Source organism: Fibrobacter sp. (assembly GCF_045112255.1).
Classification (GTDB): Bacteria; Fibrobacterota; Fibrobacteria; order Fibrobacterales; family Fibrobacteraceae; genus Fibrobacter.
In genome coordinates this window covers 1-56,865 of the sequence record NZ_JBGUHR010000125.1, presented here as the reverse complement: position 1 = coordinate 56,865, position 56,865 = coordinate 1, and the positions used below count along the sequence as shown (strand labels likewise).

45 protein-coding genes and 1 other RNA gene are annotated in these 56,865 nt (G+C 48.3%); 20 read left to right on the top strand and 26 right to left on the bottom strand.

From position 1 onward, the window contains the following. Positions 1-219: 219 nt before the first annotated feature. The gene (locus ACJMM9_RS16310; RefSeq protein ID WP_405329327.1) at positions 220-1,758 is read right to left on the bottom strand and encodes an SPOR domain-containing protein; all 1,539 of its coding nucleotides are present in this window, start codon (positions 1,756-1,758) and stop codon (positions 220-222) included. Between the two features lie 129 nt (positions 1,759-1,887). On the opposite strand from ACJMM9_RS16310, the gene ACJMM9_RS16305 reads away from it, so the two are divergent. The 5 genes from ACJMM9_RS16305 (at position 1,888) to ACJMM9_RS16285 (ending at position 6,272) form a co-directional block, all read left to right on the top strand. Then, positions 1,888-2,958: a hypothetical protein gene (locus ACJMM9_RS16305; RefSeq protein ID WP_405329325.1), complete on the top strand. Its 1,071-nt coding sequence runs from the start codon at positions 1,888-1,890 to the stop codon at positions 2,956-2,958. Positions 2,959-3,009: 51 nt separating this feature from the next. Beyond that, positions 3,010-3,459, top strand: a complete 450-nt coding sequence (locus tag ACJMM9_RS16300) for a type II toxin-antitoxin system VapC family toxin (RefSeq protein ID WP_405329323.1) — start codon at positions 3,010-3,012, stop codon at positions 3,457-3,459. A 141-nt stretch (positions 3,460-3,600) separates the two neighbouring features. Further along, on the top strand, positions 3,601-5,058 hold the full coding sequence (gatB, locus tag ACJMM9_RS16295; protein WP_072828926.1) for an Asp-tRNA(Asn)/Glu-tRNA(Gln) amidotransferase subunit GatB: 1,458 nt from the start codon (positions 3,601-3,603) through the stop codon (positions 5,056-5,058). 97 nt (positions 5,059-5,155) lie between these two features. Beyond that, a complete protein-coding gene (locus ACJMM9_RS16290) occupies positions 5,156-5,494 on the top strand; it encodes a hypothetical protein (RefSeq protein ID WP_405329321.1) in 339 nt (112 codons plus the stop codon). Between the two features lie 43 nt (positions 5,495-5,537). Continuing rightward, a complete protein-coding gene (locus ACJMM9_RS16285; RefSeq protein ID WP_405329319.1) occupies positions 5,538-6,272 on the top strand; it encodes an IMP cyclohydrolase in 735 nt (244 codons plus the stop codon). A 157-nt stretch (positions 6,273-6,429) separates the two neighbouring features. Here the strand turns inward: ACJMM9_RS16285 and ACJMM9_RS16280 are convergent, their stop codons facing one another. The 6 genes from ACJMM9_RS16280 to glgC form a co-directional block, all read right to left on the bottom strand. Then, on the bottom strand, positions 6,430-7,821 hold the full coding sequence (locus ACJMM9_RS16280; protein WP_405329317.1) for a GntR family transcriptional regulator: 1,392 nt from the start codon (positions 7,819-7,821) through the stop codon (positions 6,430-6,432). A gap of 3 nt (positions 7,822-7,824) precedes the next feature. Next, positions 7,825-9,156 carry a methylenetetrahydrofolate--tRNA-(uracil(54)-C(5))-methyltransferase (FADH(2)-oxidizing) TrmFO gene (gene trmFO, locus ACJMM9_RS16275; RefSeq protein ID WP_405329315.1) on the bottom strand — a complete coding sequence of 444 codons (1,332 nt, stop codon included), beginning with the start codon at positions 9,154-9,156 and terminating at the stop codon, positions 7,825-7,827. A gap of 164 nt (positions 9,157-9,320) precedes the next feature. After that, complete coding sequence (locus ACJMM9_RS16270) at positions 9,321-9,776, bottom strand: hypothetical protein (RefSeq protein ID WP_014544981.1); 456 nt, start codon at positions 9,774-9,776, stop codon at positions 9,321-9,323. A 17-nt stretch (positions 9,777-9,793) separates the two neighbouring features. Then, on the bottom strand, positions 9,794-10,846 hold the full coding sequence (locus ACJMM9_RS16265) for an IMP cyclohydrolase (protein ID WP_405329313.1): 1,053 nt from the start codon (positions 10,844-10,846) through the stop codon (positions 9,794-9,796). Positions 10,847-10,955: 109 nt separating this feature from the next. Then, the gene (locus ACJMM9_RS16260; protein ID WP_405329311.1) at positions 10,956-11,777 is read right to left on the bottom strand and encodes a NifU family protein; all 822 of its coding nucleotides are present in this window, start codon (positions 11,775-11,777) and stop codon (positions 10,956-10,958) included. 162 nt (positions 11,778-11,939) lie between these two features. Further along, the gene (gene glgC, locus ACJMM9_RS16255; protein WP_014544985.1) at positions 11,940-13,190 is read right to left on the bottom strand and encodes a glucose-1-phosphate adenylyltransferase; all 1,251 of its coding nucleotides are present in this window, start codon (positions 13,188-13,190) and stop codon (positions 11,940-11,942) included. A gap of 345 nt (positions 13,191-13,535) precedes the next feature. Here glgC and ACJMM9_RS16250 point away from each other — a divergent pair, with 345 nt between their 5' ends. Then, on the top strand, positions 13,536-15,398 hold the full coding sequence (locus ACJMM9_RS16250) for a phosphoenolpyruvate carboxykinase (GTP) (RefSeq protein ID WP_405329309.1): 1,863 nt from the start codon (positions 13,536-13,538) through the stop codon (positions 15,396-15,398). A 167-nt stretch (positions 15,399-15,565) separates the two neighbouring features. Here the strand turns inward: ACJMM9_RS16250 and ACJMM9_RS16245 are convergent, their stop codons facing one another. Beyond that, positions 15,566-16,519: a hypothetical protein gene (locus tag ACJMM9_RS16245; RefSeq protein ID WP_405329308.1), complete on the bottom strand. Its 954-nt coding sequence runs from the start codon at positions 16,517-16,519 to the stop codon at positions 15,566-15,568. 308 nt (positions 16,520-16,827) lie between these two features. Between ACJMM9_RS16245 and ACJMM9_RS16240 the strand changes: the two genes are divergently transcribed. Next, positions 16,828-19,665 carry an alkyl/aryl-sulfatase gene (locus ACJMM9_RS16240; protein ID WP_405329306.1) on the top strand — a complete coding sequence of 946 codons (2,838 nt, stop codon included), beginning with the start codon at positions 16,828-16,830 and terminating at the stop codon, positions 19,663-19,665. 55 nt (positions 19,666-19,720) lie between these two features. Here the strand turns inward: ACJMM9_RS16240 and ACJMM9_RS16235 are convergent, their stop codons facing one another. Beyond that, entirely contained in the window at positions 19,721-20,605 is an 885-nt protein-coding gene (locus tag ACJMM9_RS16235; RefSeq protein WP_405329304.1) for a DMT family transporter, read from the bottom strand. A 126-nt stretch (positions 20,606-20,731) separates the two neighbouring features. On the opposite strand from ACJMM9_RS16235, the gene ACJMM9_RS16230 reads away from it, so the two are divergent. The 4 genes from ACJMM9_RS16230 to ACJMM9_RS16215 all read left to right on the top strand — a co-directional run bounded on the left by ACJMM9_RS16230 (position 20,732) and on the right by ACJMM9_RS16215 (position 24,450). Further along, a complete protein-coding gene (locus ACJMM9_RS16230) occupies positions 20,732-22,228 on the top strand; it encodes a 1,4-beta-xylanase (RefSeq protein ID WP_405329303.1) in 1,497 nt (498 codons plus the stop codon). Between the two features lie 232 nt (positions 22,229-22,460). Next, positions 22,461-22,631 (top strand): hypothetical protein, encoded by a 171-nt coding sequence (locus ACJMM9_RS16225; RefSeq protein WP_405329300.1) that lies wholly within the window; start codon positions 22,461-22,463, stop codon positions 22,629-22,631. Between the two features lie 116 nt (positions 22,632-22,747). Beyond that, positions 22,748-23,479, top strand: coding sequence for a hypothetical protein (locus tag ACJMM9_RS16220; RefSeq protein ID WP_405329298.1), 732 nt, complete (start codon positions 22,748-22,750; stop codon positions 23,477-23,479). 149 nt (positions 23,480-23,628) lie between these two features. Then, positions 23,629-24,450 carry a hypothetical protein gene (locus ACJMM9_RS16215; protein WP_405329296.1) on the top strand — a complete coding sequence of 274 codons (822 nt, stop codon included), beginning with the start codon at positions 23,629-23,631 and terminating at the stop codon, positions 24,448-24,450. A 119-nt stretch (positions 24,451-24,569) separates the two neighbouring features. Here the strand turns inward: ACJMM9_RS16215 and carB are convergent, their stop codons facing one another. The 9 genes from carB to ACJMM9_RS16170 form a co-directional block, all read right to left on the bottom strand. Next, the gene (gene carB, locus ACJMM9_RS16210) at positions 24,570-27,833 is read right to left on the bottom strand and encodes a carbamoyl-phosphate synthase large subunit (RefSeq protein WP_405329293.1); all 3,264 of its coding nucleotides are present in this window, start codon (positions 27,831-27,833) and stop codon (positions 24,570-24,572) included. Then, entirely contained in the window at positions 27,826-28,956 is a 1,131-nt protein-coding gene (gene carA, locus ACJMM9_RS16205; protein WP_405329291.1) for a glutamine-hydrolyzing carbamoyl-phosphate synthase small subunit, read from the bottom strand. Before carA ends, carB begins: the two co-directional genes overlap by 8 nt. Then, entirely contained in the window at positions 28,953-29,213 is a 261-nt protein-coding gene (locus ACJMM9_RS16200) for a hypothetical protein (protein WP_405329288.1), read from the bottom strand. The genes carA and ACJMM9_RS16200 overlap by 4 nt, the downstream gene beginning before the upstream one ends. Positions 29,214-29,333: 120 nt before the next feature. Further along, a complete protein-coding gene (bioD, locus tag ACJMM9_RS16195; RefSeq protein WP_405329285.1) occupies positions 29,334-30,074 on the bottom strand; it encodes a dethiobiotin synthase in 741 nt (246 codons plus the stop codon). Continuing rightward, positions 30,067-31,302, bottom strand: a complete 1,236-nt coding sequence (locus ACJMM9_RS16190; RefSeq protein WP_405329283.1) for an aminotransferase class I/II-fold pyridoxal phosphate-dependent enzyme — start codon at positions 31,300-31,302, stop codon at positions 30,067-30,069. The genes bioD and ACJMM9_RS16190 overlap by 8 nt, the downstream gene beginning before the upstream one ends. A 1-nt stretch (position 31,303) precedes the next feature. Then, entirely contained in the window at positions 31,304-32,071 is a 768-nt protein-coding gene (locus ACJMM9_RS16185; RefSeq protein WP_405329280.1) for a 6-carboxyhexanoate--CoA ligase, read from the bottom strand. Positions 32,072-32,095: 24 nt separating this feature from the next. After that, positions 32,096-33,439: an adenosylmethionine--8-amino-7-oxononanoate transaminase gene (gene bioA, locus ACJMM9_RS16180; protein WP_405329277.1), complete on the bottom strand. Its 1,344-nt coding sequence runs from the start codon at positions 33,437-33,439 to the stop codon at positions 32,096-32,098. Between the two features lie 70 nt (positions 33,440-33,509). Continuing rightward, on the bottom strand, positions 33,510-35,180 hold the full coding sequence (pyrG, locus tag ACJMM9_RS16175; protein WP_088639714.1) for a glutamine hydrolyzing CTP synthase: 1,671 nt from the start codon (positions 35,178-35,180) through the stop codon (positions 33,510-33,512). Positions 35,181-35,422: 242 nt separating this feature from the next. Continuing rightward, on the bottom strand, positions 35,423-37,543 hold the full coding sequence (locus ACJMM9_RS16170) for a glutamine synthetase III (RefSeq protein WP_405329273.1): 2,121 nt from the start codon (positions 37,541-37,543) through the stop codon (positions 35,423-35,425). Between the two features lie 304 nt (positions 37,544-37,847). Between ACJMM9_RS16170 and ACJMM9_RS16165 the strand changes: the two genes are divergently transcribed. The 3 genes from ACJMM9_RS16165 (at position 37,848) to ACJMM9_RS16155 (ending at position 41,900) form a co-directional block, all read left to right on the top strand. Beyond that, the gene (locus ACJMM9_RS16165) at positions 37,848-39,170 is read left to right on the top strand and encodes a putative DNA modification/repair radical SAM protein (RefSeq protein WP_405329271.1); all 1,323 of its coding nucleotides are present in this window, start codon (positions 37,848-37,850) and stop codon (positions 39,168-39,170) included. Between the two features lie 99 nt (positions 39,171-39,269). Next, complete coding sequence (locus tag ACJMM9_RS16160) at positions 39,270-40,130, top strand: TIGR03915 family putative DNA repair protein (RefSeq protein WP_405329269.1); 861 nt, start codon at positions 39,270-39,272, stop codon at positions 40,128-40,130. A gap of 132 nt (positions 40,131-40,262) precedes the next feature. Beyond that, entirely contained in the window at positions 40,263-41,900 is a 1,638-nt protein-coding gene (locus ACJMM9_RS16155) for a cellulase family glycosylhydrolase (protein ID WP_405329266.1), read from the top strand. Positions 41,901-41,956: 56 nt separating this feature from the next. Here ACJMM9_RS16155 and ACJMM9_RS16150 read toward each other — a convergent pair whose 3' ends face one another. Together ACJMM9_RS16150 and ACJMM9_RS16145 are read right to left on the bottom strand one after the other, a co-directional pair. Further along, on the bottom strand, positions 41,957-42,328 hold the full coding sequence (locus ACJMM9_RS16150; protein ID WP_088639719.1) for a DMT family protein: 372 nt from the start codon (positions 42,326-42,328) through the stop codon (positions 41,957-41,959). An 87-nt stretch (positions 42,329-42,415) separates the two neighbouring features. Beyond that, positions 42,416-42,982 carry a DUF4416 family protein gene (locus ACJMM9_RS16145; protein WP_405329263.1) on the bottom strand — a complete coding sequence of 189 codons (567 nt, stop codon included), beginning with the start codon at positions 42,980-42,982 and terminating at the stop codon, positions 42,416-42,418. 239 nt (positions 42,983-43,221) lie between these two features. Here ACJMM9_RS16145 and ACJMM9_RS16140 point away from each other — a divergent pair, with 239 nt between their 5' ends. Continuing rightward, positions 43,222-43,971, top strand: coding sequence for a glutaminyl-peptide cyclotransferase (locus ACJMM9_RS16140; protein ID WP_405329260.1), 750 nt, complete (start codon positions 43,222-43,224; stop codon positions 43,969-43,971). A gap of 294 nt (positions 43,972-44,265) precedes the next feature. Then, positions 44,266-44,626: a transfer-messenger RNA gene (ssrA, locus tag ACJMM9_RS16135) on the top strand. A gap of 49 nt (positions 44,627-44,675) precedes the next feature. On the opposite strand, the gene ACJMM9_RS16130 is transcribed toward ssrA, so the two are convergent. Both ACJMM9_RS16130 and ACJMM9_RS16125 read right to left on the bottom strand, forming a co-directional pair. After that, on the bottom strand, positions 44,676-46,757 hold the full coding sequence (locus ACJMM9_RS16130) for a radical SAM protein (RefSeq protein WP_405329257.1): 2,082 nt from the start codon (positions 46,755-46,757) through the stop codon (positions 44,676-44,678). A 71-nt stretch (positions 46,758-46,828) separates the two neighbouring features. Beyond that, positions 46,829-47,200: a hypothetical protein gene (locus ACJMM9_RS16125; RefSeq protein ID WP_405329255.1), complete on the bottom strand. Its 372-nt coding sequence runs from the start codon at positions 47,198-47,200 to the stop codon at positions 46,829-46,831. Positions 47,201-47,584: 384 nt separating this feature from the next. Between ACJMM9_RS16125 and dapF the strand changes: the two genes are divergently transcribed. From dapF to ACJMM9_RS16105, 4 genes are all read left to right on the top strand, one after another. Next, positions 47,585-48,394 (top strand): diaminopimelate epimerase, encoded by an 810-nt coding sequence (gene dapF, locus ACJMM9_RS16120; RefSeq protein ID WP_405329252.1) that lies wholly within the window; start codon positions 47,585-47,587, stop codon positions 48,392-48,394. Between the two features lie 129 nt (positions 48,395-48,523). Next, a complete protein-coding gene (locus tag ACJMM9_RS16115) occupies positions 48,524-49,726 on the top strand; it encodes an LL-diaminopimelate aminotransferase (RefSeq protein ID WP_405329249.1) in 1,203 nt (400 codons plus the stop codon). A 66-nt stretch (positions 49,727-49,792) separates the two neighbouring features. Further along, positions 49,793-51,307, top strand: a complete 1,515-nt coding sequence (locus tag ACJMM9_RS16110) for a sigma 54-interacting transcriptional regulator (RefSeq protein ID WP_405329246.1) — start codon at positions 49,793-49,795, stop codon at positions 51,305-51,307. A gap of 1 nt (position 51,308) precedes the next feature. After that, entirely contained in the window at positions 51,309-53,372 is a 2,064-nt protein-coding gene (locus tag ACJMM9_RS16105) for an NAD(+) synthase (RefSeq protein WP_405329243.1), read from the top strand. A gap of 371 nt (positions 53,373-53,743) precedes the next feature. Here ACJMM9_RS16105 and ACJMM9_RS16100 read toward each other — a convergent pair whose 3' ends face one another. From ACJMM9_RS16100 to ACJMM9_RS16085, 4 genes are all read right to left on the bottom strand, one after another. After that, on the bottom strand, positions 53,744-55,009 hold the full coding sequence (locus ACJMM9_RS16100) for an ammonium transporter (protein ID WP_405329241.1): 1,266 nt from the start codon (positions 55,007-55,009) through the stop codon (positions 53,744-53,746). A gap of 56 nt (positions 55,010-55,065) precedes the next feature. Next, the gene (locus tag ACJMM9_RS16095) at positions 55,066-55,407 is read right to left on the bottom strand and encodes a P-II family nitrogen regulator (protein ID WP_173466659.1); all 342 of its coding nucleotides are present in this window, start codon (positions 55,405-55,407) and stop codon (positions 55,066-55,068) included. Between the two features lie 205 nt (positions 55,408-55,612). Further along, positions 55,613-56,488 (bottom strand): hypothetical protein, encoded by an 876-nt coding sequence (locus ACJMM9_RS16090; protein ID WP_405329238.1) that lies wholly within the window; start codon positions 56,486-56,488, stop codon positions 55,613-55,615. Positions 56,489-56,602: 114 nt separating this feature from the next. Then, a partial coding sequence (locus tag ACJMM9_RS16085) for a hypothetical protein (RefSeq protein ID WP_405329235.1) occupies positions 56,603-56,865 on the bottom strand: 263 nt, incomplete at its 5' end.

Here is a 56,865-nt window from a genome sequence, read left to right as displayed (position 1 = left end):
TCTTCTGTGTGTTTTTTATACATGAAAACCCCGAAAGTTATGTCCAACTTTCGGGGTTCACATCACTACGCCGGTGGGTCACTTTTTGTATAACATTATACTTTCGTTCAAGAGTCGAGCGGTCTTCCGTGAGCAATAAACGCCTCGTATTAACGAGGCGTGTTTGCGAGAGCGAGGCGAAGACGGAGTCTCGTTTCGCTCAAGAGCCGAGCGGTCTCCTTAATTTATTCTACCAACCAAGTTGCCGGAGAGCATGAAGTCCTTAGAAGCCTTGTAGCTGTGGAAACCTGCAGAGAGGGAGAAGCGGTCCGTGAGAGCCTTTTCAAGGTAAAGGGCTGCAAGAACATCCTTTACATGCTTGGTGTGGCCTTCATAGAAGCCGTGTTCTTTACGGTTGTAGACATATTCGGCTTCGAGGATAACACGGTCAACAGTCTTGAAGTTGAGTTCGATGCCGCCAGTAACAGGCACGGCAAGGTCGTCAGACAGATCCATCAAGGCAGCTTCGCCAAACAACGTGAGGAAGTTAGGAATGATCGGAGCGCGGACCTTCAAGGATGCGTTGTGGAAAATCTTTGCATCGCTGTCGTGAACCTTGTCAAAGATGTTGCTGCGGTAGCCGAGCTGGATATCGAACAATTCAAGGCTCGGGAGGTCGTGGAAGTTGAATACGACGCGGAGGTCACCCTTGTTAAGGTAGGAAGCCTTGCTGATGAAGGAAAGGGCGATGTCCATGTTTTCGTTGGCGATGAAGCCGAATTCAAACTGGTTTTCAGGATCCTGGGTAGAAAGGAAGCCATTCTTGTAGCCATCGATGTAGCCACCGAAGTAGTCTCCGTTCTTGTCGGTGTTGTCCCAACGACCGACCTTGAAGCTAAACCAGTTCTTGCTCTGGTATGCCCAAGCTTCGTCGAGCGAGAAGTAATCTTCGACGCTGCTCATTTCTTCGTTGATGTTGTCGGTCTTCAGGTCGCCCGGGTAGAATGCAAGGGCGACTTTACCCTTGAAGTTTTCCGTTTCGGCGAGAATGGCGAGATTGGCCTTGCCGCTCCACTTTTCGAGGTTGTTCGATTCATCGTCATCTTCGGAGGTCCAGAAAACCTTGCCAGCTTCGAGTTCGAAGTCTGCGTTGATATCGAAGTTGATTTCGTTTACTGTGAACACTGCATTTTCGATCATCTTCTTTTTCTTGCGGCTAGTGGTCGATGCAGGTTCTGTAGCAGCGACTTCTTCAGCCGGTGCAACTTCGGTCGAAACTTCAACTGCCGGGGCCGGTTCTGCCTTGATTTCCGGAGCCTTAGTTTCTGCAACCGGAGCAGGAGCTTCAGGAGCCTTGACTTCTGCTACTGGTGCGGGGGCTGCTTCTGGAGCCGGGGCCACGGCGGCCGGTGCTTCAACCGGTGCAACTTCGGTCTTGGCTTCTTCTACCTTTGCTTCAACGGCTTTTGTTGCTTCTTCAGCTTTGGCTTCGACTGCTGGTTTCTGTTCGTCTACAGCGGCTTTTGCATCTGCCGTTGTCTTTGCTGCTTCTTGAACCTTTGCGTCTGCGGTGGCCTTTGCGTTATCTACAGCCTTGGTTGCATCGGCTTTTGCCTTTTCGACCTTTGCTTTTTTCTTTGCGGTTACAGCTTTTGCTTTTGAAATTGCTGCTTTTGCTTCTACGGCCGGTTTTTCTGTTGCTGCTTTAACATCTTCTGCTGCGGGGGCTGCAAAAACGGATGCTGCCAGCAAACAGGACGCAAGAAACATTTTCTTCATTTGGATCTCCTTGGTATAAATCCGGGTTTGAATACTCGATTAAATGTTAGCAAAATAATCTTAATCTTTTTTTTACTACATATAATGCCCCCAATAATCTAATTTAAATATCCAAAAGAGGTGATCGTTTTGAAAAAATTATTGTTGGTGATGTTGGTGGTTTTGTCGGCGAGCGCGTTTGCTCAAATGAAGCTGGATGTCTATAAGAAGATTAATGGTGCTGTAGACGAAAATCGCCCCCTTGGATATTTGATGTCGTCCGATGCCATCAAGGAACTTCCGATTCCTAAGGACCGCATCGAGCACGAAAGCTACGTGGATGTCCAGGAGAAGGTCCGTGGCAAAAATGGAAAATACCAGACGGTCACCAAGAAACAAAAGGTGGTGACTTACGAAGAAGTGGAACCAAAAGTTCCGCCGCGTTATGTGCCGGTGAATTGCAAGTTTGGCGATGTCTGGGTCAAGCGTTCGGAGCTGGATCGCTTTATGCAGGAATACGTGGACTTGAGTGGGGAATATGTCTCTGAAACGGGACGCGTTGTGCTCAAGAGTTCGCCGAGCAATGCCAGCCGCTTTAACATCATCGTTCAGAACGGCAAAGACGATAACGTGGCCGAAATCGAAATGGGCAATCTCGAAAAGAAAAATATCAATGGCCATGCGCGTTTCGTTTACAAAGAAGATGGCTGCGCCGTAGGCGTGGATGTGTTTAACCGTGTTGTCCGCGTGGCCCAGCGTGGTTGCGAGGATTACAATGCTGGCGAATACACACTTGCGGGGAATTACCCGACGTTCAAGGGGAACAATCGCATTGTCGAAACGTTTAATTTGGATTCCTACAGTTTTTCTTACCCCAAATACCTCTGGTGTGCGAGCGGTTATGACACATGCGAACCGCTAAAAGATGAACACGGAATTGTGAATATCACCTGGAGCAAGGATGGTCATGGGACGATTGAACGCAAGGCGGGGAGTACGGTGCATACGTACCGTGCTATGGAACGCGTGATCCCGCACAAGCGCGACTATTTTATGGGTGAAAAGCCGATTGCGATCAAGACCAAGCGTACCGACATGAGTGGCGAATGGATGAACTGGTATTTCTATCCGCGCGCAGGCCGCTTTAAGATGATGCGCTCTGGACAGCGCCACGATGCCGCTTACATGGAAATTTACGAACCGGTCAAAGAAGATGATTAAGAGTGGGCTTCGCCCAAGCCCGTAATATGCAAAGAATTGCATTAGAAGATTATGATTAAATCTATTGAACAGAGTCGTATTTTGTTTTTGGATTCGGGGCCGCTCGTTAGGCTTTTGCAGATGCACCCGGACTATTACCCGATTGTTTCGGGTGTGCTTGATGGCGTGTACGAGAACAATGTGCAGGTCTTGGTTTCGTCTGTGACTTTATTTGAAATTTGCAAAAAGGCGTATGGCGCAAATGATGGCGTGCTTGCTCGGCAGTACCGCGAGTTCTTCGAGAAGTCTGCGAATGTGCGCCTTTGCGAAGTGAATGCCGATGTGTCGTTGAAGGCGGCGGAACTCTTTGCTGCTGCGGCCCGCACGAACCACAAATTGACCGAGAACGAATCTTTGCGCCTTGCAACCGCGTTTGTGAACGGTGCTGATTGCATCCTTACGGAATGTGCAAACTTCCGCGATGCAACCGATGCGCTCGTGGTAACGCTCGACGAGTTGTAATTATGAATTAGGAATTCGGACTTCGGAATTGATTCTTTGTTCCTGAAGAATCATTATTATAAAGCCCAAATCCTTCCTGCTTCCTACTTCCTACATCCTACTTTTTCTATCTTTAGCGCGTAAAATTTATTGGAGTTTAACATGTCTAATTACTGTCCTGTTATTGGTCTCGAAATCCATTGCCAGCTCGCCACTAAGACAAAGATGTTCTGTGGCTGCGAAATTGAAGTGAACACAAGCCCGAACAAGCACGTTTGCCCTGTTTGCCTCGGTATGCCGGGTGCCATGCCGGTGCCGAACAAGAAGGCTGTGGAATACGCCATTCGCTTGGGGCTCGCTCTCAACTGCGAAATCGATTTGAACGCCATGTGGACTCGTAAGAACTACTTCTACCCGGACCTTCCGAAGGGTTACCAGATTACGCAGACGGGTGGACTTCCGGTGTATGACCATCCGATTTGCAAGAACGGCTGGCTCGAAATTGTGAAGGCCGACGGCACCAAGAAGCGCGTGGGCATTACCCGTATCCACATGGAAGAAGACGCCGGTAAGCTCATCCACGACATGAGCCCGTCCCAGAGCCACTTTGATGCCAACCGCTGCGGCACACCGCTTTGCGAAATCGTGACCGAACCGGACATCCGTAGCCCGGAAGAAGCAGTGCTCGTCTTGAAGAAGATCAAGCAGACGCTCGAATACACGCGCGTTTCTAATGCCAACATGGAAAACGGCAACATGCGCTGCGACGGTAACATTTCGCTGCGCGCTTCTGAAGACGCTCCGTTCGGTATCCGCGCCGAAATCAAGAACTTGAACAGCTTCACGAACCTCGAAAAGGCTCTCTACTGCGAAATGAACCTCCAGGCATCGACGCTTGATGCAGGCAAGGAAGTCGAACAGTGCACCAAGCGTTATGATCCCAACGCCGACAAGACGATTGTGATTCGCTCTAAGGAAGACGCTCACGACTACAAGTACTTCCCGGAACCGGATATGGTCCGCCTCGTGACCGACCCGGCCTTCGTTGAAGAAATCCGCCGCACCCTTCCGGAACTGCCGGATGCACGCCGCGAACGCTTCATGAAGGATTTCGGTGTTTCTGAATATGACGCACAGGTGCTCACCGAAGACCGCGACGTGAGCGAATGGTACGACACCGCCGCCAAGAACTGCAAGAATGGCAAGGTGCTCGCCAACTGGGTCATCACGGAACTCCTCGCCAAGATGAAGGACCTCGAAGGTGGCCTCTCCGCTCTCAAGATTAAGCCGGAACAGCTTTGCGCTCTCGTGAACCTCATTGCAGACAACACCATCAACGGTAAGATTGCAAAGACGGTGTTCGCCGAAATGTTCGAAACGGGCAAGGATCCGGAAACGATCGTGAAGGAAAAGGGCCTCGTGCAGGTGACCGACACCGCCGCTATTGAAGCCGTGGTCCGCGAAGTTTGCGCTGCCAACGCTGCCCAGTTCGCTGAATTCAAGGCCGGCAAGGTCGCACTCAAGGGCTTCCTCGTGGGTATGACGATGCGCAAGTCCGGTGGTAAGGCAAACCCGGGTCTCGTGAACCAGATTCTCGACAAGCTCGCTAAGGAAGGCTAGTTTAGACGAGAGACGAAAGGTGAGAACGCCGATAGAAATAACGAATAAATGTCATTCCGTGCTTGATTCGGAGTTTAGATGGCGGATCAAGTCCGCCATGACGAGGCGTGGCCGAAATTACTGCGGCAATTTATTGCTCGTGGTTTTGTTTGCGCTTTTTCTCGCTTTCCCGACCTCAGCCTTTGCAAAGATGGACCGCTCGGACAGCTCCTATGTCAGTACGCTGAACATGACTGACGAGCAGAAGGAAAAGGTCTTCGGTGTTGATTCAGCGACTCTCGCCAAAGGCCCGACCTTGCAGGAACTTAACGAAGAAAATCCGACTTACGTCAAGCGCGAATACGACCATAAGCAGCAGGTGGTTGTCGGTAGCGTGGTGATGTTCTGCGTTGCCCTCGCGATGGTCCTGATGAACAATTACAACCCGAAGAGATAAGTTTAAACCTACAACAAAGTGCCGCTGGCACGCCGAAATCAATATGAACTACACAGAAGAAGCAAAACAGAATTTCAACGACCTCTCCAAGAACCCGTATCCGGGCCGTGGCATCGTGCTTGGCACAAGCGCCGATGGCAAGTCCTATGTGCAGGTTTACTGGATCATGGGTCGCAGCGTGAACAGCCGCAACCGTGTGTTTGAAATCGAAGCCGATACTGGTTTTATGAAAACCAAGGCTTTCGACGAATCCAAGCTCACGGACCCGCATCTCATCATTTACTATCCGGCTCGTCACACGAAGGACGTCCAGATTATCACGAACGGCGACCAGACGGACACGATTTACAACGCCATCAAGCTCGGAGGCACGTTCGAAAGCGCACTCCGCACTCGCCAGTACGAAGACGATGCTCCGAACTTCACACCGCGTATTTCCGGCATCCACTACAAGAATGCTGAATCGGCTATCTACAAGCTCTCCATCCTCAAGAGCCGTAACAATAGCGAGGACGCTGGCTGCGAACGTATGACGTTTGAATTTGAAAAGGCTCTCCCGGGTCTCGGTCACTTCATCAGCACATATGAAACCGACGGCAAGCCAATTCCGTCTTTCAACGGCTTCCCGAAACTCATGCCGATTTTCGCCACCGCTGAAGAAACGCTCAAGGCTTACTGGGATGCTCTCAACGCAGACAACAAGGTTTCCTTGATGGTCAAGTGGATCGACCGCGAAACCTTCGAAGCCAAGACGATTATCGTTAACAAGAACGTGTAAGAGTTCCGAGTTTCTAGAAATGTCATCCTCCGAAGGAGGATCCATAATATTCACGATTACGTGTATGGATCCCCTCACTTCGTTCGAGGATGACAGCTCCAGAATGACATTGTTATAATGCTAGTAACTAAAGACTAGTAACTGCGGTGAAGCCGACTTACTTCTCAATGACCTGCCCCAGAATCTGGTGCAGGCGTTTTTTATTCCCGAAACCATCGGGATTTTCGATGTAGTAGAAAATTTGTTTGATAAGCGCACTCGTGTTGAAATCGTACGAGGCGATTCGGAGCAAGTAGCTTTCGGCGGAGTTGTCGAATCCGAGCACGTTCGGGTCGGTCTTGTCGCCCGGCAATGTGCAATCGCCGTCATCGCTCATTTCGTAAAAGAGTCCCGCGACTTCATCGTTCACGCAGACCCAGCAGTTGCAATTTTCGGGCACATTCTTGGCAAACTGCAAAAGCTTTTTCTTCACGAGGTTACGGGCGTATGATTCTACGGAAAATCTCGAGACTTTCTGTCTTGCGATTTCCTTGTAGTCCCACGGGCTTGCAAATTCGTCATCGGTAAATGCAATGACTTCTAGCCCCGAATTCATGAGGCCCGTCAAGCGGTCCTTGGACCAGGAACTGTTATGGTACGGCGAGAAATAGCAGACCTTCTTGAAGCCTTTCTGCAACAGGTATTTGCCGAGCTGCTGGCCTGGAATTTCTCCGAATGTGGAGTTGAAAAACGCCCAGTTGTTCTTGCTCAAGAATCTCGGCGGGATGTTTTGCAGCGGGTGTTCCCACCAAACGGAAACGGGGTATTTCACGCCGTAAAAAAGCTGCAAAAGCGCATGTGGATTCTGCACCAAGAGCGTCGATAGCACCGCGCCAATGGCGTTCGGATAATCTGTCAGGTGGCAGACTTTTCCGCTGCGGTCAATGAGCTTGCCGCTTTCTTCGTTGATTCCGAGCAGAATGAGCTTGAAATGCTGTTCACCGGCAGTCTGGTAAACGAGGCGCAAGAAGTCGAGTTCGCGTTCGCTTTCTGCGGTAAAGCCGCCCCACGAATTGCATCGCGTGACGAACAGAATTTCGCTGAAATTCTTGGCTGTCTTTGTCTTGAGCGGGGAGGCGAATGCGTACAGGCGCCCACGGCGCACAAGAATGCCCTGGTTCACTTTGTGGATCAGGAACTTGCGGAGAATCGTCTGCGATACGTTATAGCGGTCGGAGAGTTCCTTGGCGAGTGGCAGATTCTTGTTCGGGTCGAGGAATCCTTTTTCCCAGTCCGTTGAAAATTCGCGTTCAAGGCGTTCGAGCACGGTTTCGTGATGAACCGTCTTTGAAAGCATTTGCGCGAGGTCGTTCACGTCCGGGGCTTTGCCCCAGAAGAATCCCTTGCCGCGGATGCTGTAAATGAGTCCTTCTTCGGAGAGCTGCTTGAGCACTCCCTGAATGGTTCCCGACGAGACTCCAAACGTTTTCATCAGCTTGCGCACGGACGGGAGCATTTCCCCGTCCTTCAGCTCTTGCTGCAAAATCGCTTTTTTTATCTCGTCGCGCATATTTTATGCCATGTTTCGGGCCGCAATCCATTCGCGAACGGCTCGTTCGGCTCGTTCGGCAAGAATCTCTTTCTTGTTCTTTTTCTTGAGGCCTTCGTGATGGGGGAGGAGGCCGAAGTTGAAGTTCATCGGCTGGAAGTCCTCGTTCTCTTCGACAAGACGGTTCATCAAGGAGCCGATGCAGCTTTCGTCAGGAAGCGGATCGGAATGCCCATGTAAAATCGTCTGCGCCATGTTCCAAGCGGCGTACCAACCTGTTGCAACTGCTTCGGTGTAGCCTTCGGAACCCGTAATTTGGCCTGCAAACCACGTGGGCGGAATGCCTTTAGCGCAATCGAGTTCCGGACGCAAGCGAAGCGTTTTGTCGAGGAACTTCGGCGATTCAATAAACGTGTTGCGGTGCATGCAGCCGAGGCGCGCAAACTTTGCGTTTCTCAATGCCGGCACCATGGTAAAGATTTCCTTTTGCGTTCCCCACTTGAGGCGCGTCTGGAAACCGACCATGTTGAACAAGGTTTTCTGCTTGTTCTCGGCGCGGAGCTGGATCACGGCATACCACAAATGTCCGTTGTTTCCAAGCCCAAGTCCGATGGGGCGCATGGGACCGTGGCGGAGAGTTTCGTAGCCACGACGTGCCATTTCTTCGACGGGAAGGCAGCCTTCAAAAAGCTCGCGCTTTTCGAACGGGCGCGGTTCAGTCGCTTCTGCTTCGCAGAGCTTGTTCACAAATTCTGTATAAGTTTCCTTGTCCAATGGGCAGTTGATAAAGTCTGCCGTTTCGCCTTTTTCCCAGCGGTTCATGTAGAACGCATGGTCAAAGTCGATGCTGTCCGTCTCGACGACAGGCGCGATCGCATCAAAGAAGTGCAGACGGTTACTGCCGAGGCGCTTGAAAATATCGTCGGCGAGAGCATCACTAGCCAAAGGACCTGCGGCAACAAGCGTCGGGCAATCGCCTTCAAGGCTCGTCACTTCTTCGCGGTGCAGCGTGATGTTTGGAAATTCTGCAATCTTCTTTTCGACAAGTTCACTAAAAATGTCGCGGTTCACTGTCAAGGAATCGCCTGCAGGTACAGCCGCTTCACGCGCGCAATCCAAGAGGAAACTTCCGAGTAAAGTGAGTTCCGCTTTTAAAAGGCCATGGGCGCTTGTAATGCCTAAAGCCTTGAAACTGTTAGAACAGACGAGTTGGGCGAGGTGTCCGTCCCTATGGGCGGGCGTCTGCCTGTTGGGGCGCATTTCGTACAAATCTACCTGAAAACCGCGGCTCGCCAATTGTAAAGCCGCTTCGCAGCCTGCAAGACCGCCACCAATAACACGTACTTTATTGCTCATAACAGTTAAATAATAATGTTTGTTAATAGTTCCGAGTTACTAGTTACTAGGGCCACTTCGTGACAGTTCTAAGTCTCAAGTTACTAGAAATGTTTATTTTGCATTTTCTAGTAACTACTAACTATTAACCAGTAACTAAATACTAGTAACTGCGGCGGAGCCGCCTAATTAACCACAATCTTCCGGTAGCTCTTCGCGTTACCGATCCAGAGCTTGACCAACAATTCTTCGAGGGATGCCGTGCTTACGCATTCCGGGTCTGCATCCTGAATTTCGTCCGAAATAAGATTCGCCTGAGTCAAGTTCAGCATGCCGTAGTACAAAGCCTCAAGCAACTGAGACAAAAACTCGGGCGAAACCTTAGCGACAGACTCCATGTCATTCAACGGCGGGAGCTGCGTTTTATCCGGCTGGAACTGATCCAAGTTATCCATAGTCCACATATCGGTCGCCTTGCTCATTTCGGGGGAGGGCGCAATACCGCTAAGCTTGGAACGATAATCACTCCATTCTTTGGCGGTCGTTTTCCCGGCCTTGCGGACAGACTTCAAGAAGGAGAGGACTGCGTAATACAGGTCTTTCTCCCTTTGGTTTGATTCTTTCTGAGAAACTGGAATCATTCTTACCTTATAATGAATTAGTGGCGGAAATGGCGCATTCCGGTGAACACCATCGCAATGCCGAACTTGTCTGCAGATTCGATGGAGAGGTCATCCTTCTTGGAGCCACCCGGCTGAACAATGTAGCGGACGCCAGCATCGTGTGCGGCTTCGACGTTGTCCGGGAACGGGAAGAATGCGTCAGAACCCATAACGACTTCGCCGAAGACCTTCTTTTCGAGAGCCTTGAGGCCGGCTTCGTTCACGAGCTTGCCGTTTTCGTCGAAGAATTCCTTTGCTTCCGGGAGGCGGGCGACGTTGTCGCGAACGCGCGGCTGGCAGAGGCGGAGGTTCGAGTCGATTCGGTTCGGCTGGCCCGGGCCAAGACCCATGACCTGGAAGTAACCCGGCTTGTATTCGTAGCACATCACGATAGCGTTAGACTTTGTATGCTTGGTGACGAGCCAAGTGAAGCGGGCGAGGTCTTCCTTGTTCTTCGGGAACTGGGCCTTCGTCACGCATTCGAACTTTTCCCAAGTACCGATGTCGCGGTCCTGGACGAGCATGCCGCCGATCACGTGCTTGTAAACCTTGCAAGGCGTTGCCTTCTTGATTTCGCCAACTTCGAGGAGGCGAATGTCCTTGGACTTGTTCTTGAGGAATTCGAGAGCGTCGTCGTCGAAAGCCGGAGCGAGCAAGATTTCAACGAACTTGCCCTTGAGGAATTCGGCAGTCTGGAGATCGACTTTGCGGGTCACGGCAATCACGGAACCGAAAGCGGACACCGGGTCACCAGCCCAAGCGGCTTCGAGAGCTTCGCGGAGAGTTTCGCCCGTAGCAAGTCCACACGGATTCATGTGCTTCACGATCACGACAGCATTGCCGTCGCTGAATTCGCGGGCCATTTCGAGGGCTGCGTCAGCATCGACGATGTTGTTGAAAGAAAGTTCCTTGCCCCAGAGCTGCTTGGCAGAAGCGAGGTTTGCTTCGGTGCAGGTCGGGTCGCGGTAGAATGCTGCGGACTGGTGGGAGTTTTCACCGTAGCGCATCGGCTGCGGGTCAACGAATTTCAAAACGAGTTCTTCGGACATATCATTTCCTTTGTGGATTTTTCCGAAGGAAATATAGAAAAAATGCCCACGCACGGTGGGCACATAAATAATAACTAAAGACTAACAGCCAATGACCATTGACTAGCTTTTAGAACAAACTAGCAGGAGGATTGTTGTCATCCAAGCCTGGAACGTCCGGATTCTGCGGAATGTTTGCGAGCGGGTCTTCCGGTTCGACTATCAAGTTGTAATAGACATTGTTCTTGAGTTCGTCTTCGATGTAGAAGAGTGTGCCGCCCATTGCGCTACCACATCCGGCGCAAGCGCCCTGGTAACGGATTTGCAAGCGGTTGTCGTCTGTCAAGTCGAGAATCTGCACGTCGCCTCCATCGCCCTGGAGCGTTCCGCGGACGGTCTGGTGCAACCAGGCTTCAATCTTTTCGATTTTCTGGGCTTTGGTCAGCGCATTCCATTCGGCATCGGCTTCGGCACGGCCTTCTGCGGTCTGTGTGCGGTACTTGATGCGTTCCATCTTCTCGCGAACGATAATTGCTGTAGCCTTCTTTTCGGGGTAGACGAGCAGAATCTTCGAGATGAGCGTGTTCATCTGCTTGATTTCCAAGGCGTCTTCCGGGATGGCTCGCACGTCTGGCGTGTCGCGCAATTCTTCTTCGAGGCTTTCGGCGGTAATCTTGCAAGCATCATCGACCGTTGCCATCTGAATCTTGCGGCAGAACGAATCGGCAAGGGCGGTAAAGAGCGGCCCGCCGTACGTAAAGAATCTCGTTTCCAGAATCTTGTCGCATTCCGGGTCGATCATCAAGTAGACCTTGAGGCTCGATTCCTTCACATCGACGAGGGCGAGGCCTTTTTCATCGGCTTCAATCTGGAAAATCGCCCCACGGTACTTGGGGGCTTTGGCAATATCTTGTAACTTCTGAGAAAATTTTGCGCTTTGTTCTTCGTTCATGCGCGCTAATTTAGAAATTTATGACGCTTTTGGGGAGGGTTTTGCAAAGCCTAGCGTAAATATAGGGTTTTGAACATAAAAAGGAAATGCCCGCGCAATGGCGGGCACTTTAAACTTAACTGGATCCCTCACCCTTGCAGGGTTCAGGATGACGTGAAAGATTTATGCCTTTATTATCGTATCCTTAGCGAGGACGACGATGCCGGATTCGGTCACGTGGAAGAGCTGCTTGTCGCGTTCCAGGTCGTAACCAATCTGGAAACCGGCCGGAATATGCAAGCCCTTTTCAACGATTGCGCGGCGCACCTTAGCACCCGGGCCAATCGTCACGTTCGGGAAGAGGATGGACTCTTCGACGAGAGCGTCCTTCTGGATGGTAACACCCGGCGAGAGAATGCTCTTCACGACCGTACCACCACCGATAATGCAGCCCGCAGAAACGATGGAATCGACAGCTGCGCCTTGATGGCTTTCGTTATCGCCCGCAAAGAAACGTGCAGGCGGCTGGTTCCAGTTATACGTACGGATCGGCCAGTAGTTGTTGTAGAGGTCGAACGGCGGATTTTCGGAGCAAAGGTCCATGTTTGCTTCAAAGAAGGCGTCAAGTGTACCCACGTCGCGCCAATAACCCTTTGTAGAAGCCTTTTCGCCACGCACGATGTTCGTATTGAAGTCGTAAACGTACACCGGGTATTCCTTGTACAAGCGCGGAATGATGTGCTTGCCAAAGTCCGTTGCACCGTCGTTTGCGCCCTTCAAGAGTTCGCGCACGAGGAACTTGCTTGTGAAGAGGTAGTTGCCCATGCTGGCAAGGCACCAACCCGGACGGTTCGGCATCTGCTTCGGTTCCTTAGGCTTTTCTTCGAAACCGATCATGCGGTTGTCCGCGTCAATTTCGATAATGCCAAATTCGCGAGCTTCTTCGACCGGCACTGGGATTGCCGCAATCGTGAGGAGGGCCGCACGGCTCAAGTGGAAATCAATCATCTGGTTGATGTCCATCTTGTAAATGTGGTCGCCACCGAAAATGGCAACGAGGTCCGGGCGTTCGTCGGTAATCAAGTTGATGTTCTGGAAAATGGCGTCGGCAGTACCGCGGTACCATTCATCACCAGTGCGCATCTGTGCAGGAACGAGGTCTACGTACTGGTCTAGGCTTGCGTTCAGGCTCCAGGCGGCAGAAATGTGCTTGTTCAATGAATCGCTCTTGAACTGCGTCAAAACCTTGATCTTGAAAATGCCGGAGTTGATGAAGTTGTTAAGAACAAAGTCAATAATGCGGTAGGTTCCGCCAAAGTGTACGGCGGGTTTTGCACGGTCGCGGGTGAGGGGCTGCAGACGGCTCCCTTGTCCACCAGCCATGATCATGCAAAGGATATTCTTTTGATGTTCTCTTGAGTATGACCAGCTCATGAAATTCCTCTGTAAATTCTATTTCGTAATAACTGCCCATAAAATACCATTTTTTTTGCTAAAAACATTAAAATTTTGAATTTTTGTTAAAAAAAACAAACCGAAATAGGCGGTTCGCCGTAAAAGCCGTTTTTGAAAGGGAGGTGCCCTCCCGGAACTTGTCCGGGGCAAGTCAGCCCGGGATGACAAATGAGGCGGGCATGACAAGCTTAAAACTTCCTACAGCCGACTTCCTACTGCTTACTAATCACTAAAATTCATTGACCAATACCCATTTTTTTTGCTATCTTGTAGCGCGTTCGAAATATCTCGAAATCTAACACGTTAAACCAATAGGAGCTCATAATGAGTCTTACTCTTAACGATATCAAGCACCCGAAAATCAGTACTTGGGTGAATGAAATGATTGCCATGTGCGAACCGGACAACGTCGTCGTCGTTGACGGTACCCAGGAAGAATATGATGCCCTCATGCAGAAGTGCGTCAAGGCCGGCCTCGCAACGAAGCTTGCTAAGAAGGAAAACTGCTACTTGTTCCGTTCTCTTCCGTCTGACGTGGCTCGCGTCGAATCCCGTACGTTCATCTCCTCCGTCAAGGAAGAAGATGCAGGTCCGACCAACCACTGGATCGACCCGTCTGAACTCAAGCAGACGATGCGTAAGCTCTACAAGGGTTGTATGCACGGCCGTACCATGTACGTGATCCCGTTCTGCATGGGCCCGCTCGGCTCCCCGATCTCCAAGAACGGTATCGAAGTCACTGACTCCGAATACGTCGTTCTCAACATGGACATCATGACTCGCGCTGGCAAGAAGGTTCTCGATATCTTCAATGCTGACCCGAACGCTGACTTCGTTCCGTGCCTCCACTCCGTTGGTAAGCCGCTCCGCGAATGCGAAAGCGACAACGGCATCTGGCCGTGCGCTGACGTTGAATACAAGTACATCACGCAGTTCCCGGAAGAACGCCTCATTTGGTCCTACGGTTCCGGTTACGGTGGAAACGCCCTCCTCGGCAAGAAGTGCTTTGCTCTCCGCATTGCTACCGTTCTCGCTCGCGACGAAGGCTGGCTCGCTGAACACATGCTCATCCTCAAGCTCACCAACCCGAAGGGCGAAGTCAAGTACGTGACTGGCGCATTCCCGTCTGCTTGCGGTAAGACGAACCTCGCCATGCTCATCCCGACTATCCCGGGCTGGAAGGTCGAAACCATCGGTGACGACATTGCATGGATGAAGTTTGGCAAGGATGGCCGTCTCTATGCTATCAACCCGGAAGCTGGCTTCTTCGGCGTTGCCCCGGGTACTTCTGCAGAATCCAACAAGAACGCTCTTGTTTCTGCTGAAAAGAACACGATCTACACGAACTGCGCTCTCACTGAAGACGGCGACGTGTGGTGGGAAGGCATCGGCTACCCGGCACAGGGCAAGCTCGTTGACTGGAAGGGCAAGACCCGTGACGCTCTCCCGAAGGACAAGGCTCCTAAGGGCGAAGAAATGGCTCACCCGAACGCTCGCTTCACCGCTCCGGCTAAGCAGTGCCCGTGCATTGCTAAGGAATGGGAAGATCCGGCTGGTGTGCCTATCTCTGCAATCCTCTTCGGTGGCCGTCGTCCGTCCACCATTCCTCTGGTCCACCAGTCTCTCAGCTGGAACCACGGCGTGTTCCTCGGCTCCATCGTTGGTTCCGAAATCACTGCTGCTTCCACGATCGATGCATCTCAGGTCGGTAAGATCCGTCGCGACCCGTTCGCAATCCTCCCGTTCTGCGGCTACAACATGGGTGACTACTTCAAGCACTGGATCGAAATCGGTCAGAAGTCCACTGAAGACAAGCTTCCGAAGATCTTCTACGTGAACTGGTTCCGCAAGGATGCCAACAACGAAAAGCTTCCGGGTGGCTTCATGTGGCCGGGTTACGGCGACAACAGCCGCGTGCTCGCTTGGATCTTCGACCGCTGCAACGGTGTTGACAACGCTGTCGAAACTCCGATCGGTTACATGCCGAAGGAAGGCGCCATCAATACTGATGGTCTCGCTGACTACTATAAGGAAACTCTCCCGCAGATCACGAAGGTTGACGTGGAAGGCTGGAAGAAGGAACTCGCTGATGTTAAGGAAAACCACTATCCGAAGTTCGGCAAGCACCTCCCGAAGGAACTCTCCGAAATCATCGACATGATCCAGGATCGTTTGAACAAAGCATAATTGTTCACAAGCCGATAGTCGCGGACAAGCACGCTTGTCCATGACCGAGGCGAAGAACAAAGGACTGCGAAGCAGTCCAATTCCTAAAGGAATTTTCCTTTGAAAATACCCTTGCGATGAAAGTCGCAAGGGTGTTTTTGTATAAAGTCGTCAGTTAGCTTTCATTCTTAATTGGCGTAGTAGCTGCCACCATGTCGATAGCCCAAAATACTTATACGCAGAGAATCTCTTGCTGATGCCGATGTATCTGCGATTAACATTGTTGTTATGTCTAAAGTATCACTACGCCCATATTGGTCTGTATATGCAAGTTTCCAGGAAATGGTCGTATCGCGATATGATTTCATGGATCCATTAAAGAATTGATAGGTTACCCGTTCAATATCCTCGGGAAGTCTATGGACAATGCTTCTATATTCATTACTAGTAGGCATGTATTGTACATCGGCACGCCCAACCTTGCATTCTCCAGAGCGATGAGTCGCTTCATAACCAAAGGGAACGGAGCTTCTATCCTCAAAAGAAAAACCTTCTGGTAGGCCGATGGGTTCTAGGTAGTAACTGGAGGAAAAATGAAAAAATTGGGCGCAAGCATCACCGTATAGAGTCGACAGAACCTTTTGTACGGTATCTCGGTTGAATTCTGGAATTTTGGCAACGGGAATATAGTTGACAAGCGCGTTTTCGCCGAAGTTTATGTCCTTGTAAGTTGTATCGTAAATGGTGTCTTTGTAGCTGGGACATTCTATTTGTTTGTTGTTGGCATCTTGGCAATGTATAACCAACGTATAACAGCCGTCGATGCATGTTTCGTGGTAACAGCTAAAGCTGGAGTCCTTTATGCTGCAATCCGATTCGTTCCATTCCGTTGTATCGCCCTTAAAATTGAGCGCTCGATACATCGTCACATTCTTGTATAGTGTGCTATCCGCAATTGAAGCGTAATCTTCAAGGGGAATCTCTTTTACCGGTTCCGCGCCATTGATTCCGGTTTCGTTATTTGAACATGCGAAAAGGCTAAATGCTAAGCCAATTAACGATACGGACGCGAATTTACAGAATAACTTCATTTTTACTCCAAGTGAAAACTCCTTCTGTAAATAAAAATAGATAAAGCTCATACGAAAAGCAATAATTTGTGTGAACGGATTATAAAGAAATTCAGTAAAAGATGTTTATAAGATAAACCTAATACTATAAAATAGCCCAAATAGGCTATTGAGTTTGTTGTAATGTTGTGGTAGTTTTATTGTATCATTGTAATTCATAACAAGGTTTATCTATTGAGGGAAAAATGGAAGAAAATGAAAATAAGTTAGCGTCAAGTGTATATACGCGTATAAAAAATCATTATGAAGCGTTGCGCAGTGATATTGGGCATGATCAAAGACGCTCTTCTGAATACGGCTTTGCAAATTGTAAATGTTGCATGACGAATTATCCAGATATTCAATCTGTTTGGTCTCAGAAAAATTACAAGTTTTTAGAAAACGCGTATGATCCTAAAGATTGCAATGATGCCAACAGTCATTTGTGCGTTCACCCGAACCTCTGGGAAAACGGTGCCAGCAACCATTTATCGGGTGTTTTTGAAGTCTTAAAGGATAAGATTTACCAGGTCCGTGGCTACGACATGTCCAACATTACCTTTGTAAGGAGTAACCCTAATGGAAACGATGCTCCTCGTTGGTTTGTTATGGATACGCTGATGAGCAACGAATGTACCGAAGCCGCAATTTCGTTGTTTAACGATTATTTGGTGAAAAAATACGGTAAAACAAGTTATACCGATACACGGACGGATTCTTCTAAACAGCGTATCAGAAACCAGCTCCTCAAGGGCTACATTGTCGGTATGATTATCAGCCATTCCCATATTGACCATTATGGCGGAATGGAAACTGTCGCCAATTATTTTGTTGATGGTGGTGATGGAAATTTTGTTGATAGTGGTGATGGAAAAATTGACAAGAATTTCAAAGATGCAAACGGCAAAGATGATATAAAGAAGGTCAACAACCGCTTTATTCTCGCTCCCGCAGGTTTTTATGACCACGCCGTCAGCGAAAATGTTTACTTGGGTAATGCGATGGGGCGTCGCGCATCTTATCAATATGGAAGTTTCATCAAGCCGAATGATGATACTGATCTCTGCGGTGAAATCAGTATTGGCATTGGGCAAGGACAATCTACCGGGAAGCCTTCTGCTGTGGGTCGGCCGACAATCGAGATTTCGGAAAATGTCAAATTGCAACTTGACGAAATTGTCGTTGAATGCCAGTTGACTCCGGGGACTGAAGCGCCTGCCGAAATGAACAATTATATTCTAGATTATCAGGCTTTGTGGCTTGCTGAAAACTGTTCTGGTACGTTGCACAATCTCTACACTCTTCGTGGTGCAGAAATTCGCGATGCAAAGGCTTGGGCGCATTTCTTGATGGAAGCTGCCGTTAAATATGGCGACGATGCTAAAGTTATTTTCCAGAGCCATAACTGGCCTCACTGGCAAAAGGGTACATCTGAAAAAGATGGAAATAAATCGGTTCCTACAGTTGACATCCGCAACTTTATTATCGAAACTGCGGCCATTTACAAGTACATCCATGATCAGACGCTCCTTTATATGAACATGGGCTACAAGATGAACGAAGTCGCGGACATGCTCGTATTGCCGAGGGGCATGCAGAAAAATTGGACCCTCAAGCCATTTTATGGAACGCCTGTACATAATGCCAAAGCCGTGTATCAGAAATATCTTGGCTGGTACGACGCCAACCCGATTCACCTTCAGGAACTTCCGCCCGAACAGTTGGCCAAGGAGACTCTTCGTTATGTGATGGCCGGGAGCCGTGAAAAGATGTTGTCCATGATTGACGAAGATATTGCCAAAGGCAACTACTGGATTGCGGCCTACATGTCGAACCAGATGATTCTTTCTGGCGACTGCGAAGATGTTGCTGACAGAGCCAGGAATCTTTGCGCTAGGGCGTTGCGTCAACTTGGTTACCAGAGTGAGTCAGGAACTTGGCGTAATGCTTACTTGAGTGCTGCCTATGAACTCGTTTGCCCAAAACTTCAGCCGGATCAAGACAAGTCCGATCAGTTGGCTCAAATGCCTCCTGAAACATTGCTTGATTATATATCGATCTTCTTTGATGGTGAATTGGCGGCTGCAAAGGTCGATTGTGATAAAGTCCTTGCGGTCTTGAAGGACGGAAAATATACGTATTTCACGTTTGTCGTTAAGAACGGTGCAATTCTCTATTACGAAATCACGGCTAACGAATATAACAGCTCTAAAAATAAAATTGATGTCACTTTTGATGAACTCAAGAGCGTTGCTGTCGGCGCGTATAAAGGTAAATGCGGCGTCCTTCGCGATATATCTAACGCCTTGATTAATGTCTCAAGCTACAAGCGCTTTAAATATTTCGATATAGTTGGTCGGCATGATAGCGAAGTGATGGTGCGTAACGGTAAAACTTTTGATTTGAAAAAGGAAGTATATGACTGCATCCAGCTGCTTGAAAAATATGTCGGAAAGCTCGAAAATGAAAAATCTGTTGTTGTTCTTTCTAACGTTGATAAGCTTTGCTGGCTCAATTATTACCAGCTGTTGAAAAAGGACACTCATGTTACTCTCGACGGCGATTTCTTTATCCCAGGTGACGAAACCATGGGCGTTGGAAATGATGGCAAATTTATGCAGTATGAATTGTACTATACCTTGTACACTCTTTATAGATACTTGTACCGTAGCTATTTAAAGAATGATTACGGCTATAAAGGGAACAACTTTGACGAAGAATCATTTGCAAAGTTGAAACAAAGTATTGTATTGCTTGAAACGTATGTTGCCGATTATTACCTTGGTGATTCTGAATCGAAAGTTTATTTTGAAAAGGGCGATTTTGAAGCATGGCGCTACCTGAACAATTATACCACTCCATTGCTGGAACAGTCCCCGTTCAGAATTGCAAATTTCTTCAAGGAACTTTACAAGCGCTATAAAGAGCTTTCGTGCGAAATCAAATCTACCGGGAAAAACTTCTTCCTCGAGTCCATCAAGGTCGATAATGGTGTTATCAAGGTCTATAATGCATCGCACAGCAGGATCCAGTGCAACAATGTTGAATTGAACGGCGTAAGCCAAAATGATTCAGTCGTTGTCGATGTATCCAATATCAAAGATATTGCAATTGTAGAGACTTTCTACGAGACCGGTAAAGAGAAATTTGTCACTGGTAGACTTGTCTATCGAAAATAGTTGAATTTACTCCTAGCAGTAAAATCCTAGACCGTAGTTTTATAGACTACGGTCTTTAACGTTTATTCAAAATGACGACTGCCGAGAGAATGAGGAAAATGCCGAGTCCAGAAAGCAGAGTCAAAGCTTCGGAGAAATACGTGATGCCGACAATTGTTGCGACCATAGGTTCGACGGTCGCGAGAATGCCCGCCTTGCTCGCTTCTACATTGCGCAGCCCGAGCGTGTATAGAAGGAACGGGATTACGGCTGTGAGAAGTGCCGTGAGTAAGCTCAAAAGAATAAGTCCGTTAAAGTCCGTGGCGCTAGAAAATTTGGACAACATATCGGCAGGATGGTTGATGAACCAAGAGCCGATGGCGGCAATCAGGAATGTGTACGTGGTAACGGTGTAGGGGGAATATTTGCGCAATGCAATCGTTCCCAGAATGCTGTAAAGTCCGTAGCCAATGCTGGAACCAAGACCGAACATCAGCCCTGTTGCTGTAATCCCACCGCCGGAAAATCCTGAAACCAGGACGCAGCCGGCAAAGGCCAGGGTGAGCGCGATAACTTTTTTGCTATTAATCTTTTCGTGGAAAAGGACTGCCGACATCAGCATAATCCAGATGGGCGAGGTGTACAGGAGTATTGCCGCTGTGGAAAGAGGCATGATCGTGATGGCCGAAAAATAGCAGACCGTAAAGAGCAAAATACTCCCGATGCCAAGCCCTAGGAAGAGCGGAATATCCCGCAGCGAAATCTTGAAGCCATCGCGATTCTTGATGAACAAAATCAAGGAAAAGAACAAGGCTGCAAGAGAAATTCTTATAGATACAATCTGGATGGCGCTAAAGCCGAATTCGCCGAGCGCACGGACAAAAATGCCCATGCATCCCCAAAAGCTAGCGGCAATAATGATAAGAATCGGTCCGATTTTTTGATATGTCAATTTATCCATAGGACACTAAATCTAGTATATAAAGTTTTTGCCATTGTCATTTTATCAAAACGAATTCGTTTTTAGCCTCAAAAAAAGTGAAATTTTCAGTTTACTTTATGGTAAGAACGGTTCAAAGGAGGCTTTATGACGTTTTCAATGACGGGATTTTCTCTTTTTGCGGGATCCATCGCTTTTTTGAGCGGTCTTGCCAGTGCTGCAACGATAAACGTTGACATGGGCAAAGAATACCAGCGCATCAGCGGCTTTGGCGCCGCCTCGGCATGGGCTGGGTCCATCACCGACAAGAACGCTGCCTTCCTTTGGGACTCTACAAGTGGCGCTGGGCTTACGCTGCACCGCATCCGCATTGCTCCAGACGGCACCACCTCCGAAACAAGTATTGCTAAAAAGGCAAGTGAATACGGCGTCAAAGTCTGGGCTGCTCCGTGGACTTCCAAATACACCGTCAATTACGATGGCGACAAAAAGCATCTGGATTTTAATCACGCCCAAGATTGGGCGAACACCATCTTGAAGTTTACCCAAGACATGCGAAAGGCTGGCGTGAACTTATACGCGATTTCTTCGCAAAATGAGCCTGACGGCACCGGCGATAACCACTACGACCCCGATGAATTGGCTCGTTGGGTCGGCGACTACCTTGGCCCTACGCTCGATACCACGGGCATTAAAATCATTGGCACTGAAGCCATCAACTGGTATGGATTCCCCAATTACAAAAAAGCCTTCTTCAACAACCCCGCCGCATTGAAATACACGGACATCTTTGGAACGCACGAATATGGCGGCGATCCGGCCGCTTATCCCGAAATCCACGAAGCCGGCAAAGAATTCTGGGAAACCGAAGTCTACGACCTTGGAAGTAACAAAGAAGACGTTGGCATGGGAAGCGCGCTTCGCGTTGCAAACATGATTCACGACGCTTTAACGATTTCGAATATGAATGCTTGGCATTTCTGGTGGATTTATTCCTGCAGCGAACCCAGCTGCGGTAACGGAGCGCTTTGGCCACAAGGACAAGGGAACCCCGACAACGTGGAACCCACCAAGCGACTCTGGGTCATGGGAAACTTCAGTCGCTTTGCACGCCCTGGTTTCTGGAGAATCGACGCCACCAAGAATCCTGAAAGAGATGTAAAAGTCACCGCCTACCGCGACTCCCTCAAGACGAAAATCGCAGTCGTCATTCTCAATTCCAAGAACGAGGAATTCAAGGCTGACTTCGACTTCGGAAACACTAAAATTGGAAGTTTCAAGCCTTATGTCACCGATGAGAACAACAACCTCAAGGAAGGAACCGAGGTCAAAGTCAACGGTACAAAGTGCAGTTACAGTGTTCCGGCTCGCAGTGCAACGACCGTTGAATTCATTCTGTGGCAGGAGCCAAAGGTGGAGCCGCCCAAAGATTCTACAGACGCAATTGCTCTCAGAAGGATTTCTGTCCCCCAAAGCCATCATAGCTCATATAAAGTATTTAGCCCAATTGGTGCGTTTATCGGCGAATTCCAAGCTGGCGATGTTGGCGAACTTCGCAACGCCATGACAAACGCTGGCTTAAGCCGCGGCGTGTACATGGTCAAACGAGGTAATGCGAAAACACAACGGATGGTGGTGAGATAGAGAAATGGTCGCTCCTCGAGGGGGCGGCTTTTTTGTTAGATGCGCAACTGTTGCATTTTTTGCATCAGTTCAAAACAAGTTGGAGTGAGCATCAGATTGAGTTGTTGCATTTATTGCAACAACTCAAAATGATTAAGTGTATGTCGTTGAATGGAAAATGCTGTTGGAAACTTCGCTCTATTGACAGAAGTTTCTAGGGGAATATATTTTTAACCATATGATGTACCCCTTTATGACATTAGACGATAATACAGAAATAGTCCATTCCGAAATGAGCAAGGATGAGTATTCTCAAAATGTTGAAAATGATATGGATGCTTTATGGGATTCTGGTAAATGGAGCGAAGAAAAGAATGAAGAAATACTAAAAGAGCGTTTGCGGACTCCTTATAGGAACAAATAAGAATTATTTTTATTGTACATTTCATTTTATTATGGAATTTCATCGATGAAAAAAAAATTTTAATTGTTTTGTCCTTCTTATTTCTATTAAATAGTTGTGGGGAAGAAGATTCTTTTATGACTTCTTCTGATACGGTTACTGTTATTGATGTCAATGCTAAAGAATATTCAATAAACGGTAATGTTGTTGGCAAAACTTCTGATGATGTTATTCAAGCAGAAAATTTATTGATAAAACCAATTGATTTAAGGTTGAAATCATTAATTAAGAAAACGAACGAATACTCACTCCATATCCATTTGGCTGAAAATCTTTCTTATGGTGTATTTTACAAAATTATTGCAACGGCGAGTTTTTCTGGGATTACATCTATCCAATATGTTGTCGGGAATAAGTTTAAAACTCCATTTGAAATTTATTTACCGGAAAGGAATGATAGAGGATGCCAAAAATTTAAATCTGTAATGAGATTGTTTAATCTCTTAAATGAAACTTATAAGTCGTCCGACGAGTTTATAAAAGACAAACGTCAAGAAATTGAGTGTGCTGAAAAATACATGGAGCTTTCTTTGTTTGTTACCGAACAAAACATGATCCAAAAATATGAAGTTCGTTTAAACGAACTAGGAATTATTGGAGGTGGAAAATCTTATACGTTAAAAAATGAAAAAGAATTGTGGAATTTACTAGACGACATTCGTTCAAGAACGGATCTAGAAAACAAACTTGATCGAAATAAAATTGTATTTGTAGCTGATAAAAATATTCTGCTAAAAAACATCGTTCCGATTATAACGAAATTAACTGAATATGGTTATGAAATTTCTTATGCTGCTTTAGGAAGTTGATTTCTGGCGTCAGAAGCCCGCTTTCGCGGATATGACACTTTGGATGGGACCGGGTGTAAAATTTATATATTAACATAAAACAACTATCAGAAAGGCTGTTTAAACCATTTCAAACGGCTAATTTGGTTCTTAGCTAACGGGAAAGGGATATGACTGAAGAAGAAAATGTTGCATACAAAAAATACTATAAAGAAGTAATCGAACCTTGTTGGGAAAATGAACTTAATAAAAAATTGAAAAAAGAATATGAAAAGTTAGATTTGAGTGTACTAGACGACGAAATTAAAGAAAAATTGTCTTGCCCTCTATTGATATTCCCAGGACTGAATTACAATGTTGGCGAAGGAATCTTTATTATTGGTAAAGATCCTAAGGAATGGGGACATAATGACATTGGTTCTGATTTCCTAAGTTTTGAAAATCCTCCTGTTGGTATTGATAAAGAAAAAACATTAATGGAAGCGCAAGCTGACTGGTTTCTGTGGAATTATGAGGAAGAATGTGGTAAGGGTAACACTTTCTTCAATGCTGTAAAAAAAATTACAGGAATTAATCAAGGGAAAAACTTTTTTGAATCACCTTTTGTTTGGGATGATTTGATTGCTGTGTCTTATAACGGGGGAAGTTATATGAACCCAGAGGTGAGTGAAATTGATAAGAAAAGAATAGTTGAATATTCAGAAAAAAAATTAAGAATGGAACTTTCCATAGCGAAACCGAAAATTGCAATATTTTTGATAGGCACATATGCGGGTTATGGGGGATGTTTTTGGAATATGTTTCCTGAAATCAGAGAGAAAGATTTAAAACACGTTGAAGGTTTTTCGGATTTAAATCATTTTGTTTTAACCTTAGAAGGTCATTCAATAGAGTGCTATGCGACATCTCATCCGTGTAGTAAGAAATGGAATGATGGTAAAAATGAGGTCTTGAAAAAGTTGGCAGAGATTGTAAGTGAGGCTCCAAAGTGAGGTGATTGGTTGAACTTGTCTCTCATTTTAAATGAAAAAAAACGCAGGCTCGAATGAGTCTGCGTTTAAAGATTTGAAAGACACATAAGTCGCGGGGCATTACCTCGCAACGTGGCATCTTACTTCTTCACGTGCCTATGATACTCTTGGAGACTGCACACTTCGAATCTTCCGAAGTCGTGCTTGTCCATGAGGCCTTCCACGGTAGAGGTGAGGGCGGCGATGGTCGTCGTGATAGGAATGCCCGAGACAACGGCCTTGGAGCGCATCTGGATTTCATCGACCATGGCTTCGGCGCCGGTTTCGGTGGTGTTCACGATCCACTGTACTTCCTTATCGTGGATAAGGTCCAAGAGGTTCGGGCGGCCACGGGAGATGCGGAACACGGCGCGGGTCTTGATGCCTTCGTTGTAGAGCATGGTGGAGGTGCCGCGGGTCGCGTATAGTTCGTAACCGAGGTTCACGAGCTGGCGGATGAGCGGTACGGCCTTCTGCTTGTCTTCGTCCTTGAGCGACACGAAAATATTGCCCTGGCTCGGGACCTTGTTGCCGGAAGCGAGCTGGCTCTTGAGGTAGGCAAGGCCGCGGTCGCGATCGAGGCTCATGACTTCACCGGTGGACTTCATTTCCGGAGAAAGCGTGATGTCGACGCCCGGGAACTTGACGAACGGGAACACAGCTTCCTTGACGCTCACGTAAGGCACGCGGACTTCTTCGGTGAAGCCGATCTGTTCGAGAGTTTCGCCGGTCATGCAGCGTGTTGCATAGCTTGCAAGTGGCACGCCGATGGACTTGGAGACGAACGGAACCGTACGGGATGCACGCGGGTTCACTTCGATCATGTAGAGTTCGCCATCCTTGACAGCGAGCTGCATGTTCATGAGGCCAACAACATGGAGTTCCTTTGCAAATTCCTTGGCGAATTCACGAACCTTGTCCTGAATTTCCTTGGAGAGTGTCATCGGCGGGATAACGCTAGCGGAGTCGCCGGAGTGGATGCCTGCGGGTTCCACGTGTTCCATGATAGCGCCGATAACGGTGTGTTTGCCATCGCTGATGCAGTCCACGTCGAGTTCGGTTGCGTCTTCGAGGAAGCGGTCGATGAGGATCGGCTTGCCTTCGCCAATGGCGGCTGCTTCTTCCACGAACTTGCGGAGGTACTTTTCCTTGTAGACAATCACCATGCCGCGGCCACCGAGAACGAAGCTCGGGCGCACGAGAACCGGGTAACCGATCTTATCGACAATGGCGAGGGCTTCTTCGACATTGTGTGCAATGCCGCTTTCGGCCTGCTTGATACCAATCTTAGTGACGAGCTGCTTGAAGAAGTCGCGGTCTTCGGCGAGGTCGATGTCTTCGGGGCTTGTACCGATGACGTTTGCTCCAGCCTTCTTGAGACGCATGGCGAGGTTCAGCGGAGTCTGACCACCGAACTGAACAATTACGCCCGCGCACTTTTCGCGTTCGTAAATGCCCATGACATCTTCGAGCGTAAGCGGTTCAAAGTAGAGCTTGTCCGAAGTATCGTAGTCGGTAGAAACCGTTTCGGGGTTGGAGTTCACCATGATGACTTCGAAGCCGTGCTTGCGGAGCGTAAATGCAGCGTGGCAGCAGCAGTAGTCAAATTCAATGCCCTGGCCGATTCTGTTCGGACCGCCGCCGAGCACCATGATGCGCTTCTTGCTCTGGTGACCCGGAATTTCACGGACCGGTTCAGTGTTGTCGGCGTAGCAGCTATAGTAGTAAGGTGTGATAGCTTCGAATTCGCCGGCGCAAGTATCGACGGAGTAGTAGCTCGGGACGAGACCGATCTGCTTACGCACTGCCATGACTTCTTCCGGAGTCTTGTGGAAGAGGTAACCAATCTGGATATCGCTGAAGCCGAATTCCTTAGCCTGGCGGAAGAGTGCTTTATCCTTGGCGAGTTTTTCGAGAGAACCTGCTGCTGTGATTTCGTCTTCGAAGCAGGCGAGTTCTTCGAGGTGACGCAAGAAGTAGCGGTCGATTCTGGTCACATCGTAAAGCTTTTCGATGTCCCAGCCGCGACGGAATGCTTCGTAGACCACGAAGATGCGTTCTGCACTCGGGCGGGCGACTTCCTTAGCGAGCGTTTCGTCGTCGTATTCCTTGAACTTTTCGCACTTGGCGCATGCACCGAAACCGCCGAATCCCGTTTCGAGAGAGCGGAGAGCCTTCTGCATGGCCTGCTTGAAGTTCGTACCGATTGCCATCGCTTCGCCCACAGACTTCATCTGGGTGCCAAGCGTGGAATCTGCCTTCGGGAACTTTTCGAATGTGAAGCGCGGAACCTTCACGACAACGTAGTCGAGAGCCGGTTCGAAGCAGCTCGGGGTCGATTGCGTGATGTCGTTGCGGAGTTCGTCGAGCGTGTAACCCACGGCGAGGAGTGCTGCAATCTTTGCGATGGGGAAGCCCGTTGCCTTGGATGCAAGAGCAGAAGAACGGGACACGCGCGGGTTCATTTCGATGATGATGCGGCGGCCGGTCTTCGGTTCGATAGCCCACTGCACGTTGGATCCACCAGTTTCCACGCCGATAGCTTCCATGACCTTCAAGGAGTCATCACGCATGGCCTGGTAAGCGCGGTCATCAAGGCTCTGGATCGGAGCGACCGTGATGGAGTCACCCGTGTGAACACCCATCGGGTCGAGGTTTTCAATGGAGCAGACGATAACGGCATTGCCCTTCTTATCGCGCATGACTTCCATTTCGAATTCCTTCCAGCCGAGGAGCGATTCTTCGATGAGCACTTCGTTGTTGAGCGAGGCGTCAAGACCGCGGTTCACGATGGTTTCGAATTCTTCTTCGTTGTGGGCGATACCGCCACCAGTACCACCAAGCGTAAAGCCCGGACGGATAATCAAGGGCCAGCTTCCGATGGTGTGGGCAATAGCGGTTGCTTCGCTCATGGAGTGTGCGGAACCGGAGCGGGGGAGGTCAAGCCCAATCTTGAGCATGGCTTCCTTGAACAAGTGACGGTCTTCGGCGCGCTGGATGGATTCGGCTTTAGCACCGATGAGTTCCACCTGGTAGCGGTCGAGAATGCCGCGTTCGTTGAGTTCCATGGCGAGGTTCAAGGCGGTCTGGCCACCGAGAGTTGGGAGCAATGCATCGGGGCGTTCGCGACGGATGATTTCGTGGAGAATGTCGACGCTCAGCGGTTCGATGTAGGTGCGGTCAGCCATTTCCGGGTCGGTCATGATGGTTGCCGGGTTGGAGTTCACGAGCACCACTTCGTAACCTTCACGACGGAGCACCTTGCAAGCCTGCACACCGGAGTAGTCGAATTCGCAGCCCTGGCCAATCACAATCGGGCCAGAACCAATGAGCATAATCTTCTTGATGTCGGTACGCTTAGGCATTCTTGCCTCCCTTGAAATCTTCAATCATCTTCTTAAATTCTTCGAACAAGTACATGGAATCGTTCGGACCCGGGGCAGATTCCGGATGGTACTGCACGCTGAATGCTGGGAACTTTTTGTGGCGGATGCCTTCGACCGTGTTGTCGTTCAGGTTGATGTGCGTGACTTCGACATCGGCGGGGAGAGACTTTTCGTCAATGGCGTAGTTGTGGTTCTGCGACGTAATTTCAACAGCGCCCGTCAAGAGGTTCTTGACCGGATGGTTGCAGCCGTGGTGGCCAAACTTGAGCTTGGAAACCTTGGCACCGAGAGCAAGGCCGAGGAGCTGGTTACCCAGGCAAATACCCATGAGAGGAATTTTGCCAAGGAGCTGCTTGACCATGTTGTAAACCTGCGGGAGGCTGTTCGGGTCGGCAGGGCCGTTGGAGAGGAATACGCCATCCGGCTTCTGTTCCAGAATCTTTTCGTAGCTCGTGCCAATCGGCATGACCGTGATGCGCATGTCCTGAGCGGCGAGGTTTCTCAAGATGTTCGTCTTGATGCCGAAATCGAGGGCGACGATGTGATACTTGCCTTCGGTATTGAATTCGTAGCCGTTCGGGTCGCTCACCTTGCTCGCGTAGTCCTGACCGTCGAGGCCTTCCCAAGCCTTTGCCTTTGCGATTGCTTCGGCTTCGGTCATTTCCGTGTCTTCGACGTGGAGGTAAGCCTTCTGGGCACCGTGGGTGCGGAGGTGGAGCGTGAGGGCGCGAGTATCGACGCCTGCAATGCCAGCCTTCTTCTGGGCGAGCATGTAATCATGAAGCGATTCTTCGTTCAGTTCCTTGGAAACCCAGTCGAGAGAGTTCACGACAATGCCGTTCAAGAAAACCTGGCGGGATTCGGACTTTTCAAAGTTCGTAGCGTAAGCGCCAACTTCGGCCGTGGTGAAAACCACGAACTGACCAGCGTAAGACGGGTCAGTCAAAATCTGCTTGTAGCCAGCCATACCGGTGTTGAACACGGCTTCGCCAACGGTGTCTTTCTTTTCGCCAAAGGCGTAACCGTGGAACACGGCTCCGTCAGCCAAGGCTATGAACGCTTTGCGTTCGCGCTTTGCTTTCCATTGAAATTTTTCGTTCATGATTTACTCACATTTAAAGAAAAATGTTTTTGCATTGTCATTCCGGCCTTTGTGCCGGAATCGCCTTTTCTAATGGATAATGGTGACCCCGCAACAAGTGCGGGGTGACAATAAAAAAGGCAAAAGCTAAATGCCTTTGCCTCAAAAATAAAACTCTTAAAAAAATGAATAGTCTTGTCAAAAACTGAAACCCAACCGACCTTTTTGTGGGCCGAAACTGCTTCCTTGAAAGCGAGCTCGAAGTCGACAAGTTCCATTCGTTTCATCGGGGGTAATTATAGTAAATTGACCGGTTCGCGACAATCCATTTTAAAAAATTTTTTGATCAATTTTTTCAGTTTTTTCAGGGCTTTTCTGATTTGACAAAAAATGTAAAATCAAAAGGGAGCAACGCCTAAATCGGAGGCTCCTGATTTTACTTTTGCAAGGATTTCGAGGCCGGTGAGTTTTTGCATCATGCGGATGTTGTCGTCTTCCATTTCAAGATTGTTGCTTTCGCCATAGCGGTTCACGATGATCCCGCGAATTCCGAGACCGCGGCTTTTGGCATATTCGACTGTGAGAACGCAGGCGTTGATAGAACCGAGCGCAGCTGTCGTGACAATCAGCAACGGAAGATTGACCGTTTTCATGATGTCTTCGAGGAAGATCTTTTTGCCGTTCGGGTCGGAATTGCCTAAGCAGTCCACGTCGTCGCGGATGGGGCAGATGATGCCGCCGGAACCTTCGACAAAGACGAATTTGTGGCGGAGTCGGGCTGCGTCGAAGTCTGCGGAAATTTTCGAAAGCTCAACGGGATTTCCTTCTTTGCGGGCGGCAAGGTGTGGCGATACAGCTTCTTTGTAGACGTAGCTGACGAGCTGTTCTTGGGTGTCGGGGAGGTTTGCAACTCGCTTCACGTAGTCGGCGTCGCCAGCAATCCATTGACCGTCGCGAAGTTCTGCGCCGCTGAGGGCGGCCTTGTAGTATCCGGCGTCAATGCCCGAATCTCTCCATTTCTTGACAAGGAGTGCTGTAATGAAAGTTTTGCCGACATCCGTACTGGTAGCCGTAACGAAGTAACCTTTTGATTTAGACGAGAGACTAGAAACGAAAGACGAAAGATTTTTGTTACACATAGTTTGTTGACCTTATAACTTGGACAATTGCTGTAGTAGCGCGTTCGAGTTCTTCTCGTGTGTGTGTCGCCATGAGGCTTGCGCGGAGACGGGCTTGCCCTTTTGCCACCGTGGGGTAGCGGATTGCGGGAATCACGTAGCCGCGTTCGAGAAGTCTTGCGGATGCGTTGAGTGCCGCCGCTTCATCTCCAATGATAATTGGAATGATTGCAGATGGTGACTGTGGTACGTTTAAACCTTCACGTTGTAAAGCTTCGCAGAAAAATTTCACATTTTCTTGCAGCTGCAGAACGCGTTCCGGATGTGATTCCAGAAATTGCAGATTCCTGAGTGCGCCAGCGGCCATTGCGGGAGCCATCGCTGTCGTGAAAATGAAACTGCGTGACTTGTTTTTCAGAAATTCAATGAGCTGCTTTTTCCCGGCGACGAAGCCGCCTTCGCATGCAATGGCTTTGCTTAATGTTCCGACCGTAACGTCGGCGTGTTCGCATCCGTAATGTTCGGCAAGACCGCGTCCTGTTTGCCCAATGACGCCTGTGGCGTGTGCCTCGTCAATCATCAAGAGGCAGTTGTATGTGCGCGCAATCCGCAAGAGTTCCGGTAAGTTCGCCAAGTCACCATCCATGCTGAAAACCGCATCCGTGACGATGAGCATTTTTTGCTTCGTTGCATTTGGGGATGGCTCGTTTCCTATGGCCTTGGCTTTGCTTTCCTGGATGGCGCGTTCCAGGTCTATCATGTCGTTGTGCTTATAAACTACACATGTAGCGCGGGAAAGCCGGATCCCGTCGATAATGCTTGCGTGATTCAGGGCATCGCTAAAGATGATGTCGCTTTTGCCGCACAAAGCAGAAATTGTACCGACGTTCGCCATGTAACCCGTGTTGAATGTGATTGCAGCTTCTTCGCCTTTGAACTTTGCAAGCTCATTTTCGAGTTCGTTGTGTGGCGTCTTATTGCCTGTCGTAAGGCGTGCGCCGCCGCTTCCCGTTCCCCAGTCAAGAACGGCCTGAGCCATCGCTTGTTTTAATTCCGGGATGTTGGCCAAGTCAAGGTAGGAATTGGAAGCGAGAAGAAGTTGTTCGCTTGATGCGTGTGCGCCAGCAACGCAAATCTTTACATGCGATGATTCGGGCGTTTCCATCGTACGCAATGTACGGTAGGTGCTGTTGCGCTTTGCCGTCTCTAAAACATCTTTCGTAAAGTCGTCGAGAAGTTTGCTGTTCATTCTAATCCACTAACACTTTTTTCTTTTGCAAGTATTCAACGCAGTCTTCTGCTTTTGCCTTACGTGAATCGAATAGGAAAATTCGGCCTCCGTTTTCGTCGCCCATTTCCTTCATCTTCATAATGCGCACATAACCGAGTTCCTTGCTTGCGACATAGCCCGTTACATAATTCGGGTCGTCCGAAATGCAGAATTCTGCAACCATTCCTGGGGCGTTTGCCACCTTGGTCGCAAGAACGATGGCTTCGTTAAAGTGATTTTTGCAGCCATCGACTTCGCTTGAATGCAGCGCGTCCATGTATGTCGCTCGTACACCGCGTTCGTGGTCGGGTTCCAGACGCTCGCCGGTTGCTATGTCATAGAGCATGGCTCCTCGCATAGGGAATGTCTCGCGTAAGAGAGCCTGCAATTTTATACGCAGTTCTTTGAGCTTTTTCGCAGAATCGGTCACGCTTTCAGAATTCATCAGCGGTGTAATTAAATCAAAGGCCCTGTCTAGCCCCTGTTCTGCGTTATCAACATCTATGCGCGTTACGGGGAGCGCCTTTAAAATCTGGATATCGTTTTCGTTTACTTTTTCAATCTTGACGTTGATAAAGTCCGGGTCGCCTTTGGAATGTGTCATTGCTCGGCGCACCATTGCTGAACATACCGCTTCTACGGAGTCTCTCGTTACAATTCGTTCGGCGCCGGATATGTGTTGCTCGTGTGCGTTTTCACCTTCGTCGATATGCTGTGATGCGCGCATCTTTAAACTGTAGTAGTCCATTTTTATTCCCAGCGAAATATCTCTTTATTCATGAAATTCGTCATCGCCTTCGATAACTGGCGTTGGCTTGCATTCTCCAATAAGTTTAATCGCTTCGCAAATGCGGTCCAGTTCGGCATCTGACGTAATGAGCGGAGGCATGGTGTATACATAATTGCAGAACGGCCTGAGCCATACGCCCGTTTCTCGGATGACTTTCTGAATGTCTTCGGCGGAGGGTTTCGCCTTGAGTTCAAGGACGCCGATGGCGCCCAACACGCGGACGTCGGCGGCATTTTCGAGTGAACGAAGTGGGGCGAGGTTAGCGCGGAGGCGCTTTTCGATGCGGGCGACGCTTGTTGCGTAATCGCGGTTCTCGAATAGAGAAAGCGATGCAATGCCGGCTGCGCATGCAAGCGGGTTTGCCATGTAAGTTGGCCCGTGCATAAATGCTGAAATTTTGCTATTCGTAATGGTTTCAGCCACTTTTTCGGAGGCAACGCAGGCTGCCATCGTTATTGAACCTCCCGTCAAAGCTTTGCCGATGCACATGATGTCAGGCTTGATATAGTCGCTCTCGCCACAGCTTTTCGCGTCATTGGCGGTATGCATCATTGCAAATTTTGGACCTGTGCGGAAAAATCCAGAAGCGATTTCGTCAAGAATCAGGAGAATCCCTTTTTCGTCGCAGAGCTTGCGGAGGCGCTTGAGGTAACACGCATTGTACAGCCACATGCCGTTTCCGCCCTGGAACACGGGTTCGCAAATTACAGCGGCTATTTCGTTTTTGTGCTGTTCGACGATTTGTTCCATCGATGTAAAATCGCTATCGTCCCAAACGCCGTCGGCCCTGCAATTGGGGCGTTCTGCAAAATAATGGTGCGGCATGATTCCGCGGAAAAGCGTATGCATTCCATCGGGATCGCTAAGTGCCATAGCGCCAGCAGTATCGCCGTGGTAGCCGCCTTTGAGTGCGACCGACTTGCAGCGCTCCGGCCGCCCAAGCGCATACTGGTATTGCACGGCCATCTTGGCGGCGCATTCCACAGCGATGCTCCCGGAATCGGCAAAGAATATTTTGTTCAGTCCCTTAGGCAAAAAGTTCACCAGCTTTTCGCCCAGTTCAATTGCAGGCTCGTGCGTGAAGCCGCCGAACATCACGTGGCACATTTTTTCGCTCTGTTTCTGAATGGCTTCGACAATTTCGGGGGCGTTGTGCCCATGAGCCATGCACCACCAGCTCGAAACGGCATCAATGAGTTTCAGCCCGTCGGCGGTTTCAATTGTTGTTCCGTGGGCCGCTTTCGCCAAAAAACGAGAAGGCCCCTTATGTAGCGCTGCATAAGGGTGCCATAAATATTCGTTATCAAATTTTAAAAGCTTTTCCATTTGAGGCGCAATATAGAAAACCAAATCTCCTTAGCGCTATGGTCAGGCAAGTACGTCACTTGCCTAGCTTTTATTTTTTCTCGTCGGCGGCCTTCAAAAGTCCAAGGAAGAGCGGGGCCGGGTGGATCAGCGAGGACTTCAGTTCAGGGTGGAACTGGCAGGCCATAAAGTAGGGGTGGTCCGTGAGTTCCATGATCTGCATGATGTCTTCGTTTGCAGCCTTGCCGGAGAAAATGAGCTTTTGCTGGTTCGCGCCCGTCGGGTCGCCCTGTTCAATCTGTGCGACGTATTGCGGGTTCACTTCGTAGCGGTGGCGGAAGCGTTCGCGGATGGCGGTTGAACCGTAAACCTGGGCCGCAAGGCTTCCTTCCTTGATGACAACGTCGTGACCGCCAAGGCGCATCGTGGCGCCCAAGTCCTTGATGTGTTCCTGGCCAGGGAGGAACGCAATGACCGGAACTTCGACGTGGTTCGTTTCGCTTTCCATTTCGATGGTGCCTGCGCCCTGCATGCCGCAGACATGGCGCGCAAATTCCACGACGGAGAGCTGCATGCCGTAGCAAATGCCGAGGAACGGAATCTTGTTTTCACGCACGTAGCGGATGACCTGGATCTTGCCTTCGATACCGCGGCTACCGAAACCGCCTGGAACGATGACGGCGTCGATTCCCTTGAGTGCGGTTTCGACAGAAACGGTACCATTTTCAATTTTTTCCGTATCGACCCAGCGGATGTTGGCATGCAAATCCAAATGGGCGGAGGCATGTGTAATTGCTTCGACGACGGATGCGTAAGAATCTTCGAGGGCGAGGTACTTACCGCAAATGGCAACGGTAAGCGTCTTGCGCGGGTTCACAGAATTGCGCTTGAGGGCGTCCACGAGTTTGCTCCACTGATCGAGTTTCGGCGGTGCGTAAATGCCAAGCGTCTTGGAAAGAATCTCAGGAATGCCTTCGGCATCGTAAACGAGCGGGCATTCGTAAACGTGCTTCACGTCAATGCCCGAAATGATGTGGTCTGCCGGCAAGTTGCAGAACAAGCCGATTTTTGCCTTGAGGTGCGGCTTGATATATTCTTCGCAACGACCGATAACGATTTCCGGGTAAATGCCGAGCTTGTTCAAATCACGCACAGACATCTGTGTGGGCTTGGACTTCTGTTCGTTCACGCCAGACGGAATCGGGACGTAGGTGAGGTGTACAAAAATTGCATTGTGGTCGCCAACTTCGTGACTCAACTGGCGAGCGGCTTCGATGTAAAACTGGTTTTCGAGGTCGCCTACGGTACCGCCGATTTCAATCAACAGCACATCGGCTTTTTCTTGGTTCGCAATTCTGTAAAACTGTTCCTTGATAAGGTCAGTCACATGCGGAATGAACTGCACCGTATGGCCAAGATAGTCGCCGCGACGTTCCTTTTCGAGAATCATCTTGAAAATGCGGCCCATCGTGAGGCTCCAATCTTTCTTGGCGGTCACGTTCAAAAAGCGTTCATAGTGGCCGAAGTCCATGTCGCATTCGCCACCGTCATCCAAAACAAAGACTTCACCATGTTCGGTCGGGTTCATCGTGCCCGGGTCCGTGTTCAGGTAACCATCGCACTTGACCGGAACCACCTTCATTCTAGCAGAAAGCAGCGCCCCGATGGACGCTGCTGCTACCCCTTTGCCGAGTCCGGAGATGACGCCTCCGGTGACGATAATAAACTTTGTTTTGCCGTTGTATCTATGCTGTAATGCCATTTTAATTTTCCTAATTTACACAAATTGTAATTCTTTTGTGGCTATTAGCAAAAGGTGTGCCAAAAATTAAAAACAGCGAAATTTGCAAAAATTTAAGAAGTTGAAGTTTTTGGGATTTTACAAAAATTGTAAATATCATGGTTTTAATTACAATTAATGTAAAAATCACCCGCCTTTCGGCGAGTGATTTTGTCTTCGGTTTTGATGTGCTTAAATCGTTTTACGAGTGCCGCGCATTTCAACTAGTAAATGAAAAGCATCTCGCGATATTTCGGAAGCGGCCACTTTTCGTCCGGAACAATCTTTTCGAGAGAGTCCACAACCAAGCGGAGGTCTAGCATGCCGTTCAAGATATCTTCGTGCTTGGAGGCGAGAGCCTTTTCCATCACTTCGATAGCGGCGAGGAGCTTCTTGACGCCTTCACCAAGAGACTTGGCGTAAGTATCGAGGGCCGGGAAGCCCTGGTTCAAAGCCATTTCGTTTGCCTTGAGAGCAGCGGAGTAAGCTTCGATGGCCTGCGGGAGAATGATGTCCTTGGCCATGTCGCGAGCGATTTCACCTTCGATGTGAATCTTCTTGTGGTAGTCTTCCATGTTGACTTCGTAGCGGGAATCGAGTTCGCGCTTGTTGAACACGCCGTACTTTTCGAAGAGGGCGACGTTTTCTTTCTTGGTAAGTGCCTGGAGGGCTTCCATGGTGGTGCGGGTATTCGGGAGACCGCGCTTTGCAGCTTCTTCAACCCATTCGTCCGTGTAACCGTTGCCGTTGAAGATAACGCGCTTGTGTTCCTTGACAATCTTCTGGAGAAGGTTCTGGAGTTCTTCGTGGAACTTGTCTGCAGGAACGTTAGCAAGCTTGTCTGCAATGATGTCGAATGCTTCTGCAACGATCGTGTTGAGGATAACGTTCGGTTCAGAGCAGCTCTGGCTAGAACCCGGTGCACGGAATTCGAACTTGTTGCCAGTGAATGCGAACGGAGAAGTACGGTTACGGTCCGTAGCGTCACGCGGGAGCGGCGGGAGAGTATCGGAACCGAGCTTGAGAGCGCCAGCCTGCTTGCTGGACTTCGGATCTCCCTTTTCGAGCTGGTCGACAACATCAGCAAGCTGGTCGCCGAGGTACATGGAAATGATTGCCGGAGGAGCTTCGTTTGCGCCAAGGCGGTGGTCGTTACCAGCGCTTGCCACAGCCATGCGGAGCAGGTCAGCGTGAGTATCGACAGCGTAAATCACAGCGCAGAGCGTGGTGAGGAAGATGGCGTTCTGGTGCGGGTCCTTGCCCGGATTCAAGAGGTTAGTCTTACCGTAGTTCACAGACCAGTTGTTGTGCTTACCAGAACCGTTGATGCCAGCAAACGGTTTTTCGTGGAGGAGGCAGACAAGTCCATGGCGGTCAGCAACCTGACGGAGGACTTCCATAATCTGCATGTTGTGGTCGCAAGCGAGGTTCACTTCTTCGAACATCGGAGCAAGTTCGAACTGAGCCGGAGCGACTTCATTGTGGCGGGTCTTAGCTGGAATACCGAGCTTCCAGAGTTCCTTTTCCACATCGTTCATGAAGTTCAAAATGCGGGACGGGATGCTACCGAAGTAGTGGTCTTCCATCTGCTGGTGCTTTGCCGGAGCTGCACCGAACAAGGTGCGACCAGCCTGGTAAAGGTCCGGGCGCTGGAGGTAGAAGCGCTTATCGACAAGGAAGTATTCCTGTTCGGCACCGAGGGTGACGGTGACCTTCTGCGGAGCGACACCGAAGAGGCCCATGAGACGGTCAGCAGATTTCTGCAAAGCCTGGATAGAACGGAGAAGCGGAGTCTTCTTGTCGAGAGCTTCACCAGTGTAGCTACAGAAAGCAGTCGGGATGCAAAGCGTTGCGCCATTGCCGTGACGCTTGATGAATGCCGGAGAGGTCGGATCCCAAGCAGTGTAACCACGTGCTTCGAATGTAGAACGGAGACCGCCGCTCGGAAAAGAAGAAGCGTCCGGTTCGCCGACGATCAAGTTCTTGCCGCTGAAAGCGAGAATTGCCTTGTCGCCTTCGGGTTCCAAGAATGAATCGTGCTTTTCGGCGGTGGAACCGGTAAGAGGCTGGAACCAGTGAGTAAAGTGAGTAGCGCCACGATCAAGGGCCCACTTTTTCATGCCGTGTGCAACTTCGCCAGCGATGCTCGGATCGAGCGGTGCGCCGTCGTCGATGGTTGCGAAAAGCTTTTTGCAGATGTCTTTCGGCAGGTAGGTGCGCATGGCGTCGGCGTTGAATACGTCTTCACCATAAAAGTCGATGTTTGCGGGGGCTGCGGCCATGTTTGCGCCGGCGGCTTCGCTCGCGATTTCCTTGATTGCTTTTAATCTATATGCGTTGCTCATTTGGCAAACTCCTTATTGTTTTTTGTTTTTCGCTGCCCTATTTGCAAAAAGCGTGCCAATATGGAATTTGAGTGGTTTTATGCGTAAAATGTGTAATTTACGCATTTCTATCCCTCTTTACAAAAAACGATTTTTTCCAAATTTTGGAAAAACGGCTGTAAATATACAGAAAATGTAAAATCAAATTAATTGCGCCACGCAACTCTACTTTTTCTTTTTGTGCTTGCTTTTTTGTGCAGTTAATATTATATTTAGTGAACAAAAAGGCAAGTAAACAAGTGTATCGTTAAAACGATGGGCGAAAATGGATATACGCGATAAACTGAACATTCTAGGTGATGCCGCCAAGTACGATGTTTCGTGCTCGTCGAGCGGCTCCAAGCGCAATTCGCCAAAAGGCGGAATGGGGTGCGGGCACAGCTCGGGCATTTGCCACACATGGAGCGCCGATGGTCGCTGCATTTCGCTATTGAAGGTTTTGTTCAGTAACGCCTGCAAGTACGATTGCGCCTATTGCGTGAACCGTCGCAGTAACGACATTCCGCGAGCGACTTTTACACCGAAGGAACTCATCAACCTCACGCTTGAGTTTTACCGCCGTAATTACATTGAAGGGCTTTTTCTGAGTTCAGCCGTGATTGGCACACCCGATTACACGATGGAACTGTTAATTAAGGTGGCTAAAGAATTACGTTTAGTGCACCATTTTGGCGGTTACATTCACTTGAAGGCGATTCCAGACGCAAGTTCGAGACTTTTGTTTGAGGCGGGGCTTTATGCTGACCGCAGCAGCGTGAATATCGAAATTCCTTCGGACAAGCAGTTGCAATACCTCGCACCCGAAAAGAATTTCGCCTCCATTTACCGCCCGATGAATTTCTTGGCGGAACGCAAGCTTGAATACAAAACGGACAAGTCCAGGTATTCTCCGAAGTTCTTGCCGGCAGGGCAAAGTACGCAGATGATTGTCGGAGCGTCAGGGGAGACTGACTTCCAGATTTTGACGCTCTCGGCTGGGTTTTACAAGCAGCAGCAAATGAAGCGTGTTTATTTCTCGGGGTATGTCCCCATAAATGCGGACAAGCGCTTGCCTGTAATTACCACGAAACCGCCGCTTCTACGCGAGCATAGGCTTTATCAGGCCGACTGGCTCATGCGCTTTTACAAGTTCGAGTACAACGAGATTCTCGACGAGAAAAATCCATTCCTGGATCCAGATCTGGATCCGAAAGTGATGTGGGCGCTCCGCCATCCGGAATGTTTCCCTGTGGACTTGCAGACTGCTGACTACGAGATGATTTTGCGTGTGCCCGGCATTGGCGTGAGGTCCGCGCAGCTCATTGTAAGCGGCAGGCGCTATTCCAGAATTAGGCTCGAACATTTAAAGAAAATGGGGGTGGTGCTCAAGCGCGCGAAATACTTCATTTACGACAGCGATGTACCGCGTGAACTCCACAAGCTTTATCCCGAGATGATTCGCCCTTTGCTCATTGCAGGGAAACCCAAGAACGATCAGCTCGACCTGTTCGATTCCATGCCTGCCGCACTCCCCGCACCAACCAAAGCACAACCAAAAGCGCAACCTCAATCAAGAGTCGTACAACTTTCCCACACATCGTCATCCTGAACGCGAATGCGTGAAGGATCCAGTAAAGTCCTAGCCTCAATCAACCAACATTCTTTAACTTCAACTGCCTACTTCCTACCGCCTACTTCCTACTAAAATATGTCCCTCGCAATTCATTACGATTCTACTTTCGAAGGCTTCTTGAGTGCCGTTTTCGAGATATACCGCCAACATCTCGATGTTTCTTGCTTTGTCGCCGAACGCACGTACGAAGCAGAACACGAAGCGGTGTCAGATCTTTTTGCGCAGCCTTTCCATGTCGAAACATCCGAAGAATCTGCTAGACGCTTGAAGCGGGCCATTACCAATGCAGCAAGCAAGGACGTCTTGAACTTACTTGAAACCTGTTTTCGTTCCGAAGACGCAAACATCGAGATGAACATTCTCGCGTACTTGCGAAAGCTTTTTGCAGGGCTAGACCCGAACTACGGCCGCAATCCATCAAGCCTAGAGATGATTCCGCTCATTACGATTGCGCGTTCCGTGCGTCGCGAAATGGACAACATGTACGGAATGGTGCGTTTCAACAAAACTCCCGATGGCATGTACATTGCCGAGATTGAACCCAAGTACGACATTCTTGAAATGATTGTCGGGCATTTTCGCTGCCGCTATCCGAACGGCACATGGTCGATTATCGATGTCAAGCGAGGCTTTGGCGTCTATTACGAGAATTACCGGACGCATTTTGTAACGGTTCCTGATCCCAGTTACATTTCTGCTCATGCGCCTCCTGATGAATTTACACGCATGTGGAAATCCTATTACGACACGATGGCGATCAAGGAGCGGCTTAACCCGCGCCTCCTTCGACGTTGCCTGCCAGTACGTTACTGGAAGCATCTTCCTGAGCGCTCGTTATCCAGCTTTTCGGCAAAAACCGCCGGGAATGTATTGCGGTCTCAGCTTCCATCTGAAGTTGCCAAGTCAAACGCGTCAGCATCCATAAGGATTAAATAACCAGGCCTCCGCCTTGTGGCACATATTTTGCTTGAAAAGTCCATGGTTGAGCGCTGAATTTTTTATATATGCAAAAAAATTTGGCTCTACAAAAACATTTAGTTGTATATTTATAATGGATTAATTGACTTTATGGAGAAAATTAAAGACATGAACGGCTCATCTGTGAAACCGGGCTTTTTCGTTCAGGATTCTTTTCTGTACAGTAAGGACAACGAAAAGGTTGTTCTTCGTGGTGTAAACCACATGTTTATTTGGACAGATCGCGAAGGTAAGACCATTCCCGAAATTGCAAAGACTGGCGCAAACTGTGTAAGAATTGTTTGGAATACTCGCGGCCGCATCAGCGACCTCGACAATATCATTTCGCTTTGTATCGCAAATGGCATGATTCCTATCCCGGAAATTCATGACACGACCGGTAACTGGGACCGCCTGAGTGACGCTCTCGAATTCTGGCTTCGCGAAGAAACGCTCCAGATGATTTACAATCATCAGGAATACCTGATTTTGAACATCGGTAACGAACCGGGCGACAAGGCGCAGACTGCCGATGATTTTTTCAACGCCTATAATATCATCGTGACTAAGCTCCGTGCCTCTGGCGTACGTGTGCCGATTATGATCGACGCCGACGAATGGGGCCAGAACGAAAAGAACTTGTTGAATGTAGGGCCGAAGCTTTTGCAGGCCGACCCAGAACACAACCTGATTTTCTCGATTCACATGTGGTGGCCGACCGAACGCCACAATCCGGTGGCAACAGGCTACGAAACCGTCAAGGACCGCATCAAGGCTACGCTTGAAGAATCCCTCAAGCGCAAGATTCCGCTGATCGTCGGTGAATTTGCGCCGGTGGCTGCTGGCGGTGTCCGTGAAATTCCGTACAAGTTTATCATGTCGGAATGCGAACGCCTGAATATCGGCTGGCTCGCATGGAGCTGGGGTCCGGGTAACTTCGATAGTCCGGAAATGGACATGACGGTTCACGGTTCCTACAACACGCTTATCGGCTGGGGCAAGGAAGTCGCTGTCGATAGCCCTCTCGGTATCCAGAATACAAGCGTGGTACCGAACTTTATCCAGAACAAGGATTTCACGACCGGTTCTCAGGGAACAGGCGCGAACATCATTGAAAATGGCGAATTCAATGCCGAAGATCCGCTTTCCGGCTGGACGACCGACTTCTGGGGCGGAAAGGGCGAAGTCACTGTCAAGGATGGCGTCGTGCATTTCGACATCAAGAAGGGCGGCAAGGATTCCTGGAATCTCCAGTTCAAGCAGCATTTCGCTCTCCACAAGGGCGTGACCTACATCTTTAGCATGCGCGCAAGAGCTGACAAGCCGCGTACGCTCAATGTGAACATCAAGAAGGATTGCGAAGCTTACACGCCGTATGCAAACGGACGTATTCTCGACTTGAGCACAAGCTGGCAGAATTTTAGCTGGAAATTCACGATGAAGGAAGAAACCGACGTGGATGCCGTGCTGATTTTCGATATGGGCGGTGTGCCGATTTCCTGGAATCTTGCTGATGTATCGCTGGTTCATGCCCGTAGCGTTGCCGACCGCCTGAACAGGACGTTCCAGCGCAATGTGCAAAAAAATTCTGGTTATTTCAATGCCCCGAACGGTCCGTGGGAGCTGCACCTCTATTCGACAAACGGCACTTTGCTTGACATTCTCGACAAGGGCAAGGGCGGGGAAGGTATGCGCCAGTATCCGAAGATCGAACGCAGTGGCATCATGGTCATCAAGGACATTGGCTAACGCTCGACAACATTCGAAAAATTTAGGTCGCCAGTGAAAAACTGAGCGACCTTTTCTTATTTCAGGAAAGCGAAAAAGACTGCAGCGATGATGAACAGGAACGCTACAATGTGGTTCCACTGGAGCGTTTCTGTATGGAATACGGTCACAGCAATCGTCGTGAACACCGTAATTGAAATTGCTTCCTGAATGATCTTCAGCTGCATCAGGCTAAAAGGCCCGCCGTTGATGCGGCTTCCGATGTTGTTCGCTGGAATCATGAAACTGTACTCTAGGAGCGCAATGCCCCACGAGGCTAGAATCACGAGGAACAGCGGCCAGTCGGTGCTGATGTGCATTTCCTTGAGTTTGAGGTTGCCGTACCAAGCGAACGTCATAAAGATGTTGGAACAGCAGAGAAGAAGAATTGTAAAAATACCAGCTTTCATATTTTAGTCATTAGTCAATGGTTATTAGTGGTTCGTGTATTGTCATCTTGGAATCTGTCATCCTCGGAGCGAAGCGTAGGGGATCCATTATTTCTTGTTTCTTTGACTATACGGCCTTCCTGTGGTCATTTGGTACGCGAGGCGCTTGCGCACTTCTTCGAGATACTTGATGTAATTTTCGCTTTGGTAGTCTCGGTAAGTCCAGTCAAAAGCGTGGAAGTGCCCATCCTGGAAATATAGCGTTGGCTCCACGAAAATCCCGCGCTGCATGTAAACGCGCTGGCGCTGGTCCTTGGTGGTTGCCAAAAAGAACTGCCCAAGCGTCATGTAGCCCGGATCAAGATTCACGGGGCGCAGTCCTGGCGTCCCGTTTTCCTTTGCAATTTCAAGTTCAATATCGTTTGTCCAAAGCTTGATATCGACAATCGTCTCGCGATCAACGAGATTCTCGTAGCTAAAGAACGCTCGCACCGGTGCCATGCCAATTTCTTCTTTATAGTAGTTGGTAAACGTGAACGGGAACGGTTCCAGGTTCAGGTCTTCTTCGCCGAAACGCGACTTGAGCACTTCGCGGACTGCTTCTACGGACTTGGCGTCTTTCGCGAGGATGCCAACAATAATTTTCACTTTGGCTGGAGTTCTAATTTCACCCATGCGCGCAAATTTAGTAAAAGGCGAGTGACGCGGCAAAAGTGTGCAAAACTCGAAAGCGCAAAAATTTATTTTTGCATTTTCGAGTTGCAGCCACTGACGTCGTAGACGTCAAAACATTTTTGTTTTGACATGTCCGAGCCGTACTAAATGCGTTCGAAGAACGAAAATTTAGTAAAAGGTCCATTTTTGAGCCGTAGCCATGAATGCCGAAGGCATCAAATATTTGTATTTTTTGGAATATGAATTTCTCTCGTCTCTTTATCCTCTCGTCTCTCGTCTCTACTCTCTCGTCTTTTGCAAATGCCGAGGCTCCTCGCGTGGAGCCTACGATTCTTGATTCTATTTCGCACGAAACGTCTCATTTTACGCAAGGACTTTCGTTTGACGGCAAGGAAATAATCGAGACCACGGGGCAGTATGGAAAGTCTGGTCTGTATCGCCGTACGCTAGACGGAAAAGTCTTGGATTCTGCTCGCATCGAGGATCGCTATTTTGGTGAAGGCTCCGTTGTGCTTGGCGACGAGATTTACTACCTCACATGGAAATCGCACAAAGCTTTTATATACTCGCGCAAACCGTTCAAAAAAAAGGGCGAATTTCGAATCCCGACAGAAGGTTGGGGGCTAACGCTTTGGCATGACCAGCTTTTGATGAGTAACGGTTCTGATGAACTTCTGCAGATTGCGCCGGGCGGTTTTGCTGTGTCGGGAATTATCAAGGTTCGCGACGGACGTTATTCGATAAAACTGTTGAACGAGCTTGAAGTTGTTGGAAACGTCGTGTATGCGAATATCTGGCAGACGGATCTGATTGCTGAAATTGAGCTTCCGAGCGGAAAGGTCCTGCGTTACATCGATTTCTCGAAAAAAGCAGGGGAGGTTCGCGACAGCCATCCAGGAGTGGATGTGTTGAACGGCATCGCCTACGATGGCAAGGATTTCTGGGTTACCGGCAAGCTCTGGCCGCAGATTTATAAAGTCAAGTTCTAGATGAATCTTGTCATCCACGAAGCGAAGCGTAGGGGAACCATTATTTTTCATCACTTTCCAAGTGTGATGGATTTTTATATATTTGTGTTGAATCGGGGGTACTCTGGTTTGCTTCGAATAACGCTACTCGCGTTATTCTCACCCTTCGGGCTTTTCGAACGCACGGCGTTCTCAAAGGCTTAAACGCTCCTTAATGTCGCGTTTAATCGACGGGTCTCAACCAGATCACAAATTGAACAAACCTTTGCATTTTAACCCGATGTTTGTTATATTTGTACTCAACCACTAATAAACGGGGGTGCTCTGGTTTCGACAGGGTTACCGAAGTGTTAGTTGCAAGTCGAGGTCTCAGACGAGGGCAACTCGTTAAAAAGTCTGAAAAAAAATAAGTGCTGACGAAAACTACGCACTCGCTGCCTAATTAACGGCAACGCCGGGCCTCATTCCGCTCCCATCGGGGTGTACGTCCGGACGCAATATGGGATAGGGAAGTGTCATGCCTGGGGGCATCTCCCGAGATTTACTAGGCTGGTCAAACTCCGCGCCGACCTTCTTGGGCGTGGATAAGACGAGATCTTAAATTCGAAGGGAACACTTGTAGGAACGTACATGGACGTGATTTTGGACAGGGGTTCGACTCCCCTCACCTCCAGAACAACAAAGGCTCACCTTAGGTGAGCCTTTGTTGCATATTGATAAATCCTTTATGACAGGATAACCTTACTTAAATTGACTTTTTCGCCTTTTAAGTTGGATTTGTCGATCAGGAAAATATTTTGCTTTTCAAACATGAAAATATCTTTGCATTGATTGTATGTTTCTTCTGAATAAGACACTACAATGACAAATGTTTTCAAATTGAATTTTCGTATTTTTTCAAGAACTGATTTTGGATTTGCGTCTCCATCTTCGTAAAGAAGAACCTTGTCCGTGGGGTTCAAGTTGTCCTTTATCCAGTGGGCGAGATCTTCGTTCCAAAGATTATCCTTGATTGGCAAAAGAATGGAAATTAAAGAGTTGGAATTCTGTTTTATGCGATATTGAAGCAGTTCTTTTACTTGACCTAGTTGCACTGAAATATTTTTTTCGTCAGCGTACGGCTTTATCCAGATTTCATCGACATTTGAATCAATGAATTGCTTGTATTCGGGGCAATTGAGCTTGGAACTTTCCAATACAACCGTGCTATGGCTCTTCTTGGAATCGAGTATGTCGATCATTGCCATAACATCTTTGTTCTGCTCAAAATCCTTTCCGTAAATTGCGACCTTTTCGTAGTGCTTTACGTCGTGAATGTCCATAAGGCTGTAGAAGGTCTGTAAATCTATGGAATCCTTGTCTTTCCCGTTGTCCAAAGCGACAAAAATGTTTCTTGGATCTTCGTTTGGAATATTAAAATTGAGCAGATACGGTAATTGAGGGTTCTTTTCAAACTCTTCAATTAAGAATGGCAACATCATTTTGTTGAATTCGCAAACTTCGTTTTCCAGTTCGCCGTCTTTTCCGGCGTAATGGTCAACAGAATGGCAAACTCCTCCGCATAGCCTTTTCCAGACGCAGTCCTTGCAGCGTTTAAAGTTGTCTCTCGAACGGCTGAGCGTTTTGGCAATAATTGGGCTTTGCGCAAGCAGTTTGTCGATGGGCGCTTCGTGAACGTTTCCTATTTTGAAATCCGGGTCGCCAATGAAATCATCACAGATATAAATGTCACCGTTGTTCGAAAAACCGAGCATGTTTTTCCCTGCGCCACAAGGAATCTGCGAACACATAAACGTGTTTTCGTTTGCAAATAAGCTTGACGCCATATCCGCCAACGTGCGCTCGTGTATCTTTTCTTGATTGTGAGTATTATTTTCGACGACTCGTTCGTATATTTTCTTATAGGCTTTGAAAATCTGCTCTCCTGTTACGTATAGAGAGCTGTCGTTCCCTCCACGTCCAACTTTCATGAGGGGAATGAATGAAAATGAGTAGATGTTGTTGGCGAGATAAAAGTCTAGAACTTCGTCAATGTGTTCGGCTACATTGCTTGTCATGACGCCCAATACGCCAAAGAGGACTCCGTGCTTTTGCAATATACGGATTCCGCGCAAGGTTTGATCCAAAGACCCTTTGCCATTTTGCAAGACTCTTGCTGTATTTTGGAATGGAGCCGGTCCATCGAGACTTACGCCGACTTGGATATTGTTGTTCTTGATAAATTCTGCAATTTCATCGGTGACCATAGACGCATTTGTCTGAATGGATATAATCACCTTGTTATCGTATTTTTTTGAATATTCAACAAGATCCTTGATCAGCTTGAAATTGATTAAAGGTTCTCCACCATGTAAAACAACGGATATGCTTTTGCCTGGATTTAATCGGACATATTCGTCTACGACTTTGTGCGCCGTCTCCGGTGACATGTGGGAAGACTGGTCAATGCCTGCGTTTGAATAGCAGTACACGCACTTTAAGTTACAGGCTAGAGTGATTTTCAAAACAGCAAGCGTCGGATATTCTTTTAATGCGCAGGTGGGACCGCACTTGTTCTGTGTTGAATCTGTTTTAGGAGCAAGCAAATTATGCGTATGCAGAAGATATTTCAACTTATCAATATCTTCAAGAGAAATTCCGTTGCTTTGATTAAATATGGCTTCCGTTTCTATGCCAGATTCGATTTTTTGTACAATGTCTTTGCAAACATCGTCAAGAAGTAACCATCCTCCTGTCTGGGGATTGATTGCTAGTTGTCTGTTGTTTTTTAATTGTAGCCATTTAATGGGGTTTTGAGTCTCGATCATAATAATATTTCAAAATACTGGAATGGCCTTACGCCATTCCAGTAACAATTTATTTTAACCTATGATTTAGATTAGCGGATTTTGAGGACCTTTTCGACGGCTGCTCTATTAGCCGGTTCGAAGGAAATCTTGTTTTCCGTAAGCTTGCAGCCAAGTTCAGCAAGCTTTAAGGTCGTGTCTTTTTCAAGCACACCTTCGAATTCGATATAAGAGGCGCTTTGCTTGAGTTCAGCCTTTGCAACCGGGTTGATTTTCTTGTACGGAGGTGGAACTGGAATGATGATTTCTTTGTAGGGGTAGAACTTGATGTACGGCTTCAACTTGGTGTACGGACCATCCTTGAGGTATGGCTTTTTATCGACATTTTCAAGTCGTTTGCCTGCTGTTTTTAAAGATTCAACAACATTAATCTTGTTGTTGAGATTGACTTTTTTGTTATCCATTATTTTGTTTCTCCTGTAGAAGGTGTTAGTATTATTTTTAACACAGTAACGTAAGTATAGTTTATTTAAGAAAAAATTAATTTAATTCAGATGTAAAATTTTCTTTGTATATACAGACAATTTCATTTTTATGCTGGAAACAGACGCTGTTTTCATGAAAAACTGCTTGAAGAAGGCTTTTTAACGTGAATTTCTTAAGTTTTACATAAATTGTAAAACAAATCGCTGTGATTTACAATAATTGTAAAAGATTTCAATTTGTGAAAAATGACTCGTACGGTCAAAATGGCGATATTAGCTCAAAATCGCAATTTTTACTAAAAATGTAAAACTGGCACGTTTTTTGCCCATAGAGCGCGAATAGCGTAAAAAGGATTACATTTTATGTCTTTAAAATTTTCAAAATGGACTGGTCTCGGCAACGATTTCGTTCTCGTCGAACCAGGCGAGTCTTTCGACATGACTCCAGGCAAGGCTCTGGAACAGCGTGTGATTGAACTGTGCGATAGACGTTTTGGCATCGGTGCTGACGGGGTTGTTGTCGTGACTCCTCTCAACGAAAATGTAAAAAGCAACGAGTTTGAAATGCGTATTTTCAACGCAGACGGTTCCGAAGCCGCCATGTGCGGTAACGCCACGCGTTGCGTTGCGAAGTTTATTCAAAGTCGCGGCCTTAGTGACGATAGCAATTTTGTCTTGCATACCAAAAGCGGTCTTGTGAAGCCATCCGTTCTGCCGGATGGCCGTGTTTGTGTAAATATGGGGCTCCCGCGCGATTTCTTGGGAACGATCAAGCTCACGGCAGATACTTTTGATTTTACAGGTGTAACGGTTTCGATGGGCAATCCGCATACCGTTATTTTCGTAGACGATATCGAAAAAATCCAGCTTGAAAACTGGGGAAGCATTCTCGAAGTGGACAAGATTTTCCCTGACCGTTGCAATATTGAATTTGCACAGGTGATCGATGAAAATACGATTCGCATGCGCGTCTGGGAACGCGGTTGTGGCGTGACGATGGCTTGTGGCACCGGTAGCTGCGCAACGCTTGTTGCTGCACAGCGCACAGGTCGCATTGGCCTCGAAGCGGATGTCGTCCTGGATGGCGGAACGCTCCACATCAAGCACGAAGAAGGCGGCCCTGTCTTTATGACCGGCCCCGCGAAAGAAGTCTTTAAAGGAGTAATTGATTAATTAGGAATGCGGAGTTCGGAATTTAAATAATCGCGGCAAAGCCGCCTAACTAAACAATTCCTAATTCCTACTTCCTAATTCTGAATTATTCAAATCATTAACTGCGGCAAAGCCGCGCAAATCACGTTTATGAATATTCTGAATACAAATTACGATCGTCTTCCTGGCAGTTACCTTTTTTCAACGATTGCCAAGAAAATCAAGGAATACCAGGGCACTCACGAAAATGCAGACATCATCCGCTTGGGCATTGGCGATGTGACTTCTCCGATTATCCCCGCTGTAATCGAAGCCATGCACAAGGCTGTAAACGAAATGGGTGTCAAGTGGACGTTCCGCGGTTACGGTCCTGAACAAGGTTATGATTTCCTCCGTGAAGCCATTATCCGTGGCGAATACACTTCGCGCGGCATTGAAATGGATCCGAATGACGTGTTTGTGAGCGATGGTTCCAAGTGCGATGTCGCCAACATCCAGGAACTTTTCTCAGCTGACGCTAAAATTGCAATCCCGGATCCGGTTTACCCCGTGTATCTCGACAGCAACGTGATGGCTGGTCGTACAGGGACTTTGCAAGCTGATGGTCATTTCTCCGAAGTGACGTACCTTGCTTCAACGGCTGAAAACAACTTCCAGCCGGACTTGCCGAAGAATCCTGTCCAGTTGATTTATCTTTGCAGTCCGAATAACCCGACCGGTACGGTGCTCACTCGCGAAACGCTCCAGAAGTTTGTGGATTACGCCAACGAAACTGGTGCAATTATTTTGTTCGATGGCGCATACAACTGCTACATCCGCGATGAAAAACTCCCGCACTCCATCTATGAAATTCCTGGTGCTCGTACTTGCGCGATTGAATTCCGCAGCTTCAGCAAGACCGCTGGATTTACGGGCGTTCGTTGTGCATACACGATTGTTCCGCACGAACTTGAAAAGCTCCGTGCCATGTGGAACCGTCGTCAGTGCACCAAGTTCAACGGCGTGAGCTACGTGACGCAGCGCGCGGCAGAAGCCATTTACACACCGGAAGGCTGGGAACAGACGAAGGCTGTCATCAGCGGTTATATGGATACAGCCGCAAAAATCCGCAAGGGATTGACGGAATGTGGTTATACTGTTTTCGGTGGCGAACATGCCCCTTACATCTGGTGGAAGTTGCCCGAAGGTGAAAAATCGTTTGACTTCTTCGACCGCCTGCTTGCTACATGCGAAGTCGTCGGTACGCCGGGTAGTGGTTTTGGTCCGTGTGGCGAAGGATATTTCCGCCTGACCGCATTTGGCGATCCGGACCAGACAGCAGTTGCCCTCAAGCGCATTAAGGAAAAGTTGTAAAACTTAGTCGTTAGTTATTGGTCAACGGTCTTTAGCAAATAACAATCATTTACTATTTTACAAATTATGAAACAACCAATAGGTCCAGAAATCGCGGTCGTTCAAAAGATCAGTACAATCATTATCCATGAGAGAAACGTAGAAAAGCTCCTGGATAATGTGCTTACCATTTTGGACACCGACATGGGAATGCTGAACGGCACGTTTACTTTGCTGTTCGGTAACACCTTGAAAATTGAAGCATCGCATGGACTTGATGAAAAGAAAAAGCGCCTTGGCCAATATCAGGTGGGCGAGGGCATCACAGGGCATGTGGCAGAAACGGGCCGCAGTCACGTGATTCCTGACTTGCGCAAGGATTCTCGATTCTTGAACCGCACAGGCGCTCGCAATTACGATAGCCAGGTGGCATTTATCTGCGTTCCGCTGATTCACGATGAACAAATTATCGGAACGCTTTCAGTAGACCGCCCTGTCGATGTGACAACGGATCTGGACCGCGATGTTGCGCTTTTGGAAATCATCGCCAACATCACGGGTGATGCTGCTAGCGAATGCCAGACAATGCTTGTGGAACGCCAATCCTTGATTGACGAAAACCAGAAGTTGCGCGACATGCTCAGCGGTAAGCCGAGTGAACTTGTTGGCAACTGCCGCGAAATGCAGATTGTGTACGAACAAGTGCGTCAAGTTGCTCCGTCGGATGCGACTGTGCTTATTCGCGGTGGTAGCGGTACGGGTAAAGAGATGATTGCTCGTGCAATTGTGCAGCTTTCTTCTCGCAAAGATAAGCCGTTTGTAACGCTCAACTGCGCTGCCCTTCCAGAAAATCTTGTGGAAAGTGAACTTTTCGGTCACGAAAAAGGCGCGTTCACGGGCGCTATCAACATGCGCAAGGGCCGTGCAGAAATCGCTGATGGCGGAACGCTGTTCCTCGATGAAATTGGCGATTTAACAATGCAGACGCAAGTCAAGCTGCTGCGCTTTTTGCAAGAACGCACATTCAGCCGTGTCGGCAGCAACGAAGAGTTCCATTCCGATGTTCGCTTCTTGGCGGCAACGAGCCGTAACCTCGAAGAACTCATGGAAAAGAAGCTCTTCCGTGAAGACTTGTTCTACCGCTTAAATATTTTCCCGATTGCAATGCCGGATTTGGCAAAGCGCCAGAGCGACATTATTTTGCTTGCCGAGCATTTCATTGAAAAAATGAATCTCAGGTACGGCAAAAAGATTGTTCGCTTGTCCACTACAGCAATTAACCTTTTGATGAGTTATCATTGGCCGGGTAATGTCCGTGAACTTGAAAACTGCATTGAACGCGCAGTGCTTACTGCGACAGACGATTGCATCCATAGCTACAATCTTCCGCCCTCATTGCAGACAAGCCTAAGCACGGGTACCGGAAAAATCATTACCGATCACGCTCCGCTTGACGTGATGATGTGCAATTACGAAAAGGAATTGATCACAGAAGCAATCAAGCGCAATGACGGTAATATTTCGGCAGCGGGCCGCGAACTAGGCATTTCTCCGCGAATGATGAATTATCGAATGAATAAACTTGGATTGATTACAAAATAAAATGTTCGGTTTTTACAGAATCGCTTCTGTGTGCCCAACTTTGAAAGTTGCGGATACGGAATTCAATACTGATGAAATCATACGCTGCGGTCTCCTCGCCAAAAACGAAGGGGCCGCAGTTGTCGTTTTCCCTGAACTCTGCATTACGGGTTACACCTGTAGTGATTTGTTCCATCAAGAGCTTTTATTGAAGAAATCGTTTGCTTCGCTTTTGAAAATTGCAAAGGCGTTTGACGATTCCGACATGATTGTCGCCGTGGGGCTTCCGCTCCGAATGTTCGGCAAACTCTATAATTGCGCCGCCCTTTTGCAACGCGGAAAGATCATTGGCATTACGCCCAAAATCCATTTGCCGAACCAGCGTGAATTTTATGAAAAGCGCCATTTCAATAGTGGTCGCGATTTGTTGAGTGCAAACAATGTTAAAACCGGTGGAAACTATGGAAAAGCTCCGCTCACGTATTCATTCGATGGCGTGGGCGATGTTCCGATAACAAACTTCTTTACGGTAAACGGTAGCGAAGAAATTCGCATCGGCGTGGAGCTTTGCGAAGACTTGTGGACTGCGGCTCCGCCTAGCGGAGAACTTGCTTTAGCTGGCGCTAATGTGATTTTAAATTTGTCTGCAAGCGATGCGCTTGTGGGGAAGGGCGATTACCGCCGTAATCTCGTGATGAACCAGTCTGCACGCTGCATGGCGGCGTATGTTTATGCATCTGCTGGCGTTCACGAATCGACAACCGACATGGTCTTTAGCGGTCATTTAATGATTGCCGAAAACGGATCCATGCTCGCTGAACGCAAAAATTACAGTCGCAAAAGTGAAATCATTTTCGCAGACATCGATGTGCAGCGCTTGAACGCTCAACGTTTAAGCGAAGGTAGTTTCCAGGATTTCGAATCTACAGAATACTTTGCAAAGGCTGCGAATTTTGCATTACTTCCTGTTGTTGCGAAAAATTCTGCTAAGCCCTCGGAAGGTCTTAAATACCGCTACATTGCGCCGATGCCATTTGTTCCAAGCGATATTGCACATCGCGATTCTAACTGCCGCGAAATTTTCAATATTCAATGCGCAGGACTTGTCAAGCGTCTGGAATCGTCATACGCCAAACGAGCCGTTCTCGGCCTCAGCGGTGGTCTCGATTCAACGCTGGCGTTGCTTGTCGTTGTAGAAACGTTCAAGCTGCTGAATCGCCCGCTAAACGAAATCCTCGTGATTACAATGCCTGGATTTGGGACGACCAAACGCACCAAAAACAACGCTGTTTCAATGGCAGAACTTTTGGGCGTTGAACTTCGAACAATTGATATCAAGCCCTCCTGCTTGCAGCATTTCAAGGACATCGGTCACGATGCCGCAAAGCTTGACGTGACGTACGAAAACGTGCAAGCTCGCGAACGCACCAAGATCTTGATGGACTTGGCAAATAAGGAAGGCGGTATTGTCGTTGGAACGGGTGACCTTTCCGAAATTGCGCTTGGCTGGAGCACGTATAACGCCGATCACATGTCCATGTACGCTGTGAACTGCGATATTCCCAAGACGCTTGTGCGTCACGTTGTCGCGTGGTACGCCGATCACGTGCAGGAATTGATGGGGGAGAGTGCGGCAAATTCCCAAGATTCTGCAAAAGCGCTCGCCGATGTTCTCCGAGACATCTTGGATACGCCTGTTTCACCAGAGCTTTTGCCTGCGGACAGTAATGGACAAATTGCTCAAAAAACGGAATCCATTCTCGGGGCTTACGAGATCCACGATTTCTATCTGTACCATTTTACAAAATATGGAGCAGAGCCTCGCAAATTGCTTTATTTAGCCGAAAAAGCTTTTGGTGTAAAAGCGGGCGAGGATGGCTCCGCAATTCAGGCGAAATATCCGTGTGAAGAACTCGTTCGCGTTCTCAAGCTTTTCCTGAAGCGCTTTTTTGCGCAGCAATTCAAGCGCAGTTGCATTCCGGATGGCCCAAAGGTCGGAACGATTTCGCTCTCGCCAAGAGCCGACTGGCGAATGCCAAGCGATGCATCTTCTGCGGACTGGCTCAAAGAAATCGAGAATCTCTGAGCCGCGCCTTTTGCGATGTCATCCCGGCCTTGTGCTCTTTGACCACTTAGAGCTTCAGCTCTTACGTGGTCATGATCCGCGTATGGGGACGGGATCGCCATACACAAATACAATTACAAAGACATCCCTGCCTCTGTGCGGGGATGTTTTTGCATTATAACACCCGGCGCATTTTTTATCGAAAACTGTTTAAAAATTTGGCATTCTCTTTGTAAACGTAAAACCCCGGAACATTTGTTCCGGGGTACTTTAGTCAACAGAGATACTCTTTATGGTTTTTAGTTATTGGTTGTTGGTCTTTAGTTTAAGGTTTGGTAACTTCGTTACGGTTTTATTAACTAATGACTATTGACTAATAACTAAGTACTAAATTACATGTTGCTGAAGATTTGGAATCCGCTGTAAGCTTCTTGACCGTGTTCTGCTTGGTCAAGGCCGCGCATTTCTTGCTTTTCAGTCACGCGGAGACCCATGGTCTTCTTGATGACGAGGAAGATGACGCTAGCAGCAGCGAAGCACGGGATGGCGTAGGCGAGGACGCCAACAGCCTGAGTGCCAAGCGTGTAGTCACCGGTGATATCGAAGATACCGACAGCGAGCGTACCCCAGACACCGTTTACAAGGTGGACGGAGAGAGCACCGACCGGGTCATCCAAGTGCAGGCGGTCGAACATGAAGACTGCACCGACGACGAGCACACCAGCGATAGCACCGATAATCCAGGAAGAAAGCGGGGAGACTACGTCTGCGCCAGCGGTGATAGCGACGAGACCTGCAAGGCATCCGTTGAGGGCCATGGTGGCGTCCGGCTTCTTGGAAACGATCCAGCTTGTAAGCGTTGCGGTGATGATGCCTGCGACAGCGGCGAGGTTCGTGGTCACGAGAATCCAGCTAGTAGCCTTCGGGTCGCCGTTAAGAGCAGAACCGGCGTTGAATCCCCACCAGCCGAACCAGAGCATGAACACACCGATTGTGGCGAGCGGAATGTTGTGAGCCGGGATAGCGTGAACCTTGCCACCGACATACTTACCGATACGCGGTCCGAGAATCATCACGCCAGCGAGAGCTGCCCAGCCACCCACAGAGTGGACGAGGGTAGAACCGGCGAGGTCGTGGAAACCGTGAGCACCGAAGGTGGAGAGCCAGCCGCCGCCCCATGTCCAGCTACCGACAACCGGGTAGACAAGGGCCACGTAGGCGATGGTGAAGACGAGGAAGGAGTTGAGCTTCACACGTTCAGCAACGGCACCAGACACAATCGTTGCGGCTGTTGCTGCAAACATTGCCTGGAACAGCCAGTCTGTGAACAACGTAAAGTGTCCGTTGTAGGCTGCGGTGAAGTTTGCCGGATTTGCCCAGTCGCCAATGCCGAAGCCTGCGAAACCGAGAATTCCGTTGAAAGTGCCCGGGTACATAAGGCCAAAACCGAGCAAGGCGTACATCGTGATACCGATTGCCGGCACGGCGATGTTTTTGAAAGCGACGTTTGCAGAGCACTTCGCACGCACAAGGCCTGCTTCAACACATGCAAATCCAAGACCCATGATGAACACCAACATGGCGCTAATCATGATCCAAATGTTTTCCGTCATAAAGATGGCGTCGTTGACGGTTGCGACTGTTGCTACTTCGTTCATTTGTATAAATCCTTTTTGAAAATTTTAATTCCTAATTCCGAATTCCTGATTCCGAATTAACCAATCGCCTCCGGGCCAGTTTCACCCGTGCGGATGCGGACGCACTGTTCAAGCGATGTGACGAAAATCTTTCCATCGCCGATTTCTCCCGTACGAGCGCCCTTGATGATGGCGTCAATACAAGGCTGTACGAATTCATCATTCACGGCGATCTTCAGACAAATTTTCTTGAGCAAATTAACTTCAGTAACAACGCCACGGAAACGTTGATTGTAGCCCTTCTGCTGGCCGCAGCCGAGTACGTTGGTGACGGACATCTTGTAAATCTTATTTTCGTAAAGAGCTTGCTTTACGAAGTTAAGCCGTTCTGGTTGAATGTAAGCTGTGACGAGCTTCATGATTGTATCCTTTTTTGAGGTTTTTCTTTTTGTTCGCAGCCGTATTTGCAAAATGTGTGCCAAAAATTTTTCCAACACATAAAAAAGCCCGCAATCCCTTATTCTATGCGGGTTGCGGGGCGGTGTAGGGGAGATGTATCCCTCAAATGAAAGATTTACAAGAATTGTAAGAAAGGCTTTTTATTTACAGAGCGTGAAAATTCTTTTAAAAGTCTTCCGGGATGATCCCTGTTTCCTGGATCTGGTTGCATTCAGAAATCATTAAGGGAACAACTGATGGCATCATATTTTTACCAGTTACAGCTTCAAAGTATCCCTTGATTTTATTTCCTTCACAAGAGACTTGAAGGGGAATACTCTTCTCATCATCCGTTTCTTCTTTCGCCGAAGCACATTCTGCGTCTATTACACTTTGAGGAACACTTGGATCGAATTCTTCTACAGCTTTAATTATTTGGATTCCATTGTTGAATGAAGCCGTTATGGTTTGAGTGACAGAGTCCGGAACGGATGCGATCATGGAAAAGTTGTTTTCGGTGTCTTCAAGAATTTGACAAGAGGCCTTTCCCGTTTTTGTTGATGGAGGTGGAGTGGGTGGGTCATTTTCAATTTGTCCGGGATTTGGATCCTCATTAGGGACTGATGAATATTTTTTTGAAAATTCTTTGCAAGCTCGCTGTGCTGATGCAAAAGTTTGATCAATATTCAGATAGGATACTTCTGTTGATTTGACCGTTATCGAATAATCGGTGCAGTTTACGGTTGCATTCTTTTCGGCCGCTTCCATTTTATTTTCTGTACACGTTTTTTTGATTTCGTCTACAGGGACTGATTCATCGTATAAGGTTGTTATTTCAAGCTCTACTTTATTCCCTTTTAAAATTTTTGCTGTTGTCGTTGTGATAAAGGCGTTTGCTATCGCAGTTTTTAATTCGACAGAATTCTGCGAAAGCAACTTCGCCGAACACTCGTTCTGATCAACCTTGACAGGACCATTTGAGGGTGCTACCGTATTTTCCGTTGAACAGGCCGTCAATGCTAATAACATTGATGCAGAATAGGATATAAATTTTTTTATCATATAGACCCTTTTGTGTTGTCTGAACAGACAAAATCTTTTTTTTAATCTACAATTTTTTTATATAAAAAAAGTAATTATTGACGAACAAAAGTAACACCTTGGAAATGCAACCGATTACGGGATAAAAGAAAGAAAAATGATAAACGACATGAATACAGCACAGCTCAAGATTTTTTCGAAGACCTTCACAAGAAAAACTCTAAAGGAATATATTTCTGAAATTCTTAAGTTTACATAATCCGCATTATCGGCAATGACGGTTTGGAAAGGGGAGTCAGATTCATCTTCGTTGTTTTGATGCACAACCGAGTTCCACCTGGTGTGAAAACGACTTCCACCTAGGAACTTTCGTACGCGTCTCATAGATTCTCCGACAC

Excerpts from the sequence above, each read along its gene's own strand:
- ACJMM9_RS16310 (WP_405329327.1), bottom strand. The coding sequence starts at position 1,758 with ATGAAGAAAATGTTTCTTGCGTCCTGTTTGCTGGCAGCATCCGTTTTT.
- ACJMM9_RS16300 (WP_405329323.1), top strand. The coding sequence starts at position 3,010 with ATGATTAAATCTATTGAACAGAGTCGTATTTTGTTTTTGGATTCGGGG.
- gatB (WP_072828926.1), top strand. The coding sequence starts at position 3,601 with ATGTCTAATTACTGTCCTGTTATTGGTCTCGAAATCCATTGCCAGCTC.
- ACJMM9_RS16290 (WP_405329321.1), top strand. The coding sequence starts at position 5,156 with ATGACGAGGCGTGGCCGAAATTACTGCGGCAATTTATTGCTCGTGGTT.
- ACJMM9_RS16285 (WP_405329319.1), top strand. The coding sequence starts at position 5,538 with ATGAACTACACAGAAGAAGCAAAACAGAATTTCAACGACCTCTCCAAG.
- ACJMM9_RS16280 (WP_405329317.1), bottom strand. The coding sequence starts at position 7,821 with ATGCGCGACGAGATAAAAAAAGCGATTTTGCAGCAAGAGCTGAAGGAC.
- trmFO (WP_405329315.1), bottom strand. The coding sequence starts at position 9,156 with ATGAGCAATAAAGTACGTGTTATTGGTGGCGGTCTTGCAGGCTGCGAA.
- ACJMM9_RS16270 (WP_014544981.1), bottom strand. The coding sequence starts at position 9,776 with ATGATTCCAGTTTCTCAGAAAGAATCAAACCAAAGGGAGAAAGACCTG.
- ACJMM9_RS16265 (WP_405329313.1), bottom strand. The coding sequence starts at position 10,846 with ATGTCCGAAGAACTCGTTTTGAAATTCGTTGACCCGCAGCCGATGCGC.
- ACJMM9_RS16260 (WP_405329311.1), bottom strand. The coding sequence starts at position 11,777 with ATGAACGAAGAACAAAGCGCAAAATTTTCTCAGAAGTTACAAGATATT.
- glgC (WP_014544985.1), bottom strand. The coding sequence starts at position 13,190 with ATGAGCTGGTCATACTCAAGAGAACATCAAAAGAATATCCTTTGCATG.
- ACJMM9_RS16250 (WP_405329309.1), top strand. The coding sequence starts at position 13,536 with ATGAGTCTTACTCTTAACGATATCAAGCACCCGAAAATCAGTACTTGG.
- ACJMM9_RS16245 (WP_405329308.1), bottom strand. The coding sequence starts at position 16,519 with ATGAGCTTTATCTATTTTTATTTACAGAAGGAGTTTTCACTTGGAGTA.
- ACJMM9_RS16240 (WP_405329306.1), top strand. The coding sequence starts at position 16,828 with ATGACGAATTATCCAGATATTCAATCTGTTTGGTCTCAGAAAAATTAC.
- ACJMM9_RS16235 (WP_405329304.1), bottom strand. The coding sequence starts at position 20,605 with ATGGATAAATTGACATATCAAAAAATCGGACCGATTCTTATCATTATT.
- ACJMM9_RS16230 (WP_405329303.1), top strand. The coding sequence starts at position 20,732 with ATGACGTTTTCAATGACGGGATTTTCTCTTTTTGCGGGATCCATCGCT.
- ACJMM9_RS16225 (WP_405329300.1), top strand. The coding sequence starts at position 22,461 with ATGACATTAGACGATAATACAGAAATAGTCCATTCCGAAATGAGCAAG.
- ACJMM9_RS16220 (WP_405329298.1), top strand. The coding sequence starts at position 22,748 with ATGACTTCTTCTGATACGGTTACTGTTATTGATGTCAATGCTAAAGAA.
- ACJMM9_RS16215 (WP_405329296.1), top strand. The coding sequence starts at position 23,629 with ATGACTGAAGAAGAAAATGTTGCATACAAAAAATACTATAAAGAAGTA.
- carB (WP_405329293.1), bottom strand. The coding sequence starts at position 27,833 with ATGCCTAAGCGTACCGACATCAAGAAGATTATGCTCATTGGTTCTGGC.
- carA (WP_405329291.1), bottom strand. The coding sequence starts at position 28,956 with ATGAACGAAAAATTTCAATGGAAAGCAAAGCGCGAACGCAAAGCGTTC.
- ACJMM9_RS16200 (WP_405329288.1), bottom strand. The coding sequence starts at position 29,213 with ATGGAACTTGTCGACTTCGAGCTCGCTTTCAAGGAAGCAGTTTCGGCC.
- bioD (WP_405329285.1), bottom strand. The coding sequence starts at position 30,074 with ATGTGTAACAAAAATCTTTCGTCTTTCGTTTCTAGTCTCTCGTCTAAA.
- ACJMM9_RS16190 (WP_405329283.1), bottom strand. The coding sequence starts at position 31,302 with ATGAACAGCAAACTTCTCGACGACTTTACGAAAGATGTTTTAGAGACG.
- ACJMM9_RS16185 (WP_405329280.1), bottom strand. The coding sequence starts at position 32,071 with ATGGACTACTACAGTTTAAAGATGCGCGCATCACAGCATATCGACGAA.
- bioA (WP_405329277.1), bottom strand. The coding sequence starts at position 33,439 with ATGGAAAAGCTTTTAAAATTTGATAACGAATATTTATGGCACCCTTAT.
- pyrG (WP_088639714.1), bottom strand. The coding sequence starts at position 35,180 with ATGGCATTACAGCATAGATACAACGGCAAAACAAAGTTTATTATCGTC.
- ACJMM9_RS16170 (WP_405329273.1), bottom strand. The coding sequence starts at position 37,543 with ATGAGCAACGCATATAGATTAAAAGCAATCAAGGAAATCGCGAGCGAA.
- ACJMM9_RS16165 (WP_405329271.1), top strand. The coding sequence starts at position 37,848 with ATGGATATACGCGATAAACTGAACATTCTAGGTGATGCCGCCAAGTAC.
- ACJMM9_RS16160 (WP_405329269.1), top strand. The coding sequence starts at position 39,270 with ATGTCCCTCGCAATTCATTACGATTCTACTTTCGAAGGCTTCTTGAGT.
- ACJMM9_RS16155 (WP_405329266.1), top strand. The coding sequence starts at position 40,263 with ATGGAGAAAATTAAAGACATGAACGGCTCATCTGTGAAACCGGGCTTT.
- ACJMM9_RS16150 (WP_088639719.1), bottom strand. The coding sequence starts at position 42,328 with ATGAAAGCTGGTATTTTTACAATTCTTCTTCTCTGCTGTTCCAACATC.
- ACJMM9_RS16145 (WP_405329263.1), bottom strand. The coding sequence starts at position 42,982 with ATGGGTGAAATTAGAACTCCAGCCAAAGTGAAAATTATTGTTGGCATC.
- ACJMM9_RS16140 (WP_405329260.1), top strand. The coding sequence starts at position 43,222 with ATGAATTTCTCTCGTCTCTTTATCCTCTCGTCTCTCGTCTCTACTCTC.
- ACJMM9_RS16130 (WP_405329257.1), bottom strand. The coding sequence starts at position 46,757 with ATGATCGAGACTCAAAACCCCATTAAATGGCTACAATTAAAAAACAAC.
- ACJMM9_RS16125 (WP_405329255.1), bottom strand. The coding sequence starts at position 47,200 with ATGGATAACAAAAAAGTCAATCTCAACAACAAGATTAATGTTGTTGAA.
- dapF (WP_405329252.1), top strand. The coding sequence starts at position 47,585 with ATGTCTTTAAAATTTTCAAAATGGACTGGTCTCGGCAACGATTTCGTT.
- ACJMM9_RS16115 (WP_405329249.1), top strand. The coding sequence starts at position 48,524 with ATGAATATTCTGAATACAAATTACGATCGTCTTCCTGGCAGTTACCTT.
- ACJMM9_RS16110 (WP_405329246.1), top strand. The coding sequence starts at position 49,793 with ATGAAACAACCAATAGGTCCAGAAATCGCGGTCGTTCAAAAGATCAGT.
- ACJMM9_RS16105 (WP_405329243.1), top strand. The coding sequence starts at position 51,309 with ATGTTCGGTTTTTACAGAATCGCTTCTGTGTGCCCAACTTTGAAAGTT.
- ACJMM9_RS16100 (WP_405329241.1), bottom strand. The coding sequence starts at position 55,009 with ATGAACGAAGTAGCAACAGTCGCAACCGTCAACGACGCCATCTTTATG.
- ACJMM9_RS16095 (WP_173466659.1), bottom strand. The coding sequence starts at position 55,407 with ATGAAGCTCGTCACAGCTTACATTCAACCAGAACGGCTTAACTTCGTA.
- ACJMM9_RS16090 (WP_405329238.1), bottom strand. The coding sequence starts at position 56,488 with ATGATAAAAAAATTTATATCCTATTCTGCATCAATGTTATTAGCATTG.